Source organism: Acinetobacter sp. AOR01_HL (assembly GCF_027855455.1).
GTDB lineage: Bacteria > Pseudomonadota > Gammaproteobacteria > Pseudomonadales > Moraxellaceae > Acinetobacter > Acinetobacter baumannii.
Window position 1 is genome coordinate 1 of the sequence record NZ_JAKTIM010000047.1, and the last position, 56,890, is coordinate 56,890.

General features: G+C 40.4%; 62 protein-coding genes, 1 tRNA gene, 3 pseudogenes and 1 other annotated feature (1 of these 67 cut by a window edge). Of the genes and pseudogenes, 55 read left to right on the top strand and 11 right to left on the bottom strand.

Annotated elements, in window-relative coordinates; all coding sequences use genetic code 11:
* The 4 genes and pseudogenes from MKL62_RS14445 to MKL62_RS14460 all read left to right on the top strand — a co-directional run.
* Positions 1-515: pseudogene (locus MKL62_RS14445) on the top strand (IS5-like element ISAba13 family transposase); the annotation flags it as partial.
* A gap of 52 nt (positions 516-567) precedes the next feature.
* A pseudogene (locus MKL62_RS14450) lies at positions 568-1,329 on the top strand (ATP-binding protein); the annotation flags it as partial.
* Between the two features lie 647 nt (positions 1,330-1,976).
* Positions 1,977-2,753 carry a hypothetical protein gene (locus MKL62_RS14455; protein WP_000698343.1) on the top strand — a complete coding sequence of 259 codons (777 nt, stop codon included), beginning with the start codon at positions 1,977-1,979 and terminating at the stop codon, positions 2,751-2,753.
* A 256-nt stretch (positions 2,754-3,009) separates the two neighbouring features.
* Positions 3,010-4,617: a hypothetical protein gene (locus MKL62_RS14460; protein WP_068556643.1), complete on the top strand. Its 1,608-nt coding sequence runs from the start codon at positions 3,010-3,012 to the stop codon at positions 4,615-4,617.
* 102 nt (positions 4,618-4,719) lie between these two features.
* Here MKL62_RS14460 and MKL62_RS14465 read toward each other — a convergent pair whose 3' ends face one another.
* Entirely contained in the window at positions 4,720-5,202 is a 483-nt protein-coding gene (locus MKL62_RS14465; protein WP_004740156.1) for a hypothetical protein, read from the bottom strand.
* Between the two features lie 231 nt (positions 5,203-5,433).
* On the opposite strand from MKL62_RS14465, the gene tatA reads away from it, so the two are divergent.
* Genes tatA through tatC form a run of 3 tightly spaced genes read left to right on the top strand, consistent with a single transcriptional unit; the run spans position 5,434 to position 6,807 of the window.
* Positions 5,434-5,661, top strand: a complete 228-nt coding sequence (gene tatA, locus MKL62_RS14470) for a Sec-independent protein translocase subunit TatA (protein WP_002123495.1) — start codon at positions 5,434-5,436, stop codon at positions 5,659-5,661.
* Positions 5,662-5,694: 33 nt separating this feature from the next.
* Positions 5,695-6,039, top strand: coding sequence for a Sec-independent protein translocase protein TatB (tatB, locus tag MKL62_RS14475; protein ID WP_002123497.1), 345 nt, complete (start codon positions 5,695-5,697; stop codon positions 6,037-6,039).
* Positions 6,040-6,807 (top strand): twin-arginine translocase subunit TatC, encoded by a 768-nt coding sequence (gene tatC / locus MKL62_RS14480; RefSeq protein WP_002123494.1) that lies wholly within the window; start codon positions 6,040-6,042, stop codon positions 6,805-6,807. It abuts the gene before it with no gap.
* 201 nt (positions 6,808-7,008) lie between these two features.
* Here tatC and MKL62_RS14485 read toward each other — a convergent pair whose 3' ends face one another.
* Positions 7,009-7,218, bottom strand: coding sequence for a helix-turn-helix domain-containing protein (locus tag MKL62_RS14485; RefSeq protein WP_002123499.1), 210 nt, complete (start codon positions 7,216-7,218; stop codon positions 7,009-7,011).
* A 356-nt stretch (positions 7,219-7,574) separates the two neighbouring features.
* Between MKL62_RS14485 and MKL62_RS14490 the strand changes: the two genes are divergently transcribed.
* The 5 genes from MKL62_RS14490 to MKL62_RS14510 all read left to right on the top strand — a co-directional run bounded on the left by MKL62_RS14490 (position 7,575) and on the right by MKL62_RS14510 (position 10,449).
* A protein-coding gene (locus tag MKL62_RS14490) for an IS3 family transposase (RefSeq protein WP_109850681.1) occupies positions 7,575-8,794 on the top strand; the annotation gives its coding sequence in 2 pieces (ribosomal slippage) (positions 7,575-7,851 and positions 7,851-8,794; 1,221 coding nt in all).
* Positions 7,850-7,966: a sequence feature (AL1L pseudoknot), on the top strand. It overlaps the preceding gene by 117 nt.
* 113 nt (positions 8,795-8,907) lie before the next feature.
* Positions 8,908-8,983 (top strand) — tRNA-Asn (locus MKL62_RS14495).
* A 194-nt stretch (positions 8,984-9,177) separates the two neighbouring features.
* Positions 9,178-9,429, top strand: a complete 252-nt coding sequence (locus MKL62_RS14500) for a hypothetical protein (protein ID WP_004832969.1) — start codon at positions 9,178-9,180, stop codon at positions 9,427-9,429.
* A 353-nt stretch (positions 9,430-9,782) separates the two neighbouring features.
* A complete protein-coding gene (locus tag MKL62_RS14505) occupies positions 9,783-9,947 on the top strand; it encodes a hypothetical protein (protein ID WP_162467028.1) in 165 nt (54 codons plus the stop codon).
* On the top strand, positions 9,934-10,449 hold the full coding sequence (locus MKL62_RS14510; protein WP_002123634.1) for a hypothetical protein: 516 nt from the start codon (positions 9,934-9,936) through the stop codon (positions 10,447-10,449). Before MKL62_RS14505 ends, MKL62_RS14510 begins: the two co-directional genes overlap by 14 nt.
* A 14-nt stretch (positions 10,450-10,463) precedes the next feature.
* On the opposite strand, the gene MKL62_RS14515 is transcribed toward MKL62_RS14510, so the two are convergent.
* On the bottom strand, positions 10,464-10,685 hold the full coding sequence (locus MKL62_RS14515) for a hypothetical protein (protein WP_004832966.1): 222 nt from the start codon (positions 10,683-10,685) through the stop codon (positions 10,464-10,466).
* A gap of 69 nt (positions 10,686-10,754) precedes the next feature.
* Positions 10,755-11,084 carry a hypothetical protein gene (locus MKL62_RS14520; protein WP_002123631.1) on the bottom strand — a complete coding sequence of 110 codons (330 nt, stop codon included), beginning with the start codon at positions 11,082-11,084 and terminating at the stop codon, positions 10,755-10,757.
* Positions 11,085-12,434: 1,350 nt separating this feature from the next.
* Here MKL62_RS14520 and MKL62_RS14525 point away from each other — a divergent pair.
* The 5 genes from MKL62_RS14525 (at position 12,435) to MKL62_RS14545 (ending at position 16,289) form a co-directional block, all read left to right on the top strand.
* Positions 12,435-12,617 (top strand): hypothetical protein, encoded by a 183-nt coding sequence (locus MKL62_RS14525; protein WP_223235332.1) that lies wholly within the window; start codon positions 12,435-12,437, stop codon positions 12,615-12,617.
* Between the two features lie 729 nt (positions 12,618-13,346).
* Positions 13,347-13,772, top strand: a complete 426-nt coding sequence (locus MKL62_RS14530; protein WP_000960557.1) for a hypothetical protein — start codon at positions 13,347-13,349, stop codon at positions 13,770-13,772.
* Between the two features lie 440 nt (positions 13,773-14,212).
* Positions 14,213-15,013: a hypothetical protein gene (locus MKL62_RS14535; RefSeq protein ID WP_002125709.1), complete on the top strand. Its 801-nt coding sequence runs from the start codon at positions 14,213-14,215 to the stop codon at positions 15,011-15,013.
* 393 nt (positions 15,014-15,406) lie between these two features.
* The gene (locus MKL62_RS14540; protein ID WP_000819254.1) at positions 15,407-15,976 is read left to right on the top strand and encodes a LysM peptidoglycan-binding domain-containing protein; all 570 of its coding nucleotides are present in this window, start codon (positions 15,407-15,409) and stop codon (positions 15,974-15,976) included.
* Positions 15,977-16,010: 34 nt separating this feature from the next.
* The gene (locus MKL62_RS14545) at positions 16,011-16,289 is read left to right on the top strand and encodes a hypothetical protein (protein WP_000146944.1); all 279 of its coding nucleotides are present in this window, start codon (positions 16,011-16,013) and stop codon (positions 16,287-16,289) included.
* A gap of 63 nt (positions 16,290-16,352) precedes the next feature.
* On the opposite strand, the gene MKL62_RS14550 is transcribed toward MKL62_RS14545, so the two are convergent.
* Together MKL62_RS14550 and MKL62_RS14555 are read right to left on the bottom strand one after the other, a co-directional pair.
* The gene (locus tag MKL62_RS14550) at positions 16,353-16,646 is read right to left on the bottom strand and encodes a hypothetical protein (protein WP_000741665.1); all 294 of its coding nucleotides are present in this window, start codon (positions 16,644-16,646) and stop codon (positions 16,353-16,355) included.
* Positions 16,647-16,771: 125 nt separating this feature from the next.
* Positions 16,772-18,481: a DEAD/DEAH box helicase gene (locus MKL62_RS14555; protein ID WP_000521251.1), complete on the bottom strand. Its 1,710-nt coding sequence runs from the start codon at positions 18,479-18,481 to the stop codon at positions 16,772-16,774.
* Between the two features lie 78 nt (positions 18,482-18,559).
* Between MKL62_RS14555 and MKL62_RS14560 the strand changes: the two genes are divergently transcribed.
* The 17 genes from MKL62_RS14560 (at position 18,560) to MKL62_RS14640 (ending at position 34,898) form a co-directional block, all read left to right on the top strand.
* Positions 18,560-19,198: a ParB/RepB/Spo0J family partition protein gene (locus tag MKL62_RS14560; protein ID WP_000110211.1), complete on the top strand. Its 639-nt coding sequence runs from the start codon at positions 18,560-18,562 to the stop codon at positions 19,196-19,198.
* 197 nt (positions 19,199-19,395) lie between these two features.
* Positions 19,396-21,066 carry a phage portal protein gene (locus MKL62_RS14565; RefSeq protein WP_000206081.1) on the top strand — a complete coding sequence of 557 codons (1,671 nt, stop codon included), beginning with the start codon at positions 19,396-19,398 and terminating at the stop codon, positions 21,064-21,066.
* A gap of 43 nt (positions 21,067-21,109) precedes the next feature.
* Positions 21,110-21,988, top strand: coding sequence for a DUF6651 domain-containing protein (locus MKL62_RS14570; RefSeq protein ID WP_001131896.1), 879 nt, complete (start codon positions 21,110-21,112; stop codon positions 21,986-21,988).
* Positions 21,989-22,123: 135 nt separating this feature from the next.
* The gene (locus tag MKL62_RS14575; RefSeq protein ID WP_001130341.1) at positions 22,124-23,026 is read left to right on the top strand and encodes a major capsid protein; all 903 of its coding nucleotides are present in this window, start codon (positions 22,124-22,126) and stop codon (positions 23,024-23,026) included.
* Positions 23,027-23,164: 138 nt separating this feature from the next.
* A complete protein-coding gene (locus MKL62_RS14580) occupies positions 23,165-23,659 on the top strand; it encodes a hypothetical protein (protein WP_000769019.1) in 495 nt (164 codons plus the stop codon).
* Positions 23,660-23,665: 6 nt separating this feature from the next.
* Entirely contained in the window at positions 23,666-24,436 is a 771-nt protein-coding gene (locus MKL62_RS14585) for a hypothetical protein (protein ID WP_001110365.1), read from the top strand.
* Positions 24,437-24,494: 58 nt separating this feature from the next.
* Positions 24,495-25,133, top strand: coding sequence for a hypothetical protein (locus MKL62_RS14590; protein WP_000371159.1), 639 nt, complete (start codon positions 24,495-24,497; stop codon positions 25,131-25,133).
* Positions 25,120-25,470, top strand: coding sequence for a hypothetical protein (locus MKL62_RS14595; RefSeq protein WP_000494965.1), 351 nt, complete (start codon positions 25,120-25,122; stop codon positions 25,468-25,470). The genes MKL62_RS14590 and MKL62_RS14595 overlap by 14 nt, the downstream gene beginning before the upstream one ends.
* A complete protein-coding gene (locus MKL62_RS14600) occupies positions 25,467-25,853 on the top strand; it encodes a minor capsid protein (protein WP_001068664.1) in 387 nt (128 codons plus the stop codon). The genes MKL62_RS14595 and MKL62_RS14600 overlap by 4 nt, the downstream gene beginning before the upstream one ends.
* Positions 25,853-26,350 (top strand): HK97 gp10 family phage protein, encoded by a 498-nt coding sequence (locus MKL62_RS14605; protein ID WP_000101578.1) that lies wholly within the window; start codon positions 25,853-25,855, stop codon positions 26,348-26,350. The genes MKL62_RS14600 and MKL62_RS14605 overlap by 1 nt, the downstream gene beginning before the upstream one ends.
* An 84-nt stretch (positions 26,351-26,434) precedes the next feature.
* Positions 26,435-26,980 (top strand): hypothetical protein, encoded by a 546-nt coding sequence (locus MKL62_RS14610; RefSeq protein WP_032007467.1) that lies wholly within the window; start codon positions 26,435-26,437, stop codon positions 26,978-26,980.
* A gap of 94 nt (positions 26,981-27,074) precedes the next feature.
* The gene (locus MKL62_RS14615) at positions 27,075-27,428 is read left to right on the top strand and encodes a hypothetical protein (RefSeq protein ID WP_000771531.1); all 354 of its coding nucleotides are present in this window, start codon (positions 27,075-27,077) and stop codon (positions 27,426-27,428) included.
* Between the two features lie 5 nt (positions 27,429-27,433).
* On the top strand, positions 27,434-27,781 hold the full coding sequence (locus tag MKL62_RS14620) for a hypothetical protein (protein WP_001982243.1): 348 nt from the start codon (positions 27,434-27,436) through the stop codon (positions 27,779-27,781).
* 2 nt (positions 27,782-27,783) lie between these two features.
* A complete protein-coding gene (locus tag MKL62_RS14625) occupies positions 27,784-33,372 on the top strand; it encodes a tail length tape measure protein (RefSeq protein ID WP_045124727.1) in 5,589 nt (1,862 codons plus the stop codon).
* Between the two features lie 73 nt (positions 33,373-33,445).
* Positions 33,446-33,772 carry a phage tail protein gene (locus MKL62_RS14630; protein WP_000394499.1) on the top strand — a complete coding sequence of 109 codons (327 nt, stop codon included), beginning with the start codon at positions 33,446-33,448 and terminating at the stop codon, positions 33,770-33,772.
* Positions 33,772-34,467 carry a phage minor tail protein L gene (locus MKL62_RS14635; protein WP_005130223.1) on the top strand — a complete coding sequence of 232 codons (696 nt, stop codon included), beginning with the start codon at positions 33,772-33,774 and terminating at the stop codon, positions 34,465-34,467. The genes MKL62_RS14630 and MKL62_RS14635 overlap by 1 nt, the downstream gene beginning before the upstream one ends.
* Positions 34,464-34,898 (top strand): C40 family peptidase, encoded by a 435-nt coding sequence (locus MKL62_RS14640; protein WP_005130224.1) that lies wholly within the window; start codon positions 34,464-34,466, stop codon positions 34,896-34,898. The genes MKL62_RS14635 and MKL62_RS14640 overlap by 4 nt, the downstream gene beginning before the upstream one ends.
* Positions 34,899-34,942: 44 nt before the next feature.
* Here MKL62_RS14640 and MKL62_RS14645 read toward each other — a convergent pair whose 3' ends face one another.
* On the bottom strand, positions 34,943-35,146 hold the full coding sequence (locus tag MKL62_RS14645; protein WP_005130226.1) for a hypothetical protein: 204 nt from the start codon (positions 35,144-35,146) through the stop codon (positions 34,943-34,945).
* A 123-nt stretch (positions 35,147-35,269) separates the two neighbouring features.
* On the opposite strand from MKL62_RS14645, the gene MKL62_RS14650 reads away from it, so the two are divergent.
* From MKL62_RS14650 to MKL62_RS14720, 15 genes are all read left to right on the top strand, one after another.
* Positions 35,270-35,662 carry a hypothetical protein gene (locus tag MKL62_RS14650; protein ID WP_000138815.1) on the top strand — a complete coding sequence of 131 codons (393 nt, stop codon included), beginning with the start codon at positions 35,270-35,272 and terminating at the stop codon, positions 35,660-35,662.
* Positions 35,662-36,300, top strand: a complete 639-nt coding sequence (locus MKL62_RS14655; RefSeq protein WP_004832954.1) for a lysozyme — start codon at positions 35,662-35,664, stop codon at positions 36,298-36,300. Before MKL62_RS14650 ends, MKL62_RS14655 begins: the two co-directional genes overlap by 1 nt.
* A gap of 1,010 nt (positions 36,301-37,310) precedes the next feature.
* Positions 37,311-38,432: a replication initiation protein RepM gene (gene repM / locus MKL62_RS14660; protein ID WP_000818856.1), complete on the top strand. Its 1,122-nt coding sequence runs from the start codon at positions 37,311-37,313 to the stop codon at positions 38,430-38,432.
* A gap of 116 nt (positions 38,433-38,548) precedes the next feature.
* On the top strand, positions 38,549-39,280 hold the full coding sequence (locus MKL62_RS14665; protein ID WP_000084438.1) for a hypothetical protein: 732 nt from the start codon (positions 38,549-38,551) through the stop codon (positions 39,278-39,280).
* An 87-nt stretch (positions 39,281-39,367) separates the two neighbouring features.
* The gene (locus MKL62_RS14670; protein ID WP_000005905.1) at positions 39,368-39,799 is read left to right on the top strand and encodes a hypothetical protein; all 432 of its coding nucleotides are present in this window, start codon (positions 39,368-39,370) and stop codon (positions 39,797-39,799) included.
* Positions 39,800-39,835: 36 nt separating this feature from the next.
* Positions 39,836-41,239 (top strand): DnaB-like helicase C-terminal domain-containing protein, encoded by a 1,404-nt coding sequence (locus tag MKL62_RS14675; RefSeq protein ID WP_000102026.1) that lies wholly within the window; start codon positions 39,836-39,838, stop codon positions 41,237-41,239.
* 87 nt (positions 41,240-41,326) lie between these two features.
* A complete protein-coding gene (locus tag MKL62_RS14680) occupies positions 41,327-42,421 on the top strand; it encodes a hypothetical protein (RefSeq protein WP_004832942.1) in 1,095 nt (364 codons plus the stop codon).
* A 63-nt stretch (positions 42,422-42,484) separates the two neighbouring features.
* Entirely contained in the window at positions 42,485-43,039 is a 555-nt protein-coding gene (locus MKL62_RS14685; protein WP_004832940.1) for a hypothetical protein, read from the top strand.
* A complete protein-coding gene (locus tag MKL62_RS14690; RefSeq protein WP_004832937.1) occupies positions 43,039-43,530 on the top strand; it encodes a hypothetical protein in 492 nt (163 codons plus the stop codon). The genes MKL62_RS14685 and MKL62_RS14690 overlap by 1 nt, the downstream gene beginning before the upstream one ends.
* On the top strand, positions 43,524-44,132 hold the full coding sequence (locus MKL62_RS14695; protein ID WP_002124005.1) for an Asp23/Gls24 family envelope stress response protein: 609 nt from the start codon (positions 43,524-43,526) through the stop codon (positions 44,130-44,132). The genes MKL62_RS14690 and MKL62_RS14695 overlap by 7 nt, the downstream gene beginning before the upstream one ends.
* A complete protein-coding gene (locus MKL62_RS14700) occupies positions 44,129-44,638 on the top strand; it encodes a hypothetical protein (RefSeq protein WP_004832935.1) in 510 nt (169 codons plus the stop codon). Before MKL62_RS14695 ends, MKL62_RS14700 begins: the two co-directional genes overlap by 4 nt.
* Positions 44,639-44,650: 12 nt before the next feature.
* Positions 44,651-46,066: an ATP-dependent DNA ligase gene (locus MKL62_RS14705; RefSeq protein WP_004832933.1), complete on the top strand. Its 1,416-nt coding sequence runs from the start codon at positions 44,651-44,653 to the stop codon at positions 46,064-46,066.
* A gap of 17 nt (positions 46,067-46,083) precedes the next feature.
* Entirely contained in the window at positions 46,084-46,545 is a 462-nt protein-coding gene (locus MKL62_RS14710) for a hypothetical protein (RefSeq protein WP_000949172.1), read from the top strand.
* Positions 46,546-46,584: 39 nt separating this feature from the next.
* Positions 46,585-47,157, top strand: coding sequence for a guanylate kinase (locus MKL62_RS14715; protein ID WP_002125274.1), 573 nt, complete (start codon positions 46,585-46,587; stop codon positions 47,155-47,157).
* A gap of 72 nt (positions 47,158-47,229) precedes the next feature.
* Positions 47,230-47,850: a hypothetical protein gene (locus tag MKL62_RS14720; RefSeq protein WP_002125265.1), complete on the top strand. Its 621-nt coding sequence runs from the start codon at positions 47,230-47,232 to the stop codon at positions 47,848-47,850.
* Here the strand turns inward: MKL62_RS14720 and MKL62_RS14725 are convergent.
* Both MKL62_RS14725 and MKL62_RS14730 read right to left on the bottom strand, forming a co-directional pair.
* Positions 47,838-48,266 (bottom strand): hypothetical protein, encoded by a 429-nt coding sequence (locus tag MKL62_RS14725; RefSeq protein ID WP_002125269.1) that lies wholly within the window; start codon positions 48,264-48,266, stop codon positions 47,838-47,840. The two genes, MKL62_RS14720 and MKL62_RS14725, sit on opposite strands and share 13 nt — an antisense overlap.
* The gene (locus MKL62_RS14730; RefSeq protein WP_002125263.1) at positions 48,263-48,940 is read right to left on the bottom strand and encodes an AAA family ATPase; all 678 of its coding nucleotides are present in this window, start codon (positions 48,938-48,940) and stop codon (positions 48,263-48,265) included. The genes MKL62_RS14725 and MKL62_RS14730 overlap by 4 nt, the downstream gene beginning before the upstream one ends.
* Positions 48,941-49,142: 202 nt before the next feature.
* On the opposite strand from MKL62_RS14730, the gene MKL62_RS14735 reads away from it, so the two are divergent.
* On the top strand, positions 49,143-49,559 hold the full coding sequence (locus tag MKL62_RS14735) for a hypothetical protein (RefSeq protein ID WP_001180909.1): 417 nt from the start codon (positions 49,143-49,145) through the stop codon (positions 49,557-49,559).
* Here the strand turns inward: MKL62_RS14735 and MKL62_RS14740 are convergent.
* Positions 49,556-50,140, bottom strand: coding sequence for a tyrosine-type recombinase/integrase (locus MKL62_RS14740; RefSeq protein ID WP_000124734.1), 585 nt, complete (start codon positions 50,138-50,140; stop codon positions 49,556-49,558). The genes MKL62_RS14735 and MKL62_RS14740 overlap by 4 nt on opposite strands.
* A gap of 339 nt (positions 50,141-50,479) precedes the next feature.
* Positions 50,480-50,899: a helix-turn-helix domain-containing protein gene (locus tag MKL62_RS14745; protein WP_000833467.1), complete on the bottom strand. Its 420-nt coding sequence runs from the start codon at positions 50,897-50,899 to the stop codon at positions 50,480-50,482.
* Positions 50,900-51,756: 857 nt separating this feature from the next.
* Between MKL62_RS14745 and MKL62_RS14750 the strand changes: the two genes are divergently transcribed.
* From MKL62_RS14750 to dnaE, 5 genes and pseudogenes are all read left to right on the top strand, one after another.
* Positions 51,757-53,679, top strand: a complete 1,923-nt coding sequence (locus MKL62_RS14750; protein WP_001005719.1) for a cobaltochelatase CobT-related protein — start codon at positions 51,757-51,759, stop codon at positions 53,677-53,679.
* A 144-nt stretch (positions 53,680-53,823) separates the two neighbouring features.
* Positions 53,824-55,068 (top strand): AAA family ATPase, encoded by a 1,245-nt coding sequence (locus MKL62_RS14755; RefSeq protein WP_270899789.1) that lies wholly within the window; start codon positions 53,824-53,826, stop codon positions 55,066-55,068.
* Positions 55,069-55,093: 25 nt separating this feature from the next.
* A complete protein-coding gene (locus MKL62_RS14760) occupies positions 55,094-55,759 on the top strand; it encodes an RNA polymerase sigma factor (protein WP_000252085.1) in 666 nt (221 codons plus the stop codon).
* 50 nt (positions 55,760-55,809) lie between these two features.
* Positions 55,810-56,490: a hypothetical protein gene (locus MKL62_RS14765; RefSeq protein WP_000840050.1), complete on the top strand. Its 681-nt coding sequence runs from the start codon at positions 55,810-55,812 to the stop codon at positions 56,488-56,490.
* A gap of 45 nt (positions 56,491-56,535) precedes the next feature.
* Positions 56,536-56,890, top strand: a pseudogene (gene dnaE / locus MKL62_RS14775) (DNA polymerase III subunit alpha); it runs 2,836 nt beyond the window's last position.

Below are 56,890 nucleotides of genomic sequence, written 5' to 3' on the forward strand. Positions count from 1 at the left end.
CTGAATATCGTCGCCAATGGCGTAAATTACATATGGGTATAGATGCTAAAACCTTACAAATACGCGCTGTTCAGCTCACAACCAACAATGTGAGTGATTCACAGGTACTTGGTGATTTACTCGATCAGATTCCACAAGATGAGAGAGTTGACTCCGTCTATACCGATGGAGCTTATGATACCAAACAGTGCCGACAGGTCATTGCGGATCGGCAAGCACATGCAGTGATTCCACCAAGAAAAAATGCGAAGCCATGGAAAGATAAAAAGATGAGCTCGCTAGAACGCAATGAGTTGCTTCGAACAGTTAAACGTTTAGGAAGAACTATTTGGAAGAAATGGTCAGGCTATCATCGGCGAAGTTTGGTTGAAACCAAGATGCATTGCATCAAATTATTGGGGGATAAACTCAGTGCGAGAAATTTTCAAAGCCAAGTCAATGAGATTCATGCACGTATGGCAGTATTAAATAAATTTACGGACTTAGGCAGACCACATACCCGAGTTGTCACTTAAATTTGAGTAGATATGAGAAGTCTTAACTTTTAAATCTTTGTGCAACAAAGCCCCTTCAACACCATTTAATCCTTTAAAGCTTAGTAAACAAATTCGTGAGGAATGTGTCTGGCCACCAAAATCGGATGGTATATGGGGAGAAGATCAGCAAAGTTTTAGTTATTGTCTTGCCTTAGTATCAAGAATTCATGGAATAACAACCTCTAATACCTTTAAATTTGTTTTTCAATCCAAAGGCCTACCAACACTTGTAGAAAAAATCGATGATTTCTATGATTCAAATAAAAAAATCTTGAGAATAGACTTAAGTGATGTTGGATTTGAATTTAAAGCTAGGGAAATCGTTGCAAATGTGATTGGAAGACATCTTTTAGGTCTCGCAAGGGATCGGAAATTCTCAGATAAACCGATAGTTGTTTTTTTAGATGAAGCTCATAATTTTATCGGGAAAAGCATTGGTAACGAAGATTCGATTGCCAAATTAGATTCTTTTGAGTTAATTGCAAAGGAAGGACGAAAATTTGGTTTGAATATTTGCTTAGCAACTCAGAGACCAAGGGATATAACTGAAGGCGTATTAAGCCAATTAGGCACATTAATTGTTCATAGGCTTACTAATGATCGAGATAGAGAAATTATTGAACGTGCTTGTGGTGAAATTGATAAAGCAGCTTCAGATTTTTTACCTAGTTTACAACCAGGGGAAGCTGTACTTATTGGAAACGATTTTCCGATTCCATTAACGATTAATATTCATCAACCGTCAATAATACCAAATTCAGCAGGTGCAGACTTTCAAAATAAATGGATATGATTAATCTTTTTAGAGTGTTCAATTAAAGTGAGAATCATTGTCCAAGTTGGTATGCAGCTGTGTATATTCATCTAAGTAGGAATATGCACCTAAAATTAAGATTTAAGCGAGAATCTTAGGATCTCGCTTTTTATAAACTCAGTGGACCACATTTAATCGAAATTAGTGGACTACTCTTAATTGGAATTAGTGGACTACTATTAATGATATATACAGTGTAGGAACTTTTTCATTATTGCTAATCATATCAGCGACAACATCAGCAACGAGCTCCTCTATTCCTGAGAATGCTTTAGACTGATCCGCATCATGCTAAGACAATGATGGAAACTCAGCACATAACCTGTTTAAGATGGATTAAAAGGCGTTCAATTGAACGCCTTTATTAATGCCCTGATCATACAGGGCTTTTTATGATTATGATTGAAGAAACAAAACGAGCTTTGTATTACCAACCAATGTACTTAAGAAAGCTTAAATCAAAAAGAGGATATTTCTTATGCTTAAATCTAAAGTAATAAGTTGGCAGCCTTAATTTATCAGTTCTTCGGGTAAGTCATGCCGCCTTTGCTTTTTCCAATCAACTTAACAATTAGCTGACTAAAATAACTTAACGTTTTGCTAATTAAGAAATGAATTGATTGGATATGAAAATTTTATTGATGAATGACTCAAGTGTGACAACCGTTAGAAAAACACATGAGGCTTTAAAAGGTAGAAAACTCATTGCAAGCGGCATGTTTTCAGGTGTCTTTGAAAGCGGAAATCCCAATACCGTTCTTAAATTGACTGCCTGTCCAGCCACTTATTACATGCTTAACGACGAAGCAATTAAGATTGATGACATTCACTCACCTAAATTAATCAAAAACTATGGCCAAGTTGGTGAATACCTGGTTGGCAAGAATGTGAAAGAAACAAACCTCACAAAACCAAATAAAAAATTAGTTCCATTATTTCTGTTTGAAGTAGAGCGCCTTGAGAAGATTTCAAAAGGTCCTAATCGCAGCCTTGCCTTAAACCTTACATATGAATTGCGCCGCCGTCTTGCAGGGTTAGAGCATGGTATAAGTGTACGAGGCGCCACAGCTAAAATTCTCATCGAAATGGCAAATCAGCTTCCTCAACTGAAGGACGTTCCTACCCTCTTACCTTACTTCGAAAAACTAAATAATTTCGTAGGCAGTTACGGTGATGCGTTTTATGACATCCATGCGGCAAATCTAATGCAACGTAGTGATGGAACCATTGTCTTTTCAGATCCAGTTGGCTCAATTGATATTTACACTTCCGGGCATGGCGAATTTAAACCGATCGTTAGCCTTTCGGACGTGAAGTGGACCGACGTCAAAGACCGACACCGTAAAGAGTTCCAAGCGCTTATTAATAAAATCAAACCCAATCAGCAAGCATTGAATGCCTAATTTTGATTGCAATAATAAGTAAGCACTTATTTAGAACTTAGTTGCATCATATGGGGGCGTTATAAAAACAGAATTAAAATAAATTTTAAGTACATAAAGCATGAGTATTATCAAAATTAGAGAAAAACCAATAAATATCATTTTCGGCGATTATTTGCTCAAAAAATCAAAGTTCTTCATAATTTCTACATATTTTATAAAATTGGTATAGATATTGTATTTATCTAGGCGGTTTTAATCCAACCTAGAGGAAATGATGATGGCACAGCCACAAGTGAACCTACAAAAATCAGTTTTAAATACTCCCTTGACTCGACGCTCTATTTTGATTGGGGGAATGACCTTGCCTGCGGTATCCATGCTTACGGGCTGTGGTGGCGGCAGAGGTGGTGGTGAGGTTGAGTCGGATGTGGTGATACCGATTGCACCGTTTGACCCAGATACAACACCGCAAATTCCAGATCAAGGCGAAAAGACTGAGCCCGAACAAGGTACTGAGCCGATCATTAGTCCAGATGCGGTGAAAATGAATGTGGGGATCTATAACTTTGAATATAATTCTTTTGAGCAATTACGTGCACGTCGCAAAGTAAGTAAAGGTACAGCAGGTTCAGTTTTGGTGACCAATAAAGATGGTACTGAAACGGCTTGGGAAAGTATCGTAGATTATGTCAAGCGCTCGGTCGATCATCGTTTTGTATTGTTGTACCGAGGGATGTTGACTGCTTTTGCTGAGCGCCCACCACAAGACTATGATGTCACCTTTTTTACTGCTCCAGAATTTTATTGGAATGTGCCTTGGACTGATTTTTTGAATACGGATGAAGTCTTGGTAGTTGCAGATTTATTTTTAGAACTCGTCACACAGAAAGTCCGTAGTTTGATTGCTAAGTTTCCTGAATGTGATTATGGAAAACTGGTACTTCTCCCAGGAACTATCGCAGTGTTAAAGCCATCAGTAAATATTTTTAACAAAGATGGTAGTGATGCCAGCACCGATAAAAATCCAATATTAGAAGCAACGAACCATTTGGTATGTGTGCATAATCTGTCTTTAAATGATGAGCATCAGCGCCCTGCATATATGGTTTGGCCAAAACGCACTGTGTCTTGGATTGACTTCATTGGTGATACAAGATGTGATCGAGGGGATGAACTTGGTAATAATGCCAGTAATCCTGATCTGGAGAACTATGCACATGTTTGTACTTTAAATGGAGAGGAAAAGCTGGTGGTAAAAATCCAGCGAGTTTCGTCTGATAAAGTTCAAGCCTTTGATGATTATGGTCGTCAATTATTGGACACCACATTTAATAATGAACTAATTGAAGGCTTGCCATTTGGGATAAATATTTGTTTGGACTACGCAGTTGCCAGTACGACTACAGATAAGTATCGCATGGCACAGCTAAAAAATACCGAGTTTAAATTGGATTTTGTAATCGCTGCTGGTATTCGTCTTAATGCAAAAAACTATCAAGATGCTTCAACGGTACAGTACGCCATTCATAATGATGGTATTAAAGGTACTAATCAAAACCCAAATCAAGTCAAATATGAGTATTTTAGTAATGTTTCGCAAATTTTTTATGATAAGCGAATAGGGACACCATACCTTCTGTCATTACCTGCACTTGGAACGACCGCTGATGGCTCAAGACAATCTACAACGATGATTTCAGTTGATAACAGCACAGATTTTACTTATCCAGAACGTTATTCAGGGATGCCATCAATTACTGATGAGATTAATTCAGCCAATGTTCGGGTTTGGAGTTTGCCTGTTGATGTGACTGACACCTTGAAGACGCAAGAAACAGTCACTGCAATGAAGTCTGAAAACTGTGAAGCGGCTGTTGCATAAATTTGCTTGATTCGTTTTGGGAATTTATAAGATGCGTGGTTGAGCTCAGTTTTTGATCTCAACCACAGTGGGGTAACACCGTTTCAGTTATTGTTCTGGTGGTTATTCTAGTCGCTGTGGTGAAAGTATATTTTGTAAATTATCTAAATAGTTTTGACGAAGTGAAAGTTTGCACTGCGATCGTGTGATTGAGCTGGATTTAGTCAATTTTGATGTATTCATTAAATCATTGCACATCATTCTTTCATAATTTTCATATTTAGATTGAATGCTTTTTTTATTTATGTGAGGTTTTTTATTATCTAATATTTTATTTATTTTATTTATTTTATTATTAATATCTTCCAATTCTTTTTGCGTACAATCTACTGCAAGGTTGAATCCTTGTTTGTGGTCTGATATGCACCTTTCATATGCTTTTGAATATCCTTCTGATTGATTGTTTTTCGGAGGGTTTTGGCTGTCTATAATACTGCTTTTAGTAGTCGTGTACTTTGTGTTGTGTGATATGCCACTATCGCTTGCCTTTGCACAACTTAATGATAATAAAGCAAATAATAAGGTGGTAAGTATTGTATTGTTCATGCGTTGATCCTCGATTGTATACAGCTAAAGCTGTAGTTAAGCTCAATAAGCATCAGTTACTATATGTTTTAGATAAAGACTTGTAAAATAAAAGTGTGAATTAATTTTCCTGATAATGGTTGATTAAAATTTGACGACACAATAATTTATTTTTAATTTTTTATTTATTTTTAAGTTCTTTGGTGTAGTATTTATTTTAAGTTATTTTTTTGTTTAGGTGAGGGTTGTGAAATGGCAGGTCTATCAATTTGGCATATTTTATTGTTCTTGATTATTGTTGTTTTGCTTTTTGGTACATCGAAGCTCAAAGGGCTGGGTCGTGACCTAGGTGGTGCGGTTAAGGATTTTAAAGATTCAGTAAAAAATGAAGATCAAGATCAAAAACTACTTGCCGAAGATACTTCGGTGATTGATGTGTCTAGTCATACCGTTCGAGATGCGTCACATACGCAAAAGTAATTTTCATCATTTGGCATAAAGGTGGTTTAACCAATGTTAGATATGGGATTTAGTGAAATCTTACTGTTTGGTATTGTCGCTATTGTGGTGCTTGGTCCTGACAAGTTACCACAAGCAATGCGTACAGTAGGGCGATGGTATGGAAAAGCTCGACGCTTAATGCATAGCGTGCAGCACGATATTGAGAAGGAGCTCAATCTGCTCGAGATGAAAGAACAAGTTCAGCGTGAACTTGATCAAATCCGTGCAGTAGAACGAGATATGCAACAGCAGTTGGTTGAAATGAGAAAGAGTGCTGAAGATATTGCGAGTACAAAAGCGCAACAAGGGCAAAGTAATCCAGCTGCTCAACAACCTGCACAAAGTATAGGAGAGTAGATGATGGCTTCTTCACAAACTCAACAAAGTGATCAGCCGTTGCAGTCTATGCCATTGATGTCGCATGTGATTGAACTGCGTAAATACTTGATGCGGATATTGATTGCGGTTTTTGCCGCATTCTTTAGCATGATTCCATTTGCCAATGACTTGTATGAAGTGCTTTCAAAGCCTTTGCGTTTACAGCTTCCTGCAGATGCGACCATGATTGCCACGGATATTACCACGACATTTATGGCACCATTTAAGCTCAGCTTTTTTATCGCAGTAATCGTGGTGATGCCATACATTCTGTACCAGATTTGGCTTTTCATCACGCCAGCTTTGTATAAGCAAGAAAAACGTATTGCAGTACCATTGCTCGTATCAAGTATTGTATTATTTTATGTTGGTATCTCGTTTGCGTACTTTATAACTTTACCTGCAGTGTTGGCATTTTTCTTACATGCAGCACCCGAGGCAGTTGCACCAATGACTGATATTAATAGCTATCTGAGTTTTTGCTTGAAATTATTTTTGGTCTTTGGGGTAACTTTTGAAGTGCCTGTAGCGACATTATTATTGATTTTGGTGAACTTAGTTTCCGTGGAAACACTGACTCGAAATCGACGTTATGTGATTGTTGGCTGTTTCTTTGTTTCGATGTTTATTACGCCACCAGACGCTCTTAGTATGGTAATGTTGGCGATTCCGATGTGGCTACTTTTTGAGATTGGGTTGATGTTTGGGCGTTTTATCGAAAAGTCCAAAACGCCACAAACTGCTTAATTGTAAGTCAAAGTATGAGTGGTAGAACTAGTAAGCTAGTTGTGCCATTCATGGCTGAATTTCTATTGTTTAGGCTCTGTATAAAGTTTTGCATGATGATTTTAAAGTACAGGAAGTACTTGGCAAAACAAAAATTCTAAAACTAAGCCAATCAGAAAAATAATAGGTTCTGCGACTAAATGTGTCGTTCAAAAAACTATTTTAATCTGGTAATAAGTCTTTGGGGCTAATTTGTAAAACCTGTGCGATTTGATACAGCTTATCTACTGTCAGATTGACTTCTCCACGTTCGATACGCCCTAAATAGCTACGATCTATTTCACATTTTAAAGCTAATGATTCTTGAGTAATGCTTGATTCGGTTCTTTTCTGACGAATAATTTTCCCAATCTTTACTGCTAACGCTGTCATTTTTACTGGAAAGTATAAAAAACAGTAATATCAGTAATTGAGGACTATAAATCCACGGACTATAATCCTCTTTTATTTGCTGGGCAGTCCATTATGAAAAATTCCGTACATCTACCTTTTTACAATGAGTTTATGGACATCTTTACAAATTATGAAATTAAAAATTGGCAGGCTAAACATTTTTGGGAAAAAATGATCATTGGTAAAAAATCTAAAACTAAACAACATCGGCGACTGATGTATGTGGGATTGCGAGTTTTAGTAAGGTGCAAGTACTTAGAAGTAGATGTATCAGAATCTACATCATGAACCGTACCGGGTTTGTCGGAGACTCAGTATTCTGAGAGAATGTTCCGATGACCAAATTAAAATATACCCCTGAAATCAGAGAAAGAGCGGTTCAATTATTGATTGAATCTGAAAAAGACTATCCATCTAATTGGGCTGCGATCACAGCTATTGCGCCTAAGATTGGTTGTACTCCTGAAACACTTCGTGCTTGGCATCAAAAGCATTTAGATGAGCAAAATCCTATCAAAGTACAACAGATCTCTGATCAAGAAAAAATGAAGCAAATGGAACGTGAAATCAAAGAATTAAAGCGTGCCAATGAAATTCTGCGTAAAGCAGCCGCTTTTTTCGCCCAGGCGGAGCTCGACCGCCCACACAAATAATGGTGGATTTCATCCATAACAATAAGGCGTTATATGGTGTTGAGGCGATTTGTAGGATTTTACCGATCTCAGCTTCTACCTATTATCGAACACTAGATATTGCTGAAAACCCAGAACATCGAGCAAAGCGAGATCTACATGATTTGCATCATGCTGAACAAATTAAACGAATTTGGAAAGAAAGTTCAGGTCGATATGGTGTACGTAAAGTTTGGCAACAACTGAAACGTGAAGGTTATGTTATTGCACGCTGTACTGTTGCTCGATTAATGAAAAAGCTAGGTATACAAGGTGTTTGGCGAGGTAAGAACAAACAAACCACCCGTAGCCGAGATGACCAAAAACGAGCAGATGATTTAGTGAAACGTAATTTTACTGCTGATCATCCTGACCAACTGTGGGTCAGTGACTTTACGTATATTCAAACTCATTCAGGCTGGGTCTATACCGCCTTTATTATTGATGTGTTCTCACGAGCAATTGTTGGCTGGAAAGTATCTACACGAATGAATACAGATATAGTGCTCGATGCATTAGAGCAAGCATTGCATGATCGAGGCATGCCAAAGAATGTGATTCATCATTCCGACAGAGGTGTGCAATATCTTTCCATTCGTTATACCCATCGTTTAGAAGCAGCAAATTTACGAGCATCAGTCGGTACGACTGGTGATTCATACGATAATGCTTTGGCTGAAACGGTGAATGGCTTATACAAAACAGAGGTGATTGAATATCTAAAAGCAGATTGGCAAGGTTTAGCAGATGTACAACTTGCGACACTAAACTGGGTAGATTGGTTCAATAAAAAGCGTGTACACAGTGCACTGGGTTATGTATCGCCTTTTGAGTTTGAAGCAATGTACTATGATAAGATTAACCCGTTAGGTCAGGTGGCCTAACTTAAATAAAAAGGTCTCCGGCAAACCCGGTATGGTTCATTTTTTATCTATTTAGATTTCTATATTTCTATATAGATAAGTAGTTATAAATCCATATAATTATATAACTATATTGCGTAGTAGCTCAGTAGGTAGAGCAGCGGACTGTTAATCCGTTGGTCACTGGTTCGAGCCCATTCTAGGCAGCCATTCAACCGTGCCTGATGAGACTTTATTAGTCAAAACATTTATTAATGTCGCGCGGAGTTGCCCATGCAGGGGAATAACTGGCAACCAGTCAATCTAACCTTAAGCAAGCCGATAGTTTGTTTAGGGCGTGGATGATCAACGGATTGATATGCAGATCACATCTTGCCCTGCACCATTATTTAGTAAGACTCAAAATGACACCAAACGAAAGAACACCGATGGCTAAATTCTTTGATTTGCTGGCGTATGAGCGAAAAGGTGCTTCTGTTACTCACAAAATGGATAAAGATGAAACAAACGAATCTATTCACATCCAAGTAAGTTGCGGTTTTGCTAAATATGAAAAGAACGGTCAACATTATGTTTTTAAGTTTAATCATCAAAAACAAGAAATTGATCAAGATTGTTTTGAAGTCTTAAAAGAAAAATTCACATATAAACATTAAAAATTAATGGCTTAAAATATTTGTAGATTTCTATATATCTACATTTCTACATAGAAATTTCATTTCTAATTTAGATAGGGATAGTTTCATTTTGAAATATTCGCTATTGCAAATTATGCGTAAAAGCATAAAATAAACGATGCAAACTTAGAAATTTCTGGGTCGACCGATAGAAATTTATTATCAATATGCGTTTATGCATAAGTGAATCAATAAGGTTGCAGCCTTCTGGATTTACTAAACAACCGACTATTTAAGCGGTTTATTAAAGCTATAAAGCGAAATGGCACAAATTTATATTTGTAAGCCATCTCTTAACAACAGTCTCCTCATGGAGAAAAGTTATGAACAAGATGAGTAACCAAAACGTAAACCCTGCAATTGTTGAACTTGTTCGCATGGGTGAAGGCTTCGGTGGTACAAAAATCACTGGCAGCACACCTGAAGAAACAAGACGCAACCTTCGCAGAGCCTTTCAAGCGGCCAAGGAACGCACGAAAAGGGATGCCACAACCTGATCAACAACTCGAAAGAAAATACATCTCCCACGCAGAATTGCACGACCTATTCTTCGTAATCAGTCAACATATAGGCTTCACTATTGAAGACATTGAGGATTACGAAGAAGACATCTTTAACCTAATCGAGCTTTGGCGAGAGCAAGGTTACATCGATATATACATAGAAGATAGCGATAGACGCTACGGTAGAATCAAAAACATGGCTTCTGTACGAAATTCTGTTCCATACTATCTAAATATGTATCACGCCCGCGTTGTTAAAGGCGAGTACGATCCTTTACTTGTTATAACTTTTGAAGATACTGACCAAGTACATCCCGATGGTCACGAAATGAAAGTGGCAAGTATTCGCTTTATGGCTATTCATGATGATTTATTTGGTGAACAAGATCCAAGAGTAAAATTCAATGATGCTGCCATGAAGCAAATTCGAAAGAAAATTGATGCCTATAGAAAACAAGGCGATCAATACAATGAAGAAAAGAAAGGCTCGCAATAAGCTAGCCTTTTATTTTAAATGAACCAAGTTAACCCCACTCCCATCGCAATCATTGTTGATCCTGTAAAACCTACAACACAATACCAAGCCTGTTTAATTCGCGTGACCACCATCTCCTGCATATACAGACTACTGGTTGAGTGCGATACCGACGGGCTATGTAAATACTTACTCAGGGCAACACCGCGGTAGACAGATAACGCTACCAGCACCATTCCAACAATCATGATCAACATAAGTCACCTCATTTGTTCAATTTGATTAGTAGCGACAATTCCAAAAATACAAAAGGCATATTTATAATTTTAAGCATTTAGTAGTTTGTTGATCTGTTTAACGCCATTGCTTTGTTTCTTAATTCTGTTACCTGCAATATCAACCTTAAAAGTTAATTTCTCAAGTGCAGTTGTGAGGCTGAAATATATTTCACGTTCTTCATCGGTTAGAGTTTCAATAAAAGCCTCTTCTGGAGACATTGAGGCAAGTCTCATCTTATGCATAGATGCATTTACCAAAGCCTCAGATGCTTTCAATGAAAGTCGGCTTAATCTTGCCGCCTTATTTCTCTCGTTATGCGTCTTAACCATTAGTGCTATAACAAACAAGGCAACTAAAACAATAAATACAGTAAGCATGTATTAGAGACTCATTTAAGACATATGCCCATTATAGTAACCCCAAATAGCTTAAAAACAGGCAAAATTTGTTAAAAATCAGGCTAATCAACAACATAAGTCCACAAGCCAACAACAAACACAGAAATTCAATTATAGGCATTTGATTTTTAAGGCATTTTTCCAAATTAATACTTAGGCATTTTCCTTCAGGCAATTAAAGCTGATTTTGGTGTGAATTAATCGTTTTTATAACTCTACTCTATTTCGCTTTTTTAGAGCGTTTTAAGCAACTTTAAGCGCAAGATATAAAAGCAATCATCTTAAGTTCTAAAATGCGAAATACGCGAAACCGTGAAGAAATACGATAGCATTTATGTCGGTTTGAAAGATACATGAGAAGAATCTCTAAAAACCCAAGTGAACCGCGCCTACATTTCCGAGAATAAGTAATATAAGAATGTTCTAAGAAGATATATTTATATATTCGAAAACTCTCGGAATACCCAAGTACACCCAAGTCTCGGTAAGCGTAGAGATATAGATGCGCGGCTTAATAAAATCCTCAAACGTATAAGAAGTGATAGAGATAAAAACAAATATTGGCAAACACTTATACACCAATACTTATAGAAATATAGAAATCCATATAGATATATAGTTCGAGTAAATATACAAGCAATCTATCTATATAGAAATGTAGAAAACTATCAATATAAAAAGCCAATCAGATAGAGATAAAAAGCATGTATAACTATCTATTAATGTAGAAATCTATATAGATAGATAACAATAATACTATACGGATAGGCATAGGTAAGCGTAGATAGAGATAGATCAGTAATAAAGAAAATAGCTAATTATTTATCTATATAGATATGTAGATAGTGACACAGGTATAAGGATAGAGATAGAGGATAATACACATGTAGTAGAAAGATAAGATGGCAAAAGAAAGGCGAACGGAGTGAGCCAAAGAATTGTGTGTTTCAATCAATCGTCTACCTAGCCATTCCTTTGACCAACAGGAAATATAAAAATCAAAACTTCGGGCGACATTCTTATTTTTATAACCAAGCACACCACGGCGCACATAGGTAAGCCGAACAGCTCCACTTCCAGCTTCACCCATACCACTATTATACCTGCACCTCTCTATCTAGGGTTGAGGCAATGCACCAATCGCCACACATCGCCATATTCCAATATGCATGCCTAGGCACTTATGTAGAAATATAGAAATCTATCTACACAGCTATATAAATGGATTTTTAGTTTTCTAGCTTTGTTTCCTACTCTATCTCTATACACTGTTATGCATCTAAGTACACATAGAGTTTTACAGTCATGCCTATAAAACAAAACGAGCTAATGAGCGAGATGGTTAATGCAATCACTACACGCCTTAACGACCTCTATATTCAGTATTACAACGACTTTTTAAGCGTTGATGCATTTGCACGTTATCACGGTCTATCTATAGAGGATATGCAAAAGCTGATTGATTTGGGCAGACATGTGAATCACAACAGTCTTTGGAAAGAGGATAAGTAATCATGTTATTTATTCATCCTGAATTACGCGCTAATGATTGAAATTAGCGGTATTGGTGTTCGAAAATTTAAAGTTATTCCATTGCCAGCGTAAAGTTGGCTTTTTGACGCTGTACCACGGCATACCAAGGCATAAAATGGATAAATCAGGCATGCCTAGGGGGTTTACAATCTAGTGAGCGCTTACTATACTTCTGACAAATGGGTTTCGGGTTGAGATTTTCTCCCCGACGCGATTTGCTTGATGGGGGTCGTGGCTTATACCGTGTCAGTGGTTTGCACTGTAAAGAAAAGTTCCTTTTCTTGTGGTGGAAATTGGCTAGGTTAGGTTACGTCTCCCCAAACTCTCTCCAAGATTTATGAGGCAAAATTCTATGGGGGGGTTTGGGGGGCGTTCCTTAACGTTAGTGGTTTCCGCTGTAAGAAAAGGGCATACCAAAATATAGAATATGGAATTTGAAAAATTAAAAACATTTCCTTAGAATTCCAAATCTATCGAATTAACATAACTTACAACAACTCTGCGTCTGAAAACCTCCTTTGCCCGACTATCCTCTAGGTCGGGCTTTTTTTATGCTGGGTATAAAAATTCGCGGGCGCGCATATTGAAAATTAAATTTCCCCTCCTAAATACATGAATTAGTGAAATGCAAACTTACATTAACTAAATTTTGTTACACCTATTTCTTCTTGCTAATATTTTCTTCAACTAAATAAACAAGGAGTAATTATGCTGGTTAAGCGGAAAATGCTTAAAATTCGTCGCCTTGCAAGTAAAGGTAAATTAGCTCAATGGGGCTTTATATCAGCGAACCAAGCGCAAAAGATTGGGCTAGACAACGGTTTTGTCGTGATTCTTTCATTATTGCAGGGCAAACAGGTAGAACCGAAATTTACCCGCTATAAACTCAGTGATGATATCGGCAGCGAATATGGGATTGAAACGGATGCCGACCTTTCATCCATAGATCAAAGCATCATTGATGCCATTGGTGTAGCGGTCGGTGATATTTATGATGCTGCGGTAAATTATGATGAGAAAACCGCCTATGAAGATGAGCGGGAAGATTTCGAGCGTACCAATCTCATGTTTATAGATATTGAGACTGGTCATGCCTATGACTCAAATCTTAATGAAGCGGTAGGATGGGCATAGGCTCATCCTAATATTCCAAAACAGCCCACCAAAAAAAATCAAAACTTTGGCCGACATCCTATTTTTATAACCAAGCGCCACGCATCTATATAACCAAAGAGCGCCTAGCAGCTCCTTGGAATGCCACCTTCTTATCTTTAACAACCAAGGCAGACCTAGGACTCTAATCACTACCGGGTGCGCGCCTGAACCTCAAGAAAAACCGCCAGCAAACAACCCAATGCATGCCTAGAGAATGTCTGTATAAAGCATATAGATGAAACGCGCACGCACGCGAATAGCGGAGTTTATTTATTAGTGCAAGTTTTTTATTAATGAAAATTTCGATTGAATTTTTATTCCACTAAAAAACAAACAATCAAATAAAAACTTGCATCAAATTTTTATTTGCACTAATATTTAATCAAGCAATAAAGCTTACTAACAAAAGGTCAAAAATCATGAATGCACAAGTTAAAAACACAGAAACTCTAAACATCTTTGCAGACGTTAATTTTTCAGCTCATGAAGCACGTAATGCAATAGTTATAGATCAAGAGACGATAAAAGCGTATGCAAGACAGCAGAAAGTAACGAGCAAAGCAGTAGCAGTACAGCTTGATATAGCAAACGCGATCATAAACCGTATGAATAACAAGCTTGAGACAGAACAAAAAATATCAAGCACGTTATTCAGTGACTTAAGAGAAGCATGCTCACGCTCTATGCTTACAAAAATAGACACGCTTCAAAAAGCTAAGTTTGATTTATCAGATCTAGCAACAATCATCGCTCACACTGATAAATCACACATTGACTTTGTACAAGTGAAAGTCATTAGAAAAATCTTTCAAGCGATTACAGCTATCGCTGAAAACGACAGACGCAAGCTAGACGGTTACACAATGTCAATCTTGCTAAACTTATTACAGTACGGTTCACTTACGGTTAATGAATGTCGTTTATGCTGCACTACTGAAATACGCGCACAGTCGCATGAAAAGAAAGTAAGACAGTATTATTTATCTGCGCACAGTACAGCATCATCACAAGCGTCTAGCTCACGTATGACACTGAGAGCGCTTAATATCTGTAACGTTGTGAAGTCTGTAAAAGACAGTGAAATAACGTTCAATGAAAATTCTCAGTTTATTGAAGCAGTATTGTCATTCTTGCAAATGAAAGAGAATACACAACAAGAATTAGAGCGCGTACAGCATGACATTAAGAAAGAGTTAAGCGAAAAACAAGCAAGCGCATAATTTAGTAATCAGTGATATTAGTAAGCACTTACTAATATCACTCTAATAGAGAGTAAGAACATGATTAGCAACGAACATAAACTATTAATCGCTGTGTTAATTATGAGACAAGATAACAAGCGTAATAAGTGAACATGCAAAGATAAAGAAATATAGTAAGTGATTACTATATTTCTTTATATATTAATATCGAAGTCCTAGAAAAAATGCGAATGTGTCGGGTGCATAGCCTGTGTCAATCGCGACCATTTTCCAAACACCCTTTCACCACCAGGCCTATATAACAAATACTTTACCCTTGCGCCGCTTAAATCCATACACTTATCCTTGTCCCAGTACGCCATGTCCATTATTCTTTTCAGGACGACTTTCTAATAATATTTAAGGATCAATATGAAAAGATTTTTTTTGGCTACTTTGATTTTAGTTTGTTCAAATGCAATGGCAGAAGGGGAGGGCCTGTTCGCCGAGTACACCGTGAAACCGAGCGAATCATTAAATGATATAGCCAAGCGTAACGGGACCACGTGGGCAAAGCTGGCAGAAGACAATGATCTCCCTGATCCACCAACTGTTTATGTTGGGCAAAAGCTGGCAATCATGAAAAAGATGAATAAGGACGAATATCTGGCTGCGATTGCAAAGACCCGACCAACGTGCTCAAGCAAAGAAGAATGTGACAAGAAAATGGAAGCTGCTCATTTGTGGGTGAGTAAATACGCTGATTACAAGATCAGAAGTTCAAATAACGTATTAATCGAAACATACGCTCCGCGCGAGTTCACTGGCGAGATCATCGTAAAGGTTTCTAAGGAGCCTTATGGGAAGGGAACCTATGCGATCGTGGCCAACATGTCATGCAATAATCCGAATATGACCAAGCCTTATGACCCGATGGCCAGTTGCAAGAGAAACGTTTATAAGGAAATTATTAAGTTCAACGATTTCGTTAGTTCTTATTAGCTTTAAGCTATTTGACCAAGTAAAGAGGGAAAAGATGGCTTCAAAGGATGATTTAAATTATGTTGCTTACCACATTATCGAAATTCTGGAAGAACAGGGTTTAGATAATTCTTATATTAACGAAAAAATAGATCGTCTTTACGAATTCGGCGAAAATAAAGCCGCTACATTGCTTTGGGCTTCAAACCAGCTCGATAGTAGAAATTTTAGATTACTTTTGGGCAAACTTAATTTAACTCCCGATCAAGTAAAGATATTTTGTCGCGTATTGAACAAGCTGAAAAAATATTTGGGCTACAATTTATTGAGCTAAGCTTTTTAATTACCTATGATATTCCGAATAAATTAATGCCCCATATATCACTTGAGGCATTTCTTACTGCACTTGGCCAGATTTAATTAACTCTAGCGCTTTTTTCTTCAATTCCTTCCTACGCTCTTTTTCAGCAATCTTTTCTTCGCGAATGGCTTCAATATGCACACCGAAAAGCTGATCAGACAGATTGCCACTTTCAAGCAAACGTGCAAAAGCGTCAACAATCTCGCCTTGAGTGAGTTTATGCTGTTTTGCCATATTTTCTAAGGTCTGGATTGTCTCTGGACGCAAAGTGATGGATGTTCGAACTAAACCTTTTTCTTTATAAAATTTGGAAGAGTTAGTAGCTGCCATTATTTGCTCCAATTAAAATTTGATGAAAATTAAAACTTGCATATTATAGTTATTATTGCATTGATCACGCTGAAATACCACAAAATAAAACGGGCTTGCCCAAAACATTGAACAAGCCCAGAACACTATGCAGCTTTTTTGAAACCGAGCTTTTCAAACTCGAAATTCGCAACGATATTCTCGCCAAAGCCGGGTGTTTCTCTGATGATCTGTAAACGCTGTCTAGCGTGAGATTTGAGCGTTGAATTGTGCTGGTCTGTGAAATCAACAATAAACGCAACGTTTGGACCGAATTTCTTAGCACGTAACCCGCGCCCAATACGCTGGCGTAAGGCAACTTCCGCTTTCCCACCACCGGCAAGAATAATCAACCCGACAGCAGGGACATCCACACCCACATCAAGAATTGTTGTTCCAATCAGTACATCAATATCCTTATTGGCAAGTTCGGTGAGCGCAGATTTACGTTCTCCCTGATCATCTTCACCGCGAATATATCTCGCTCTGATACCTATATCGTCAAACAGCTTCAATAGGGTGTCGCCATGCGAGGTATGCTGGACGAGAACCATCGCCGTCATGCCATATTCACGGGCTTTGAGAATTTCCATACAGATGGCATTGTTCCGCTCTTCGTTTTGCACGATTCCCAAGCGATAGGCAGCTTGCCAAGGGGTAATAGAGTGTAATTTGGCTGGCTTTTTCTTCAATTCGACGATTTTGAAGTAAGGCTTAGCAAGGATTCCGCGATCAATCAGCATTTTTTCCGTAACCTTGATGGCAATCGGTCCGGAACAAGCCATCAAACGCATATTTGACTCTTGGCTTTCACGCATGAACGGCGTTCCGGTCAATGCCAAGCGGTAATAGGCGTTTTTACAGTGGCGCATGATCTCGTAATACGAATTTCCACCTGCCTCATGTGCTTCTTCGAGAATTACGAACTCAAAAAGCTCCAAAAGCTTGATGGTTTGCTGTCTAACGAGTGATTTTTCCTTGAATTTTGCTTCTGCCTTGGCTTGCATCGCAGGTGCCTTGTCCTGAAGCTCCTTTTCATGTTGCAGTGCAAGGTTATGAAGCACTTTTTTGATTTCGGACTCGACTTTACCGACCTTAATTAGCTGTTTTTTAGTGTCCGAAATCTCTTTTTCGTGTTTTTTGACTACGTTGTCATAAAGGATCTGAAATTCCTTCTCTAAAGTCGTCTCTTCCAGCTTGGCGGCGAGGGTTTGAACCATTCCGACCGTCATTTTCTTGATGGAGAGCTGACCTTTTTCATTCACCTGTCCAAAACTGCCATCACCAATGACCGAACATGCAACGCCATTTGCTTCGAATGCATCTTTCATCTGATACATCAGAATCGAACGGGTTGTTAAAAACAAGGTAGGGCGGTTAATTCGGGCCTGACACAACATGGCAATGCGTGATTTACCGCCACCAGTAGCGACTTGAGCGATAATCTGGCCATGACGTACAAGACGATCCATAACTTCCGGCTGGTAATCGTAACGAGGGTCATATCCGTAACTATCTACCACTGGTCGGGCAGGTCCAAGTGGAGCGGGGAGGGGTTTTCGTGCGAGTTTTACTTCAAAACCTGCCTTCTTGAGTCGATCCGTAACATGGACTACAAATCCTGCTGGAAAAGAGCACTTGGCAAAGTCAAAAAATGACGATCTGCCATCCCAACGGTGCTGTCTAAACGCTAGAGTTTCTTCGGCGCCATCCACCAAATAACTAAGCGCCGACTGTACTTCAAGTTTCGCCTCAACAGGAGGCTTGTGTAGGATGGCATTTACGGCGTCATAAGCGATTGTTACAACTTTTCCCATTTCAATACCTTTTGCATTTGCTTAATATTTGGCTTAAATTATAAGTAAGCACTTACTAATATTTCAAAGTAGTTTCCTATGTCAGTTGAATATTTAGAAATCGACCCAGGAGAGCTTTGGCCTAATCCTTGGAATTCAAACGTCGTATCACCTGAAAACGAGCGAAAAATCGAAGAAGGTATTAAACGTCACGGTATGTTTAAGCCAATTATCGTTCGTACCCTTCTTGATGGCCGCTTACAGATCATTGGCGGTCAGCACCGAGCAATGATTGCTAAACGTCTTGGTCTACTCACTGTGCCGGTAATGAACCTTGGGCGCATTGACGAAGCCAGAGCAAAAGAGATCGGTCTAATCGACAACGGTCGTTATGGCGAAGATGACATCGTTAAGCTCAACGAAATTCTTCATGATCTTGGCGGTATCGATGAATTGATCGATGTAATGCCTTGGTCAAGTGAAGAAATCGACATCTTCTCTAGCACTAATATAGCGCTGGACGCTCTAAGCGATCTCGATTCGCCATCAGAGGAAGTTGAATTACCCAAGACAACCAAAGTTCAAACTCACCAAATCATGCGTTTCAAGGTTCCGATCGAGGACGTAGACGCAATTACCAAACTCATCGAGAAGACCATTAAGGCACAGGGCTTTACCGAATCCGACAGCTTGACGAATGCAGGGGATGCCTTGGTTTATCTCTTGGGAAGCAAGTAATGAAACCATATGAAGGATGGGATGGCTAATGACCGATTTATCTCAAAAAGGGCAGGTTCGAATGTACCGACGGGGTGGCCAATACCCTTGGATATGCAATCGAGCACCAATTCCCACTTCGTAAGATTGAAATTAAAGGCGTTTCAATTTAACCTATATTATTAGTAAGCGCTTACTAATATTTTGAAGGCGATAAGATGACAACCGAACTATCCTCATACGACCGACATGCAATAAGTTCGACCGCTTCCTCAGAAGAAGCGAATGACCCTCTTGTACGTTTAGTATCACGTCGTCATCCACTATATGAAGCCATGTCCAAACACTGGATGTTTATGGATGACACCTATAGCGGTGGCAGAGAATGGTTTAATCATCATATCTTCAAATACATCAAAGAGGGTGATGCCGAATTCAAGGATCGTATCTCACGCGCTTATCGTTTCAACCATACCCGCGAAGTTGTAGATTTAATTAATAAATATTTATTCAAGCAGGAAATCACCCGCAATAAGGTAGATGCTCCTGCCGACGTGGTGAAGTTTTGGAAAAACTGCACCAAGAGCGGCTTAACGATTAATGATTTCGTTCGCCAGATCAGTAAGAAAACCTCAATTTACGGTCGTATTGGGGTAGTTATTGATATGGATGCGGTACCAGAAGATCAAAGACCCTTAAACAAACGGGAAGAAAAGGAAGCTGGGCTATCTGCTTACGCCTACATCATCACTCCGCTTCAAATGCTGGATTATTCGTTTGATGATCACGGCAAATTAAACTGGATGCTGATTCATGAAGTGGTTCGCGACGATGAGGACCCACTAAATTCAACAGGCAAGGCGATTCACCGCTTCCGCTTATGGACGAAAACGGAATGGAAACTGTTCGAAAAGCAGAATGATGATCAGAACGGCAAGATTACGATTAAAGAGATTGATCGAGGTAGCAATACCATTGGTGAAGTCCCAATCATTCTGGCTGACAACATCATTTCAGACGAAGAATATTCTGCACCATCCCTGATCGATGACATCGCCTATCTGGACAGGGCGGTTGCCAATTATCTATCAAACCTTGACGCCATCATTCAGGACCAAACCTTCAGCCAGTTAGCCATGCCAGTACAAGGCATGCTGCCGGGCGATGAAAGCGAGAAAAAGCTCATTGAAATGGGCACCAAACGTCTCTTTACCTATGATGGGTCTGATGGCGCAAAACCTTACTACCTATCGCCTGATGTAAAGCAGGCTGACCTGATCATTCAAGTGGTCACCAAAATCATTAACGAAATCTATCACACCGTTGGATTGGCCGGCGAAAGAACCAAACAGGATAACGCCGTAGGTATCGACAATAGTTCTGGTGTAGCTAAAGCCTATGACTTTGAACGGGTAAACGCATTGTTAGCAGCGAAGGCAGATAGCCTTGAAGCGATTGAAAACAAAATCGTTGATCTGGTTTGCAAACGTCATGGGGTCAAATTGAAGGAAGACAGCACTCCTTTGGTTTCATATCCAGATAACTTCGATACACGCGGCTTATACGACGAATTTGATATTGCTGCACGCCTGATGCTGATTGATGCACCAGAAACCATTCGCAGACATCAAATGGAGTCCATTGTTGAAAAGCTCTTTCCTCAATTAAGCAAGGCGTTGAAAGACGAAATGCTACGCGACCTAAAGAACTGGCCGACAGACCCTTTGGAAGAGTTGACCAACAGAACTACCGATACGACGGGAGAGGGGAATCTAAAGCGTAACATTACACGCTCCTCTTCCGGCACACCAACCAAACCATCGTCCAATAGCTCAACAAAGGCGAACAAAAAAACTCGCCAAGGGCAAGTGACAGAATCAACAAGCTAAGAGAACAGCGAGATTTTAGCTAAGAGAACAGCGGAGACACATTATGCCTTTATGGATGCAATTACTTATTAACGGCGGCGTTTTACGAAACCCAGCAGACGGCGAGGGAAATGACCTCGGCGGTGGCGGTGAGGGCGGCGGTAACAATGACGATGTTACTGACGATGACGATCAGGGCAAAGAGGCTGATTCGGAAAAAGATAAAGATGATGCCGATGAGCAAAAAGACAAACAGCCTAATGGTGGTAAAAACAAGCTTACCGACAAAGAAGCTGAATTAATCAAGGAAGTAATGAAACGCAAGGATCGTGAAAAGAAGCTTCTTCAAGAATTTGACGAATTCAAACGCCAGTTTGCAGACATCGATCCAGAATTGGCACGTAAGGCAATTGCCGCTCAAAAAGAAAAGGAAACTCGTGAGCTGGAAGAAAAAGGGGAATACGAACGCGTTAAGCAAAGTATGGCTCAACAGCATCAGGCAGAAGTTAATCGTCTGCAACAACAAATTAAAGACTTGCAACAACAGTTGGGAAGCAAGGATAGCCAGATCAATGAATTAACTATCGGCTCTAACTTCTCACGTTCCGCATACATTGCAGAGGAATTGACCTTAACCCCAAATAAGGCGCGTGCTTTATATGGCGCACACTTTGAAATCGAAAATGGAGAAGTGATTGGCTATGACAAACCTCGCGGCGCTGCAAATCGTACTGCATTGGTTGATAGTTATGGCAATCCGTTATCTTTCGACAAAGCGATGCAAAAAATCATCGAAGCAGATCCAGAGCGAGACACCTTGATCCGCTCTAAAGTTAATCCTGGAGCTGGCTCAAAAACCAAGCAAGAAAATAAAGGTTTGCAGAAAGAGCAACCTAAGACTTCCTTGGAAAAAATCATGGCTGGCTTAAGGGGTGAAAGTTAATATTTTCACTAAAAATTATTAGTAATCGCTTATTGATAATCAAATAGGCGTTTGCTAATATTTGACCAGTAACCATCGGCGCTAGAGAGAGTTAGTTCGTCCGAAGAAAGCTAATCAGTAAATGGAGCATTATTAATGCCTTTATTGCGCGAAGAAGCGGAAAAACTCTCGAACAACCAACTTGTTCAAGGCGTTGTTGAAGAAATCATTGACCGCGATGACCTTTTTGCCATTTTGCCTTTTACACAAGTAAATGGTAAGGCATATGTTTACAACCGTGAAAAAACCCTTGGTGGTGCCAACTGGCTTGATCCTAATGAAGTGATCGAAGAAGAAGGCTCAACATTCGACGAAGTGACAGCGCATTTACGCATCTTAGCTGGTGACGTTGATGTTGATAAATTCTTAGACTCTACAATGGGTGATACGAACGCTCAAAAGGCGATTCAAATCAAGCAAAAGGCCAAAGGTGTTGCTCGCGAATTCCACCGTACTTTGGCTCGTGGTGATTCGAAAACTAACGCGAAAGAGTTTGACGGCTTTGACAAGCTTGTAACCTCTACTCAAATCGTTGACGCTGGTGCTGACGGCAATCCATTAACTCTTACCATGTTGGACGAATTGTGTGACGCTGTGCCGAATGGCGCAGACGTGATCGTAATGCGTCGTGGTACGATCCGTGCCTACCGTGCATTGCTTCGTGCAACCTATGGTACTGATGCCGTAATGCAACAGTTATCTAACTTTGGTCGCCCAATGCTTACTCACAACGGTATTCCTATCATCATGAATGATTGGATTGCCGGCGATGAAGTGAAAGGCACGAACTCAAAAACCACTTCGATTTATGCTGTACGCTTAAATGAAGTTGACGGTTTACACGGCCTTTATGGTGGTGGAAATGCAGGTATCGTTGTTGAAGACATCGGTACAGTGCAAAACAAAGATGCTACTCGTACACGTATCAAGTGGTACTGTGGTTTAGCTCTTAAATCCACTCGCTCAATTGCGGCAATTCGTGGCGTGACTAATATTTAACTATAAATATTAGTTAGCACTTATTGATAAAAAAGAGACTAGAAATAGTCTCTTTTTTATTGAAAGCATTATTTATATTGATTGTTTAAATATTAGTTATAACTTATTATTTAACTAAAATGGCAGGTTGGATTAAGCATGAAATTAAAATTAACCGGAGCTGGATTCGAAAATTATACAGGTCAAATGGGCGTGGTATTTTTTGAAAATGGCTTATCGAAATATGACGTGATGCCTAATGATGCAATTCGCATTGCAAGTACCATTGGCGCAGTATGGGAAAACGGCGATCCCGCGAATTTAGGTGCAATTCATACACAGAACCTTATGACTCCCGCACCTGATATTCGCCAACAGTCGGGACTTGAATTGCTGCACTCGATTACTGGTCATGCTCACTTAAATGCAGATCAGGTTCAGCAGCATTCCGATCAGGTTGCCAGTTTAACGACTGGGGTAGAAAAGCAGGAAAGTACAGCCAAGAAAGCGGAACCTAAATACACTCAGGAAGCTTTGGAAAAGATTGCTGATGAAAGTGGCATTGCGGGATTACGCGAGATTGCAGCCGAATTTAATGTCAAAGGCAATTCAATTGCCACATTAATCAAAGCCATCATGAATGCACAGGAATAATACCTGATGAATTACTACCTTGCCGGAACGTCAGTATCTCTTCCTATCAACTTTGTCGATGACGACGGAAATCCCCTTGAAGTGACCCAAGGAAGCTACCGTATTGTCGATCAAAACGGTGTAGAGATTAAGCCAAAGGCCGAATTCGATGTCACCCAAACCAAGGTAACTGTAGAGGCTGAATATAACCAGATTCCCGCTCTCAACCCTATGGAAATCAAGGTTGAGGACATGGACTCAATTGAGATCGATCATTTGCGTATTCTCCAATTTGATCTAATCAATCGGGATGGGAATACCTATGCGTTTGACGTCAGCTACCTCATTTCACCAAGAGAACGGTTGATTGTAGGTTTAAACAGTTTTCAGACATTAAATCAGGCAAAGCTGACAGCATTGACGATGCCGGAAACGGAAGTTTTCCTCACAGAAGGCGAAGTTCGTAAGGTAGCGGCTTTGATTGAGGCGAGACAGCGGATTTGCACGCTCAATATTCCAAGTGTCAATTTACGAGCCACGACACCATCCGCCTACCAGAAGCTATCAGAGCAATTTAAGGCTGCCTTGAGAAAGGCGCAAGTTGCGGAAGCGAATGCAATTCTTGGCGGTGGTGATCCCATCGAATTAGCTCTTGCACAGGGCCTTAAATCCAAAACCATTGGCGAAACCCATGAGAGCTATATCGGTGGGCGACAACTCAGGTTAGCGGTTAGCAAGGCAACTCTAAGATATTTGAGTGGCTTTGTATCGACAAGCAAGGTTATTGCGAGGGTTTAAAATGGACGAACAAAAGCGCTATTTGTTGGATTATTTCTCAATGAGATTCACGAGTCTCATGGATAATTATGTTATGGCAATAAATGGCGCTTTTTTCACTACAAGGCGCGCAGGCTATACGCCTTCGCAGTATCAGATTGAAAACGCCAAGAATTTTGTGGCTAACGCACATTATTTATTCCTTGAAGCTGCTGGCAACACTCTTGAGCAGATTGCATCAAATTTGGACGCTCAAGAGGTGGCTTACAACATGTTCGAACTTGAACATGTCAAAAATCAACTTGTATCTATTTCCATTGATATGTTGCGCCAAGCGAACCGCGCAATTTCTACAGGAATCCAAAACAAGGCGATTGAACTGCTTGGAAAGAATAATGCTCACGGCGCAATGGGCTTGTTAGTACAAAAGAAAATGGCTGAACTGGAAATTACCGCAACAGATAGTGCAGGGCGTAAATGGAGAGAGCCATCTAGTCTTGTAAAAACCATCGTTCGGGATTTCATTTATCAATCACTTGTAGATCACCAGATTAAGGCATTGCATGAATCTGGCATTGACCTGATTGCTGTACCTGACATTGATAAGCCTGTGTCCATTCAAGGGCAGGCAGGTTATGTGGCTTTAAAAGACGTAAGACATCACTTCCATCCGAATGGATATGACTTACCTGTAGGCTACACAGATGTTCACACCTAATCAGTTCTGCTTCGTTCGGGCAAGGAATGGCTATGATCACTTCGGTTTAGCCAAATTTGGGCTAAGACGAAAGGAACGTTGCGCCATCGTCAAGATGATTCAGCAAAGCAACAAGACCTCAGTTCGTGCGGACTCGTCTGCTTCGCGCGGCAACGCAAGGGAAGTGGTTGCAGATCTGGTCATTTTGCTTGAACCCAAAACCACGGCAACCATTGACTCAATCATTGAGTTTGGTGGGGACATGTATGTGGTGAAATCAGTCCATAAACGGTTTGATATTCGCGGCAAGCATGATCACACCGAAGCGGCATGTACCTACTGGAGTGATAACGAATGAATCCACTAATTCCTATCGCTCAAATGCTCAATGATGCAGGGGTCGCCACTTTAGGGCAAAACCTGTTTATCAACATGATGCCAATTTCCGTAACAAACGGAATCCTGCTAAGGAATCCAATCAACGGAACCAAAATTGATCATGAGTTAAAGGGTCATTACAACACCGAATTCAAGGTCATTGTAAGGACCACCAATTATGAGACGGGTTATAAATTGATGAAGAAGGTATTCAAGCTTCTTACACTGGATAACCATTTTGTTGAAGGTATGCACATTAAACAATGTTATCCGGACAATGAGCCAATCGAATATCCGATCTCAGAAGGGAACACTCTCGAACTGGCATCAGACTTCAAGATTGCCTTTAGCGAGATTACCTAATGGCCCGAAAGAACCTTCAGACCACAGGACTCAATGAGCTTCGCAAGAAACTCACCAAGTTAAGTGAAATGCCAAATGTTCTGGATTCCGAGCTAGGCAGTATTGCCAAACAGATGCGCGATACTGCCAAGGCTATGGCACCCATTGAATATGGTGGATTACGCGAATCGATCAAATATCGTCGGGTCGGTTATGAACGTAACAAGCTAGGACAGTTCTTTAAGGGAGGCTTGGGTCAGCATACCGTTTACGTTAATTTGAATCAGCCGAGTCGCGGAGCAACGGTTGCAAAGTATTTCTTCTTTGTACACGAGCACATGAGCGTCGGTCGTACTGGAGGAGAGTTCCAGCCTTCCGAATATTCCGTGATGAATAGCGCACTACTTGGCGAAGTTGCGGGCGGTCGATTCATGGAACGGGCCAGAGTCAAATACGAAGTGCAAATTACCAAACTTTTGCAGCACAGAGCGGACGAGTTTATTAAAACTTTGTTCTAGTGAAAGTGTTTAAATTCCAAACATTATGGTATTCTTGGCAATGCAATTATTAGTAAGCGCTTATTAATAGTATTGGAGTAATGTATGGCTAACAACGATACCTCAAACGTTAAGCTTGGTGTATGTAAAGTCTTCTTTGGCGGTGTTGATCTTGGCTTCACCAAAGGTGGCGTTGAAGTGACGGTAGAAACTGAAACCCACGAAGTTCAAGTAGACCAATACGGTAATACCCCAATTTCTGAATATGTAATGGGTCGTACCATTACCGTAGCCGTTCCTTTGGCTGAAACCACGTTAGATAACCTTGTTGCCACTATGCCGGGTGCAAAACTGGTAACAGATTCAACAGCCGGAACTTCAAAAGCCATTGTACCTACAGGCGTTGGCGTGAACTTGCTTGATTTCGCTGACGAGTTGGTATTGGTTCCTAAAAGCGTAAACGGCTCATTGAACTACAACGATGCAGTACGCGTTCCTAAAGCGGCAACTCCGGGTGCCATGACCTTTGCTTATAAGCTTGATGAAGAACGAATCTTCAACTGTAACTTCAAAGGCTACCCAGTCATTGAAGGCAATGATGAAGTGCTTTATCAGGTCGGCACAGTTACACCACCAGCAGCTAAAGCTTAATTTTCTCACAATATATTAGTAAGCACTTACTAATATATTTATGCAGCCTCATACCCGTGAGGCTGCTTTATAAGATTTTTCAGGAAGTTCGCTTATGAAATTACTCAACCTAGATCCATTAGTTAAATCAGTAGAAAAACGTGTAGTCGTCGTAAATGGAAAAAATCACGAAATCCGCACATTGAATGTGGAGCAGTTTCTCCAAATCGTCGATGAGTCCAAGTCGATTGTGGAACGCGCAGAAAAGGGCGAATTCACATTGGCAGATGAAGTTCGCTTAACGAGAAAAGTCGTCGGCTTGGCTATTCCAACCATGACGGAAGAAGAAATCAACAAGCTTGACGTAAGCCAGATTCAAGCCATTGCTGAATTTGCAAAAGGCAACGACGTCGAAGGGGTAGAGGAAGTCTCATCCGAAGAGACTCAGGAAGACCCAGAGGGAAAGTAGAAGTATTGGCAATCGATTTTGGCTTCATCTTTTGCCAAATCATGCACTTCTATTCAATGAGCTATGAATGCGTATTGAAACTACCAATACGCATTTTCTGGCTTCTTAGCAAAAACATTCAACGCATTCAGGCCAGAAACGACTTACGCCATCTAAACGTTTCTACAGCAGCCACGTTTGGTGCGGCAGCGTTCATGAGCGGTAACAGTAAATCTACCTTGACCAAAGACGTTACCGACCAATTACTCGCGGAACGGGGGGATGTCGTAAAAGTTAAATCAAATCCATTAGAAGCCAAATTGGACAGAGACGGTCTTGAAATGCTGCGAAGACTTAGCGCACCGAGGCAGTAAATATGGCTGGCGAAATTAACAATACGCTCAAACTTGATGTCAATCAATTTGACCAAGCTATTCAAAAGGCATCAGATCGCCTAGATAAGCTAGACAGCAATCTGGGGAAAACCAACGCTTCCGTCGAAAGCTTGGAGAAGATTCTTAGTGGTTTGGGTGGAGATATTCGCCAGCTCTCTTCCTCATTCAAAACGCTTGATGACAATCTGGCAGCTTCCTTGAAAATGTTAAGTGGGGTTCAGAAAAATACTGACTCACTTTCACGCTCATTGGATAGCGTAGACAAATCGGCATCAAAAACTGCCAAAACCACAGCGCAAGCAGCCAAAAGTATTGAAAATTTGGCTGACTTTACGCAAGCCTACGAGAAAAAGCTCAAAAATTTAAACCCACTTTTGAATAGAGTTTCAAAGGGTCAGCAGATTCTTGAGGCACACGCAAAAGCGACTGGTGACGAACTAGAGAAGCAATCTAAACGAACACTTGCAAATAATGCTAGAGCTTTACAGGCTGAGATTAAGAATAACGAGAAGCTGCTCGCTGAACGCCGTGAAATGGCTTATAAGGCCGCACAGATTCAGAAACGTGCGGAAGTTAATTTAGCAGTACAGCAAAAACTTTATAACGGCACATTCTTCGGCAAGAACAAGAATTCCACTTCTGAAAAAGCAGTGGAAATGCGCGCAAATATTGAATTGTGGCGTAAAGAGGCAGATGCGGCCAAGCTTGTTAAGGAGCAAATCAAGTCTGTCATTCGTGATATTGAATATCAAAATGGCGAGCTGCAAAAAGGTGTAAACCTGCTCAATCAGCAGATTGAACGCACCCGCGCACTTAAAAACCAGCAATCGGTAGAACAAGCAAAATCCCGTCAGGAACAAAAGAGCCTAGACACAGCACGTAAACGCCAAGAGCTTGAAAAGAGAACAGAAGCTTGGTGGAAAGAAGCGCTTTATAACCGCGAACGCAGAGAGGAAGAGGCTGAGCGCAGACGCATTGAAAAACGCCGTCAATTAGAACAGGAATATTCAAACTGGTTTAATCGCGAACTCGACAAACGGGAACGCCGAGAAGCCGATGCACGCCTGAAACAGCGCCCTTTAATTCGAAACATCGATGAAGAACGCCAAGCTCAGACAAGAACTGCGGATGCCCGTCGCAAGCTGGAGCTGGACTATACAGGTTGGTGGACAAGAACGCTTAACAACCGAGATCAAGCTGCTCAACGTGCCGCTGAACAGGCAGAACGTGACGCACATCGGGTCAGAATGCAACAGCTTAATGAAGAGCGTAAGGCTCAAGAGCTATTGCATCGTGAGCAAATGTCTGTTGCCAAAGACCTTGCTGCAATGTACGCAAGTATCAAGATCAATCAAGGTCTAGGCGGCGCTGTACACAAAAATATGGAATTAGAGCAATCTAAATTCCGTCTATCATTGTGGAATCTTCCAAAAGAAGAACAAGAACGATTCCTTCAAAAATCCAGAGATTTAACCAAGACTGAGAAATATCTCACCAATACAGAAGCCATTGATGCCCGTCTTGACGCTATGGCTGCAATGGGTGGCAACCACGAAAAGACCATTGATGCCACATTAGCAACTGCTACCCGTGTGGCTCACATCTTACGTGCAACGGGTAATGAAACAGGTTCAAACAGCGACCTAGTGAAAAACTTGTACGGATTCGCCGAATCCCGCCAAGTCATGAACAATGTCGATGAAATTAACAAATCATTCGAGACGCTGTTAAAAATCTCCAATATTTCAAACGGCAAAATCAAAATTGCCGACGTTGAAACCATTGCGCGTAACATGGGCGGTATGCGAGCTGACGTCTCAGCCGATGGCTGGTTAAAAATCGCAGCGCTTGGTGAGCAGTTCAAGACCGCTGGTGGTGGTAACGGTGGTGGCGGGGGTATCGCAACCGTAGGTACGATGCTCAAGATGATGGGTTTATACGGTTCGGGTAAGACAATTACCAATCGTGCCGTAACCGATCTGATGGGCGCCGATATCCTCAACGAATTCAAGGACGGCGATGCTGAGAAGGCGTTCAGAGAAAACGCTAAAAATATCAAAGAATTTACCAAAATGATGAAGAACGCGGGCTTCAAGGACTTGAAGTCGATGGGCGAAGATCCGGTTAAGTTCTTCTCATCTTTACGCGGTCAGATTCTTGATTACATGATGCGTGAAGATAACTTCACCCGCTTCTTTGGTGAAGGGACCAAGCGTTGGACCTACAACCAGAAAGGTCAGATGATCAACAGCGAAGGCAAAGTTGTTGATCCGAATGAACAAAACAAAATTGAGCGCACGGGCTTTACTCGTTGGGCTTCTGGCATGGGCTGGTCAAATAAAACCGTAGACGGTTTGACCACCATGTTAGATAAACGCTTCATTGACCGCGCAAATGAAGTGGCAGAAAGCGCTAAACGTTCAGCAGAAAGTCAGCAGGCCCTAAAAGAAGCTCAAGACACATTAAAGGGTAGCACAGACAACCTAATGGCTTCATTGGGACGTTTGGCTGAATCATTTGCTCCGCTTCTACCTTTTTTAACGGGCTTCGTTAATGGTCTAACCAAAGCGGTAGACGGCATTGCAAACTTGATGAATTTGCATCCCGCAATTGCCATTGTGACAGGTCTTGGAGCTGGTTTTGGCGCCCTAACCTTAGCGACAAGTTTATTTTTTGGGAAATTAAGCCTAGTTAGTCGCCTAGTTACAACACTCCTTCCTGCATTGGGTGGCTTGGGTAAGACTGCTCAAACCTCTTCCGGTCAATTGGCTACCGCAACAAGCACTGCAAATAACTTAGGGCAGGCGGTATCAAAAATGGGCGATGGCACAAAAAATGTTGTGCCTAAAGTTTCCAATATGAGTACACGCGTCCTTGGCATTTTGGGCGGCATGTTACGCTGGGCAGGCTGGGTCGGGTTAGGACTTCTTGTAGGTCAAATGTTCATTTCTTGGCTTGATAGCGTCAACAAGAATGAAACCCCGTTAAGATCATCCTTCCAACGGTTAGTGCAAGGCTTACGGGATGACCTGATCGCAGGGTTAAAAGGTCTACATACCATCTGGAACAATGCTTTAATCCAGTTAGGCATTGATACAGAAAACGCACGCCGTAATCTCCGTGATTTGGCAAACTACAAAGGCGAAGTTTTAAAAATCCCAGTTAAAGGTGTAACGGCTGAAGAGGGCGGTGGCTTTACCTCAACACCTGCAACCCGTGAACTTGGCAAGAAAATCACCAAATTGCTTGAGAAGCGGGAGCTTGTACAAAAGGGGAAAGGCTTCTTAACGAATGCGCTTGACGGTGGCAAACAGCAATTAAAAGAAATTGACGATATGCTTGCCGGGTACAGACGCGGCATGAAATTAGGCGGGCTGGTTTATATCGAGAAAGGCCCATACGCTGGACAAGTCGTTCTTAAAAAGGACATTGAAAAGAACGCCAAGCTTCTCAAAAATAAGCAGAAGCAAGCTGCTGCCGCTAAAACTTCGTCTGCAACCTCTACAGGAAGTGTATTACCTACACCGTCAAATCTTGCCGATTATTCTGCACCGGCAATTGGTTCTGGTGGAGGCTCAACGCCTAAAGAGAAAACTGGACGAGGTTACGATCGCCAATGGAACAACCTATATCGTGCTGATGTTGAGAAAGCCTTGTTGGGCGCTCAAGACCGCGAGACTGATATTAGTGAAATTCTCGGTCAGCCTGTTGACTACCTCAAGAGAGCGAAGAACGACTTTATCGAGCGTTGGATGAGCGGAAAATGGGATGACAATAATGACCCACGCTCACGTCCATTCACGAAGGGTACATACAATCCTGATACAGGTTGGACTAAGGATCAAATTGACTGGGACGGCATGTACAAAGGTCAACATGTCAATGAGTTCCTTAACGCCCAAATGAAGAAGTTGATGGCCGATGACTACAAGGCATCAATTCAGTTTGCCGCTGAAAGATCGGCTTCAACAGATGAGGACTTTAAGAACGTCCTTGATCAATTTGTCGAGAATGACACCAAGAAATCTGATGCCTTAATGGCTTTAGAACGTCAGTTCGCCCGTTATGAAGTGCGTAATCCAATGGCACTTCAAGCAGGCGGTTATAACGACTTCAAGGACTTTGCGCTTAACCATCAGGTGGCCAAGGACACTTTATCCAAAGCTTATGAGTCTAAAAACATCAATAAACAACTCTCCATTGACCTAATGGATAGTGAAGTTGATCGACGTCAATCTTCTGCCGACTATGCGTATGATGAAGTTGCCAAGGAGATCAATGAGCAGCGTAAGGCGCTAGAAAAGCGGATTCAGATTACCAAAACCATGATGGAAAACGATGAGGCTGCCAAGAAGGAATATGCAGAACTCATCAAAGCCAAAGAGCTGGCTGAAGAGGAATTCACCAAGCGCTTAATGCTTGAAAATGAAAAGCGTGTTCGCGCCTCTGAATCCGCAACACAGCAGATGCTACGCCAATACCGTGATCTGAAAGTCGGTATTGAAAGCATTAACCAGAAGTGGACAGAAAGTGCTATCGACTCAGTTGCCGACCTCATTACAGGACGGATGAGTTTCAAGGACTTCGACTGGCGTCAAATTGGATCTGATATTTTTGCCGATTATGCAAAAGTCTTTGTAAAAGATTCAGCAAGTAAGCTAATTACCAACGTAATGGGTAACCAATCCATTTTTGATCTTGGTAAATCCTTATTGAGCGGTAAAGCTGCTGGCGGAATGGGCTGGGCATCAGACTTGCTAAATAGATGGCGCGGTTTAGGTCCTTATGCTCCGGCTGTTGACCCAAATACAGGCGAATCTACAAGTGCTGCGGTCAATACTGAAATTACTGACACTATACCGCTATTTGACAAACTACGCGCTACCTTAAATCCACTGACTCAAGGATTAAGTTCATTATGGGAAAATGTCAGCAGCGCATCACAGGGTCTTTGGACTTTTGCGTCAGATGCTATCAGCAAGGCAATTAATGCTTTGTTCCAATGGGCAACAAGCCTGTTAGCATCAAGCACAGCTTCCAGCGGCTCATCGGGCGGTAACTGGTTAGGTACATTGTTCCAAGTCGGAATGGCCGCTTATGGAGCTTACAGCGGTGCAGGAGCAGGTATTGGAGACATTAGTAGCGGTGCTTCATATCAAGTCGGCGGTGGCTTCAACAGCGCTGTAGGTTGGAGTGGTACATCACAGTTCGCCAAGGGTGGAATTTTTACCAACTCTATCGTGAATGAACCTACACCGTTTATGTTTGCCAAGGGTGGAAGTTTTGCAAACGGTCTGATGGGAGAAGCAGGGCCAGAAGCAATCATGCCGCTTACTCGCGATTCATCGGGCAGACTCGGTGTTTCCATGTTGGGAGCGGGTGACGCTTCAAACGTCATGCAAAATCACGTTCAAATCCAAATCACCGTAAACAACGATGGAAGCTCTTCTACAAGCGCATCTGGCGGTGATGCTCAAGAATATAAACAAATGGCGAAGCAGGTCGAAGCCATTGTCATGAGCACCTTGGACAAACAAAGCAGACCGGGAGGAAGATTATATAAGAAATAATATAATTACCCCCTTTAATATTAGTAAGCGCTTACTTATAATTAGGTAGGCGCTTAATTTCATTCTGAGTCTTATGGAATTTATTTGGAAGCCCGATTTGGGCGCTGAAAAGTCGAAAAAACCTTCCGTCTCTACGGTCAAGTTTAATGATGGCTACGAAGCTCGTATTCCAAATTCTATTAACCCAAGTTTGCGGGTATGGAACTGCACCTTTACCAACAACCTGCAAACGGCAAATGAAATTGACGAGTTTCTTAACAAAGCCAATGGCACAACCGCGTTTGATTGGATTGACCCACAAGGCAAAAAAGGCAAGTTCGTCTGCCGCGAATGGAAGATGAATCAAATCAAATTTGGTGTTTTTCAGATTACCGCAGTGCTTGAAGAGGTTTATGAATAATGGGCGAGAAAATCGCTGTAGCTGAAATTCAATCGTTGTCACCAACAGCAGAAGTCGAACTGTTTGTTATTGATACAACTAAATTTGGCGGCGATGTTATTCGTTTTTGTTCTGGCGTAAATGCGTTTCACCAACCGATCTACTGGCAGGGAGAACGCTATGACCCTTTGCCTATTGAAGCAAGTGACTTTGATGTAAGCAGTCAGGGCACTTTGCCTACGCCTAAGCTAATTCTGGCAAACGTAAGTGGCTTATTTTCGTCACTTGCGGCGGAGCTGGACAACCTTATTGGATGCAAGGTTATCCGTAAACGTACATTTGGCCGCTTCCTTGACGAAGTGAACTTTCCTAATGGAAATCCCGAAGCCGACCCAACGCAACATTTGCCAGATCAAATTTGGTTTATTGATCGAAAGGTTAATGAAAGCCGCGTTTCAATTGAATGGGAATTGGCATCAGCCTTTGATTTCCAAGGCGTTCAACTACCTTTCAGTCAGGTGACCAAGAATGCATGTCGCTGGCAGTACCGTTCGCCAGACTGCGGTTGGACAGGCGGTTATTTCACAAAGGATGACAAGCCGACAGATGACCCGAATCTTGATGCCTGCGGGAAACGGGTTAGCTCTTGTACTTGCCGATTTGGTGAAAATGCCGTTCTTCCATACGGCGCATTCCCAGGGGTGCAGCGCGTATGATCGACACACGCCTACTTAATGAAATTAAACAACATGCGATGGATTGTTATCCAAATGAAGCTTGTGGCTTTATTGTTGTCAATAAATATAAGTTAGCGCTTACTATTAAATGTCGTAACGATTCGCCGTTCCCGAAAACTCAGTTTCTTATTAATCCCGATGAGTATCTTCGCGCAGAACAGGAAGGTGAAATTGTTGGTGTATGGCATACGCATACCAATGGCAGAACTAAACCGTCCGAATCTGACTTGGCTGGCTGCGAATCTACTGGATTGCCTTGGTACATACTCGCGGTTGATAAAAATGGCGAGGAATTCCACTTTAAAGACCTCTATATTTGGAATAAAGTAGCAAAGGATAGAGGCTCTAGCACAGCCGCAGTCGGAAATGCCACTTGTATTGCTATGGCAATTGACGTCACTAATATGTAATAAAAAGGCTTCCAGTTGGAAGCCTTTTTAATGAAGTCGAATGGTTACGCAGTACCGCCATTTTCTTCAGTGGTAGTGGTTTCATCTACATAAACCAGTCCGACCGAAGCTAGACCAGGAGTCTTCCGATCGTAAATCAAGGTCAAGTTTTCAACCGGCTTTCCATTTTGACCTTCGAGCAAGTTGACTTGCCCTAAAAGAACGTTCAAAAGGTTAGCTTCATCTTTCGTGATCTGCTTTAATGCCATAGTAAACATCCTAAAAATTGAACAACGATAATTTTTACACACTCATAAATTATTAGTAAGTGCTTATTTATAAAATATAGTAAAAATGTTATATTTTCTCAACTAATCTAAGGCGAGAAAATCATGACCGAACCAGTATCAACTACTATCGGTGGATTCGCTGCTTGGAAGGCATTTGGCATGACTATCGTAGTCGCAATCTGTGTGATGGCAGTTGCGGCTGTAGTGCTCATGATGCGGATGCCGAGATCTCCGAGAGAGTGGGGAGTTGGCTTGATTACCACAGTAATTTCAAGCTTGGCTGGCGGCTCTTTCATCATCATCAAATTTAACCTTCATGCTTGGGCAACAGACGTATGGGGAATGATCGCGCTTGGCGGTTTCTTCTTCACATGTGGTTTGCCGGGGTGGGCTATTGTCCGTTGGATTTTCAACTATATCGAAAAGAAGGAGGATTCCGACATTTTCGAAGTTGCAACTGATATTAAAAACGACCTGAAGGAGTTTAAAGATTAATGAGTAGCATGGTATCCGCACTTGCATCAGTGCAAATGGCTCAGATTGCGCAAACTTATTCTTGGCTTCGGGCGATGTCAGGAGGCAGATTAACTCAGGAACAAGTAACTGCTGGTGACGAGATTATCGAGAAGGCGGGATTAGAAACTTTCGCCAAACTCATTGGTTACAAACTTGAATCTGGCGTTACAGGGCAATGGGATATTTCCGAAAAAGGATATGAACTTATACGTGGATTTGAAGGTTTCAGGAATACGGCATATCTGGATACTGGTAGCGTCCCGACTATTGGCTTCGGCACAATCAAATATCCAAACGGCCAACCTGTAAAAATGGGTGATACTTGTACTCGTGTTCAAGCAGAAGAATGGCTTAAAAACGATTGTAAGTGGGTTGATGCTTGTCTTGATAAGTATGTGAAGGTCAAGGTAACTCAAAATCAATTTGATGCGCTTGCTTCGTTTGTTTACAACGTAGGTGAAACTGCATTTGTCAAAAGTACAATGTTGGCTGTCCTTAACCAAGGGAACTATATTGCTGCTGCAAATCAGTTTGATCGTTGGATTTTTGACAATGGCAAACGTATTAATGGATTAGTTAACCGCCGTGCTGCTGAAAAGAAATTATTCTTATCATGAAGCATTTCGGTACATTAATGCTGTGCATCCTGTTTTCAGGATGTACAGCTTCAACAATTCAAAACAATATCCATGTCACTGTCTGTTTACAGTGTGCACCTATGATGAGCCGATAGAACAATGATTTCATTTCTTTGGCATCTGGTAGGGGGAATAATGTTTTTAACAACATGCATTATCCTTATGTACTCTTATCTTCAAAACAAATCTTAATTTGAATTTAAAACTAAACCCAATTTTACTTCTTCCTGTGAACTCTTTTTTTTAAAAACGCTCTATGCTTTGAATTACAAGAGTTCTAATAATAACAGTACAAAAATTCCGTTGTGGATAACTTAAAACCTATTTGAATTTAAAATCTTTTCTTTTTTTCTTTTAGAAGCTCTGAAACGATTGCTATCAAATACTTTCAAAGCCTATTAAGGTACAAAAACTCCGTTTGAGCGGTACAAATACTCCGTTTTAACGGTACAAAAAGTTTTAATTACGGTACAAATATTCCTTTTTAACGGTACAAAAATTCTGTCCTGTATTTTCAATAGTTTAAAAGGTACAAAAACTCCGTTAAATCGCCTTTAACGGTACATTTTCTCCGTTAGAAGTCCTATAAAGGTACAAAAACTCCGAATAAGTACCTTTTAAAGCCATTTTTCCATTAACTTAAAGAATACATAAAAGGATTTCGGTACATTTTCTCCGTTTACACCCCTATAAAGGTACATTTTCTCCGCTAAACTAATAGCCAAAATCATCATAACGGTACAAAAACTCCGATAGGGGAGTGATAACGGTACATTTTTTCCGTTCAAAACAGGCGATAACGGTACAAAAATTCCGAAGGAATGCCTATAAAGGTACAAAAACTCCGGTAATGTCATTACATTGTCATGTTTTGGTCAAAATCCTTAAATATAAATCCGCTCAATTCTGACTGATTAACTAGATTTACAAACATTATCTAATCATGTACCTTTTACGAAAACCAATAAAACCTTTCTGAAACGGAATATATGGCAGAACTTATTAGGAATTCAGATGTTTATAAAGCGAATGCATTGATTAATGCAAGCTACGCTTTGGACACTGCTGAGCAAAGAATAATTCTACTCGCCATTTTAGTTTCCAGAAACAAGAATGCAGATCTGACTGCCGAAACGATTATCGAGATTCCGGCTTCCTTATATGCCCAAAAATTTAATACAACAGTGAGCGCGGCATATAAAACACTGAAGGAAGCCGAAGATACCTTATTTGAAAGACGTTTTTCTTACACCACAATGCGAAATGGCAAGATTGAGGTGGTTCGGTCACGTTGGGTATCACGAGTTTCATACGTTAAGGATGATGCATTATTAACGATCACCCTAGCTCCTGATGTGATTCCTCTAGTAACCAAGCTAGAAGGAACCTTTACCAAATATGCCATCGACAATTTACGCGATGTGACCAGTAAATATGGCATCCGTCTGTATGAGTTGGTCGCTAGTTGGAAAAATTCGGATATACGAAAAACTCCTGTTTATGACTTTGAGGACTTCCGTGCCAAGATGGGCCTTCTTCCTCATGAGTATAGAGACAAGAAAAATCCCGAAAGTACGGATATGACCAACTTCAATAAACGTGTATTGAAGCCGGCAATTGATCAGATTAATAGTTTTACTGACCTGTTTATTACTGAAAAGAAAATCAAGACAGGACGTAATATCACGGGCATTTATTTTGAAGTAAGTTTAAAAACCGATAACTTCATTGAAGGCGAAGCGAAAGAAATCCATGACAGCAAGCCTTCTTCCGATTCAGCTAAAAAGACAGGCGCTCCTTTAGAAAACATTAGGCTTCCAAAAGTATCGACCCAAGAGTTTTTGGGTAGTGATCTCAGCGAAGAGGACCTTAACAAAGAGAACCCATTAAAAGAATTTATCGTTGAATCTGGCGTTTATAAGTCTGCTATTGAAAAGCCAGTAGAAGAAAAGGATGAATTTGAATTAAATGGCATAAAACGACTGTATGAGGCACTATTAAAGCTGGATGAGGGCGTAACCAAGGAATACGTCCGCGAATATGCCCAGATTAAAGGCGTAACTCTACAACACGCATTAATTGAACTTTATAACTCTAAAAGACCGGCTTAAACATTCCGGTACTTGGGTCTTTTCCGAAAACTTGGGTTTTTGAAGTGCTAACGAATAATTAAATAATACTTTCTATAATATTTAAGTTTTTATATTAATTATTCGGAAACGATCGGATGTCCCAAGTTGAAAAACAAATACCCAAGTATTTAGATTGGGCGGGTCACTTTTATGGCAATGACCTTGATTTAGAACATTACGAAATTCTCACCATTCAGTACATTCCCAAGAAAGAGCGGAAGCTAGAAACGCAGTTAATGACAACCAAGTGGTTTGACTATAGGCTGATGCATCCCATGCAAGCCACTTATTACTTCTTTCGGCTTTTCAAAAATGAATATCGAAACTTTTATAGAAAAGCTATTGATCATAAGGCGGCCGAATTCGTTAAACCCATTAAGGAGCGAGATTTCTTACTCAGTCGTGAGGCCTTGTCATTTTGGCGACTCAGACAGGCGGTTGATGCTTTGGGAATGCGTTATGACTTCTATTTAAAAACCGCATTTGATAAATGCTTTAAGGTGATTGCGAATGGTAGACCTTTGCCACCTAGACCTGCTCAACTAAAAAAAGAAGAACTGTTAATTGAAGTCTTCCATGAGTGGGAGTCTTATTGTGAAGCTTCGCTCCAGATCGCTAAAAGTCCATATTTTACCGCTACACTTTTTCATAACAGTCCAATGCAAGTTGATTATGAAGATTTTATTGTTAAGCAGGTGCGGATGCGTCAAGTGCAGCATTACGCATTAGGGACATGCATTTATCGCTATGATGCGCTTCGAATTGAAAAAGCTTTAGAGTCTTTTGATATTTCAATCATCAACCAAGCTATTAAATCCAGTATTTAATGCTTTTTTCTCTTAAAATATTAATAAGCGCTTACTATAATTTGATAATATCGTTTTTATAGTAATTACTAATGTTTCGAGGTTTTAATGAGCGAATGGCAGAAAGAACTTGCGATACAAAACAAGTTCGGCAATAGCGCTCCAATTTCAAAGGAGTCTATTTACTTAAATACGGAAGAAAAGCAAAAACTTCAATTTCAGCCGCGTAAAACGTATGGGCGTAGGCTGCCAGCGAACGAATGCGAAATTGAAGAAATGGGCTACATGAAGTTTGTTCGTAAGCTGCAAGAGCAAGAACAGGAAATTGTAGTCATTAAAACAGACGGCGAAGTTGTACGTGGATACATCCGTGCTGCGGATGCAGAAACGATCTCGCTTCGTTGTTATTTGAATGGTGATAAAAACGGTCGTTATCGTGCGCGTGTTCTTTTTAAACACCAAATTTCCGAGTTCTCACCAACTAAGGGGATTGAAGACCTAGTTGATGAGCTAGAGAGAAAGTCGAAATCTAAATCTTAAACGTAAGCCATCTATTTTCTATAAGGATTATCTTATATGTCTACTGCTGTGGCCGAAATTCATGAAGAAGAGGTCGTTGATAAAGAACTCGAAGGCTTCACCGAAGAAAAGTTTGATTACGACGATGAGTTTCAATCAAAAATTGCGGCTTTAACTTTACGTGATGATGAGTTTCTTAGAAGAGCCGCCCATATTCTGAAGCCAGAATTTTTCGAAAATCAGGGTGAAGCATGTCTGGTCGATATTGCGCTCCAACACTTCAATAAATATGGATGTTCTCCTGATCCCGCTTCTGTTGTCCAAATTATCAAGGATAAAGCTGCTTCTAAAGTTTATAAGCGAGAAACATTAGCGGCAATTGTGGAAGCAAGGAAGAAATTAATTGGCATCTATGTCACTGACAAGGCTTTCGTTGAAGAAAAGGTTGTTGAGTTCGCGCGAAAACAGGCGGTATCCAATGCGATTGTTAATTCTGTTCCTGATCTTGAGGCAGGTAATTACGCCAAGATTGAAGCGCGTATCAAGGAAGCTATTGCGGTCGGATTGAATGAAGAGGGTGTTGGTTATGACTTCTTCGCTCAGGCGTTGAATCGTAAGCTGGCACGTATCGAGAAGCTGACAGGCAAAGTACCTCCGACAGGCATTACTACTGGCTGTAAAGAACTTGATGATCTGCTCTATCACAGAGGTTGGGGACGCAAGGAGCTGTCTCTATTAATGGGCGGTGCAAAAGCAGGTAAGACGCAAGCGCTTATTCACTTTGGCCGTATCGCAAGCTTTGCTAAATACAACGTTCTATATGTAACGCTAGAAGTTGGTAAAGACATTATTGCAGACCGTTTAGATGCCTCTATTTCAAAAGTGATCATGAAAGAATTGGCGTCGAAGGCTGCAAGTGTTGCAACTGCGGTCGAGACGGTAGCCAAGACGGCGGGCAAATTTATTATTCATGAATTTGGTTCCGGTACATTTTCTCCGTCACAGCTAAGAGCGTTAATTGATAGGTATAAGAATCCTGGGCGGAACCCTGATGGAACGATAAGACCGCCAATCAAGTTCGATATGATCATTGTGGACTATGCAGATTTGATGCGTCCAGATATTCGTACAAATGACCCAAAAGAGAACTCAAGAGCTATCTATGTTGATTTACGCGCGATTGCTTTTGAAGAGAATGTGGCGTTACTGACAGCTACTCAGACCAACCGTGAGGGCTTTAAGTCAACGGTAGCCAAGGCAGAGCACGTAGCTGAGGACTTTAACAAAATCAGGACCGCTGACGTTGCAATCTCCATCAACATTACAGAGGAAGAGAGAGCGAAAGGTCAGGCTCGATTGTACTTTGCAGCTTCTCGTAACCAAGAGATGGGGGTTACTGTGGTGATTAAGCAGAATGTGTCCATGATGAGGTTCTTGGAAGAAGTGATTAGCGTCGAATAAATTTAACCCATTATTATAGTAAGCGCTTATTTATAACTTTGTGCTAGTATAAATAAGCGCTAATTTTATCTAATGCGATTTTGCAATATGAGAGATCAAGAAAGTTTAGCGGAGATATTAGACCGCATTGATATGGAGTATTGGCTTAACCGCGAAGGGTTTGAATACAAAGTAACTCGCGGAAAAAACGGAATCCAGTTGAATGTTAAGGAATGTCCGGTATGTGGTAACTCAAGCTGGAAAGTCTATCTGAATCAGGATACGGGTTTGGGTAACTGCTTTCATGGTGATTGCGAAACCAAATTCTCGAAATGGAAGTTTATTAAGGCTGGTATAGGTGGTAATAGCCTAAGCAATAAAGAGATTGTCGAGCATGTTAAAGCAATTGCTCAGGAGCAGGGCTGGCAGCCAAAGCGCAAAAGTGAACCCACACAAACCAAAATTGGCGATCTAAAGCTTCCAAAAGCCTATGACTTGCCGATCATGGGTCAGAACCTAAAGTACCTGAAAGATCGAAATATAACGCTCGATACGTGTCGTGAATTTGGACTGAAATTCTGTCAAAAGGGTTGGTTTGCATACATAGGTCCAACGGGTGAAAAGCAATACCAAAACTACAGCATGAGAATCATCATTCCTGTCAGGGACCTTGAAGGCAAGCTTGTGTCTTTTCAGGGTCGGGATATTACAGGAAAGGCTGAAAAGAAGTATCTATTTCCTCCTGGTTTCGCGTCTACGGGCACTTACCTATATAACGGCCATAATGCCCTAGGTTACGTTGAAATCGTCATGGGAGAGGGCGCTTTTGACGCTATGGCGATATATCAAGCCTTCAAGGAAGACGAGTTCCTTTGCAATGTTGGAGTTGTCGCGTCATTTGGTAAGCATCTTTCGGTAGGTGGTGATGAATCGCAAATGGCTGAATTACTAAAGCTCAAAGATGAGGGATTGGAGTGCGTGACAATTATGTGGGATGGAGAGCCTGCCGCAATTCTGTCTGCGATCGATGCATGTTTAAAGATAAATAGCTTTGGCATAAAGGCAAGGTTGGCCACGTTGCCTGCTGGATGTGACCCCAATGAAGTCGACCCTGAAATCGTTCGCACAGCGTATCGAAAAGCGATACCAATTACGCCAATTAGCGCAGTAAGTTTACGCATTAAGTATATGGGTAAAGTCTGAATCGTATTTGATTCCAAATCATTGTTTTTAAAATATTGTTGAAGTTTTCAAGGTGCTTTTACTATGAGTTTAAAAATTGTGGTCAGAAGTGCCTACTCATTGCATACGAGTGGGACAAAATATTATTCGATGTTCTTGTTATCTGTACAGGACGGAGCTAAACGCAACACGCAATTATTCAAAATTTATGGCTCAGCGGTAAATCAAACGGCTCAAGTCAAACACCATTCAGAAGGTAAGGGTGAAACACTTGATACCGAATTTAATAAAACACTAAAAGCGAAAGGTAAAGCAGGTGAATATAGCGATTTACGTGAAAGCGAAATCCTGCATGAATTTGATAATTTCCATGATTTTATTACTTACTTGACTCTCGACTCTCCGATTAATGCCATTAGAGCGCCTTTCGCATCAGCGATTACCGAAAAGGGTTTTGAACAATATTTAGAAACCTTGTCCCAAACGTTCGGGATTCCAGTTGATGACATGTACAAATTTACATTCAGATATGAAACAGAGGAAGAACGGCAACGAAAACAAGAAGAGGAAGAGCGTAAAGCGGCTCAGCTCATGGCACAACGACAAGAATTTTATGGTGAAGTTTTGGGGTCATGGTAATGAACAGAGTAATTATTGGGGTTCCACATTGTCGGTTTATGGTGACAAAGACCACAACGAATGAAAAGGTTTTGGAGCTGACAGAATATTTTGCTGTCCACAAGCATACTCAAGATGAAGTATTAGGCTTGGCGATCAAGGCTGTTGATTACCATGATAACAAGGGCGGTTATCACCGAACGGTCGAAATTCTTGAAAAATACGGAGGACTTTCTTACTCAACAGTAGCAGAAAGGGTAAAGAATTTAAGTAAGGCTGCTGTACGTAATCTAGTTGATGAATTGTCTACCAATTCGGATTCGATTAATCCAATTGAATATGCTCAATCAATTTTCGGTCGCGAAGCATCCAATATTTTTGACAAAGGGCGAGAAGCTGAGATCAAGTCAATTTTTCAAAATTATTTTGGACCTATCAGAAGCGAACTGAGCGAATTAATTCTTGATACAGATGAGTATGCTGCCTATAAAGGAGTACAAGGATCATGGTAACTAAAACTCTTCCTGAACTCGATTTGGAATTATCCAGAAGCGGAACAAATGCCTATTACTGCGATTTTTGCCCTCATACTGGCAACCGTCCTAATTATGCCGCATGCCTAAAGCGCATCCATAATGTTCAGGAGGGAAATGAACGCGAGGTGGATGCAGTTTGTGTAGTCGCTATCCATAGACATCACTGTGAAGCTGCCGAAATGCGTGAACGTGAAATTGAGGCAGGTAAGCCTCTCTATTACATTGATCGTTCAGAAATGCGAAAACAAGTTGGGAAGCGGCTGGCTAAACAAGGAATTTCTATTTCTTCTAAATTTGATTATAAGTTAGAACTTACTAATATTAATGGTGAAAAACCAGAAAAAGAAATTCCAGTTAATTCAAAGGGTAATTATTCATTAAGTGATGCAATCAATACTAAACTAAAGAAAAATAGTTTGAATACCAAAGATGTTCATGTAGAATCGCAACAAGAAAATAAAGTAAGCGCTAACTTATATATCGAGAGTGAGAGCTTAACTGTACCAAGTATCGAGAGCGGATTATCGCTTTTAGAAATTGCTAACCGTTTCAAAGCAAACACACAGGAAAAATTATGAGCAACGCAGAAGATTTATTAGAAGCTTTAATCAAGGCATTAAAAGACTCGAATGTAGATGCCGAGGAATTACGCTTCATGACCTTGCTTCCTGATCACATGCGCAAGATTCAGGATTTAACCGAAGAGTTTGTAAAAGCTCACGTTAATGGTCCACAACAGCTTGAAGTTTACATGAGAGCCATTATGGGTGTGGTTGCACAGGTTCAAGCAGCATTAGTCGTGAATACCGGCACAGAATCAATTCAGGAATATGCACAATTATTGGCTCAAAAATCAGAAGATGAATATTTGCTTGATCTAGGTCACATGCTTCGTGATTTTACCAATCATTGGCTAGCGGTCTTTCTGCAAGCTGCAAAAGAGCATTTCGGCGAAGAAGTATTTAAAGCTCATCAAGCCCATGTTAGAGAAGTGATTAAAAACGCTAAAAGCGAAATGCTGAAATCCAAAGAAGGCGATTCCCCATTTAAAGATTCATTTATTCCTTCATTTGCAAAGCAGTAATAAGGTGTAGCAATGAATAGCGATCAGTTACTAGAGGCTTTAAACCAAATTGCATCTGAAAGCTCAAAAAATGAAAAACTAGCTTTACTCATGGATTTTGAAGCAGAAAAGGGGTTGTTCAGAGAAGTTCTGCGTTTGGCATATGACCCGTTTATTGTCTTTGGAATTTTGCCAAAAGCAGAAGATGCAGGAACAGGGGAATTAATGTTTGATGAGGTTGATACCCTTGAGTTCCTATCTAAGCTTAATAACCGTGAACTAACAGGCAATGCAGCGCGCGAAGCGCTGCGTAGCCAACTGGCTCAATTATCAGAGAAGTCAGGCGAGCTTCTAATTCGAATTTTAAGAAAAGATTTACGTGCAGGTTTTAGTGATGCAACGATCAACAAAGTCGTGCCTGATTTGATTCCTGTATTTCCATACCAACGCTGTTCATTGCCTAGTGAAGTAAAGCTGAAGGCATGGCCGTGGAAAGATGGCATTTATTTGCAAGAAAAAGCTGATGGCATGTTTGCCAACGGGACCAATTTAGAAGATAAGTTCTTCTTGTCCTCACGTCAGGGCACGCCGTTACCTATGGAGCATTTTTCCGACCTTACTGCGGAAATGGATATGCTGATCAAAGATGTCCAATATCATGGCGAACTACTTGTCGAGCGTGATGGTGTCGTCCTGCCACGCAAGGTTGGAAATGGCATCTTGAATTCGGTCACTAAGGGTGGCTCATTCGCTGAAAATGAAAAACCGATCTATATGATTTGGGACTTCATTCCACTTAGTTCTGTTAAGTCAAAAGGAAAATTTGAAGCAGCATATAAACGTCGTATTGCACTGATTAAATCGATGCTGGCCAAGTTTAAGCCTAAGTATGTGCGGCTTATTGATACGCATGTTGTTCACTCATTGGGCGAGACTTACGATCACTTTTTTAATGTACTTATGCAGGGCAAAGAGGGACTGGTAATCAAGCATCCAGAAGGTCACTGGAGAGACGGTACAAGTAAACACCAAGTTAAATTAAAACTTGATGCGGATTGTGAGCTGGAGGTTGTGAGCATTAATCCGGGTAAGGTGGGTTCAAAGAACCAAGGGCGAGCAGGAGCTTTGCATTGTAAATCTGCATGTGGTCAAGTCATTGTGGATGTCGCCATTAAGAATGAAAAAATGCGTGGCGAAGTTGATGCAAACCCTAGTGACTGGATTGGTCGAATTATCACTGTACGTTCAAATGCCATTATGCGCCCATCCAACAGTAACCAGAATTACTCGTTGTATTTGCCACGTATGGTTGAGGACTGCTATCGAATCGATAAAACGGAAGCTGATGATTTAAAACGTATTGAAGAGCAATTCAAAAACGCTATCGAAGCTGCCAAGAAGCTGGCAGAAAGTGAAGCGGTGGTGATTGACAATACAGCGACAGCATAAATATGGAGTATATATTGATGTTATCTAAAGCTAAAAAACTACATCGTCAAAAAGCTTTACGTCCTTCTACTGAACAATGGGAAATTATCGCAACTATTGGATTTGCCATTATTCTTACAGTTATCGGGTATTTTTGCATTGGCGGAGCTAAAGCGAATGCAGCGGTGGTAGCGAGAGCAGCGTCTGTATCCTCAGCTCGTCCTTCGACATCTTTTGCGCGGTCTTACAGCAGCTCGTCCACACGCGCTCCGACCACTACAAGTTTTCGTTCTAGTCCAGTTAAGACTGTGACAAAACCTAGTACGATTCGTTCTGTGAAGCCTGTTACAACGCCTGCTAAACCGATGCCTGTTTCTTCTTCATCTACACAGAAGAAATCGCGTAAGATTGGTTTCCAATATGATTACTATGCATTTACAGATTGCATCCCTTATTCAAGCGGAAGTTTCCAAGGTTGGAAGTGTATTGATCGGGATTAATTGGGGCGGTTCTACCGCCTCTTCTTATGAGGTATGACGATGTTTGTATTGTTATCTGGAACAACGTGCAGCGGCAAAACAACCATTGCTGACGCGCTGACCGAGAAATATGGGTTTAATCGTATTGTTACCACAACATCACGGCCGAAACGGGAAGGTGAGGTTGATGGTTTGCACTACCACTTTATTACTCAAACAGAGTTTGATGCACTGAAAAAGGCTGATCAGTTCCTTGAGACAAATAAACATGGTAATTATGAATATGGCGTAACGATTGATAATTTCAAAACCTTGCCAGATGATCGAAATGCCATAATTATTGTCGACCCAAATGGATATAAGAAGATTAAGCGTTATCTGAAAGCAAATGAAATTAAATATCTTGGGGTTTTTGTCGACGCTGATATTAAAAGCCGTCTACAACGTTTAATTGTTCGAGCAGATCAGAAACTTGCGGAACGTTTAGAAGTCATGATTCAGGTCGAATCTCATTGGATAAACGAAATCAACCAGTACGATATGTTGATCCAGAATGATGAAACGATTGAAGATGCCTTAGAGCCGATTTTAGATCATGTGCGCCGTGCAGGACATTTAGATAAAATAGCCTAAGCATTTTGATGAACAATTAAAATTTCCTAAAATAGAATGCTCCGATAATTTCAATAATTTCGGAGTTTTTTTATGCTACTAAAATCTGTTCCTGGTGTTTTGCCTGCACTTAAAAATAGCGATTTGGCAACTACGAAATTATGGACCACTCACATTGAAAGAATTACAAATTATCAATTAAACGCCGTAATTGCTAAATTCAAGTTTAAAAATGAAGAAAGTCAAATTGATAAGGAAATTGAATACGCGGTTAGTCAGATCAACGACGCTATTTATAACCGCCAAATCAACTCGGTAAAAATTGCTCGATTTAAATTAAAAAAAGATCATTCCATTACGGTGAGCAACCTAATTGCTGGTTTATTGAAGCTGAAGGAAGTTGAAAGAAAGGCTGTGTTGTTCTCATTAGAATCAGGATTAAGCCTTGATGAAGTGACAAACTTGGAAGTTAGACAAGCCAATGTGGCAGCTAGAAACTCAAAACTAGCGAGAGAAATTATTAAAAATTGCCCTGTGAGTATCAAAACAAACTATTTATTTTGGGAATCAAATGAGGAAAAGGAGCATGAAAAGCTCAAAAATTTAGAGCAAGCTGTGTTTGAAGCCTTTGGTTTTGACTTCAAACTGCTTGCCCTAAAATACGAGAATATTATTTATGACGAATGGTTTGAATTTCTTGGTCAGACGTCATAATTGTCGCCGAGTTTTTTGATTCGACGAGCCGTATATTCTTCTAAAGCTTCATTGAGCATGGTTGTAAAAGTGGTCTTGTTAGAACCCATGCCAATGGAGCTGATAGATTTAAGCCAGTTCAAACGAAGGTACATTTCTTGGCTAATATTGTTGTTAAAAGGACGTTGAATTAATTTCAAGTCTTCAGGAGCAATATTAATGCCCTGACGCCAAGGCGCTTCACGGTCCTTTTTCTCTTTAGGTTTGCTTAATCCTGATAGTTCATCAAGCTTATCAAGGTCTACAGGTTTTTCATTAGCTTCTGGCGTTGCTGTGGCAGTTTGTACTGGAGCACTCTTTGTAAAATCGGATGCATTTGAATTTTCAGCTTGTACTTTTGCAGCTTTGCCTAATGATAATCCACCACGTCCACTCATTTGAACAACTCCTCAGCCAATGCATTTACTTCTTCTGCTGCCTTAGAGGCACCAATATTTAACTCAATAACACCCAGACCCATGCCATAAGCTCTTGAATATGCAATACGGTCGTAATTTACGGAATCGAGAACTTTTGCAAAATCTTCAACTTCTTTAAACGCATTACGCGCATCGTCTAAAGCTGTGATACGTGCATTTGTCGGGACTTGAGTGATATAGATGTAGACATGAAGTGGATCGAGGTCCCTTTCATTTACACGGATATTATTTGCTTCTTCAATTAATTCCAAAATTTCCCCAGTTGATTCTACGTCAGCTTGGTTAGGGCGAGTTGGAATAAGAATGGCATCGGAACAAAGCAGCGCTTCACGGAAGCCAGAAGAGTCATAACCACCGCAATCGAGAATTACGTTAGGTGTTTCACTTTCAATTTTTGGAATGACTTTGTCAATTTCTGGTTGACCAAACAAATGATAAGTTTTGATTGAGCCGGTCTTTTCTATGAAAGTTTGGGCTTGACGATAAATACCCCATTTAACCGAATTTTTATTGGCGTCAAGGTCGACAAGAGCTACGTCTTGTTTTTCATTATTGGCAATCCATGCAGCCAAATTGGTAGCCGTAGTTGTTTTGCCGACGCCACCTTTTGAATTGGCGATCAATAATTTCATTAAATCCTCAACATAAACGTTGGCGAAAATCGTAGTGTAATAGTAAATGCGCTAGATAACAATGTATAAACTTGTATTCATTGCTATGTAGAAATCTATATAGAAATCTATATAGATTATTAATTTAAAAATTAGATTGTATTTAACTAAAACAAAATGTTTAATAGTTCTAATTGCTTACATATAAATTCATAGGCTTAAAATGCAGAATCAAATCAGACAATTAGAAGATGGAACTTTTGAAATAGGTACTTGGATTCAGAATGCAAATGGTGAAGTTGTGTTCTTTGATGCAACGAGTGCCAAAACATTAGAAGAAGCAAACAAGATTGCTGATGAGTTGGATGATCAGGAATTTAAATTAGCAAAGAGTGAAATTGATATGCTTGGCGGCATTCAAGGTGCCAATAAGGTTCTGGAGCTCATGAATGAAAACGAAGCCGTTGCCGTTGAATTTGATAAAAACCACTTTGATATTAATGAATTAAAATTCTATAACCAAAAAGATTTTGAGCAGCGAATGGATGACTACCTAGATAATGGTGAGACTGCAACCTATCTATATGCAGACTTTGAAATCCAAAGCCTGCTGCACAAAACTAGATTTTTGAAATTTTAATTTAACTTTTCAGCAACTTGGCGGAGCAATTCCGGATCCGATGCAAAATATTTTTGCGTGGTCAGGATTGAGCTATGCCCCATCAATTGTTGAATTGAATAAATATCACCGCCCTTTCTTATTAGCCTTGTGGCAAAGGAACGTCGACCGGAATGGCTGGTTGCTTGAATACCAGCCTTCTTATAACAGTTATTAATCATGGTCACCATGCTATTTGGTGAGAATGGACCGCCCTTCTGCGATAAAAATAAAGGTGCGTCGGGATCCTTTGGTCTTTCTTTTGTTATGTATTCTTCTACCAGTGATCTAGCGATTGGATTGACTAGGAATACCTCACGGTAGCGGTTGCCTTTAGTAATATTACCGAGCAATCGAATAATATCCTTCAGCTTGCCCTTCTTCACGTCGTAAACATCGCCGACCTTTAACATTGATAATTCTTTAGCGCGAAGCCCAAGGAAGTGTGAGAAATACAAAACACATTTGTTCCGTAATGCATTTACGCCCGTTTGAGTGGCTAAAGTAATCTCAAGATCATCTTCTGACACATATGGGGCTTTTCCAGTTGTTGTTCTTGCCATAAATCGACCAAATAATTTTTTATTACATTTTTCCAAAAACGGAAAGGATATAAAAACAGTCTACCACATGTCGAAAAATAAAAAATGTAATAAAAGATACATTTTATTATATTTTTTGGGGGTGCAAAAAGGCAGGGCGTCATATCCTGTCGTATACGTACTTTTCTATTAAGAGTGGTATTTCAAAGTTTGATTTAAATTGGTAATCTATAACAATCTTGATTTTGTAACGTTTTCAAGTTTAGGAGGAGCTATGAAAGAAAAATTTAAAAACAGTAATTTAAAGGGTATGAATAGCAAAAAGCCCGAACTTGATCGGGCAGTAAGAATAAAAACAGATTAGTTGACTTTAAGTGTTTCTAGGAAAGCATCAAAAGCTTCTTTCTGTCTAGGGTTAGTGAAAAACTCAAAATTATGGCCATCATTTGCTTCGCGAATTTGTTTAATTAAATTCGATTCTGCATCAGTAATAAGAGGTTGCTCAATCATGGCTTCCATTTCTTCAAGCAGATGAGGCATGTATTCCTCTAGGCAGCGCATGAAGAGGTCTTTAGCATCGATTTTTAAAGCTTCAGCCATAGCGCGCACACGTTCAAGAGGCAATTTGCTTTTACCACGAACAATGAAGCTAACCATGTTTTGATTGATACCCATAATCTCTGCCAATTGCGACTGATTCAGATCCGATGCATTTAGTTGAGCGTCGAGATATTGGGCGACAGTTAGTTTGCGTTTGGTGTTAGTAGCTGCTGATTTCATAGTAACGTTTTCCTTAGAATATTCTTAATAGATATAAAGTCATAATGTCGGAATGTATCCTCGATACAACATTATAGACTTAAAATATTTGCGGTTTAGGTAAAGTATATCAGTAAGTGCTGATTTACCCAAGTTCAAGAAAAGTACAGATTTGTATAGGATTGGATAACATGACATCGGTCACAATTAACGGAAAAATTTAGTAAGTAAGCATTGATTAATATTTTCTTATTTTTGGGTTAAACTAATGGTCAGACTATAGGTGAGTAGATGCTCATTTTAAGTACAGGCAATTTGTTAGCTGATGCAGACAATCATACTATAATGACAACGTATCGACTGATACCAAGAGGAAGTATAAGCCTCATTCAAGCCAATTATTTGTCAAAAAAGTATGATAGTTAGAGTATAGGAGTAAAAAATGTCGAAAAGTGTTGAAGTTATTACGCCTGAAACCGTAGCAGATTTCTTGGCAGAGCAGGGTTCTGAACTGATCTTTGAGGGAAATCAAATTAATGTAATTAAAGGAAAAAAATGAGGAATGCGGTGATTTCCTTGTGATTAACAATGCACTTGGCGAAAATTTGTTTATTAAACTTAGCTATATAGTCTTATGAGTCTACCTAAATAATTAAAAATCCCTCACTTGACCCTTCTCTGTGGTTAGTGTCCAAGGTTTGATGCTGGCCACGGTCAAAATAAACCCTCTATTAAAACTCAAAATCTCCCCAATTTCACTCTTTATTTTTCAATAAATATTTTTATAATGCTTTTTAATATTAGTAAGCACTTGTTAATATACTGTCAGGTCTGTATATAGACATCCAATAATGACTTTTTCAGATTGAGATTTTTAAATGAATGAGCGCATACATATTTTAAGACAAGCAATTGTTGTCGTTACCCAAGCACTGACTAACTCTGATATTGCAGTAACACAAGAAGGCATTGAGGCAGGTGTGCATAAGGATCCAAAGACAGGCAAACCTGTGCGAATTAACCTTCCATATCTTCCGGACAATTCACCAGATTCGCTGATTGATGCGGTTCAAGGTTTTCTTGATCAAGAGGTAGCGAAGTATCTTTTTACCGATTTTTCTCTCAAGCTAAAAGGATCTGAAGAGGTAAAGACTTTAACTTCATTGTTAGAAGAAGCGCGTGTAGAACGTTGCATGGCTGAAAAATATCGCGGTTCAAATATCAATATGAAAAATGCGAGCCAATTTTTCATTGATGAATTGATTGACGATAAATACCAAAAACTTGTAAAGGAAAAAGCTTCTGATGAAGAAATTACGCAACATTTAATGTTGCCAATGTTACGTGCGTTAAGTGGTCAGGAAGTCTTTGAACATTACTTAAAAGACAAAATGAAGCATATTAAACCTGTGTGGGACATGCTTACTCCTTTTAAGCCAGAGATTGAAAAATTAAAGTCCACAAAAGACACAATGGATTTGGCTCAGCGTATCTATAAGGTACTGAAAGATGAGCCTGAATTGCCAGAACTCCCTGACAGCGAGCATGATGAAGATAGCGACAGCTTACCAGTGCCAAAATCGCCAGGTAAAAGCGCTGGTGTAGGCAATAGCAAAGATGAGAATGAAGAAGATGATGATGAAGGTGGTTCTCTAGGTGGAGCTGTTGGTGCCGATGAGGGCGAAGATGAAGAAGGCGAAGGCGGTAGTGGTGGAAAAGCTAAACAACGGCCTAATGCAGTTAAGCATTCACTAGAAAGTGACGATAAGAAGAGTGCCCCTCCTCGTAGTGAATTTGTGGCTGCAATTCTGGACTCGTTAAAAGACACCAAAAACAACTACAGTGAGCAACTAAGCAAGAAGATTGCACAACGCACAGCAGCGGACGTTAAAAAATCTAAATACGCAGTATTTACCAATGAAGGTGATGTCATTGAACCGCTTGAAGTTCCTAAACTTCATTACGATGACAAGATGTTTAAACGTCTTGAAGACAAGGTAGCTTCAATGGTTGGTCCTATGCAGAAAGATATGGAGCGGGCAATTCAGGCACGAAGTAAATCTGTATGGGAAAATGGATTAAAACAAGGAAAATTAAACAGTTCATCTTTAGCACGACTGGCTTCAACTGGTGATTGTCGAATTTTTCGTAAGCGCGTTGAATCAAAAACCAAAGACGTTGCTGTGAGCTTGGTCGTCGATATGTCAGGTTCAATGTGCGGTTCTAAAATCCATACTGCCGCTGCTGCGAGTTACGCACTATCAAATGTTCTGGATCGTCTCAAGATTCCTCATGAAGTGATCTGCTTTACTACTCATACAGACTCAGCCACTTACCACAAGCGTTTAAAGCAAATTCGTGAAGCAGAAAAAAAATATGGCGTTAGTTATTCACGCTATGAAAACCTTTATATGCCTGTCATTAAAGGCTACAACGAGCGCATTAATACTGAAACAAAACGTCGATTTGGATGGCTTCCTCACTCAGGTTTAATGGCGAGTAACATTGATGGTGAATGTGTAGAAATTGCTGCACGTCGTCTAATGGGGCGTAAGGAAGCAGGTAAAATCATGATGGTGCTTTCTGATGGCTCACCTGCGGGTGGAGGTAACAGTCGAGATCTGGAATATCACTTAAAAGAAGTGGTGAAGAAAATCGAGAAGAGCAAGGTAGACGTCATTGGTATTGGAATTGAAGATGATTCTGTTCGTAGATTCTATGACAAACATGTGGTGATTCATGACGTTGAGCAATTACCTAGCCTAGTAATCTCGCGTTTACGCAGTATGTTGTTAGCGTAGAATTTGGGTGGAGATTGCATCATTTGGGTATTATAAAATATTAGTAAGCACTTAATTTATTTTTATGATGCAATCTTATAAACTTTCAATATCAGTTAGTGATACTTTTTCATAAATGATCGAATCCGTTTTTGGAGCTTATAAATGTCTAACGATCCTATTATCTGTGAAATCTGTGGTGGAAAAACTCACGTAATTGCTAAGCATTTAAAAGAAAAACATCCTGAAACTACGTATGAAGAGTACAAGAAACAGTATCCAGATAGCCCTTTATTGTCGCCTTTAGCGCAGAAAAAGATGCAAGAACAGGCTGAACTGAAAAGAGCTAAAGAAGCAGAGTTGGCAAAGGCGCAACAAGAAAAAGCAACAGATACTTCAACATCTAAGGAAGAAACAACAGTGTCTACTAATAACCACAATGTAAAGTTAGCGCTTACTAATAACGAGGCAAAACCAAACGATATTGTGGTGTCTAAACCATTTCATGAAATCTTTGATCTGAAAGGTAAAAGCGCGCTTAGTGGTTCAGGTAAACCGATTCCAATCTCATGCATTGAGAACTCTGCCTTCCCGGAAATGATTCCAGAAATTAATGATACGTATGTATGGAACGTGAACGAGCTGAAGGATGTCATGATTGCATTGGAGCTAAACATCAACCCTTACGTGTGGGGACACAAAGGTGCTGGTAAATCAGAAATGTTTGACCAGATCGCAGCTCGAACTGGCCGTCCTCTTGTTCGTATTCAGCACACTTCAAATACAGAAGAATCTCACATTGTAGGTATGTGGACGGTTAAAAATGGTGAAACCATCTTTGAGCTTGGGCCATTAGCTTTAGCGATGAAGCATGGCTGGATGTATTTGGCTGACGAATATGATTTCGCGCAACCAAACGTTTTATTTGTATATCAAGCTGTACTAGAAGGTAAACCTTTATATATCAAAGAAGCAGATGCAGCTAACCGTGTCATCAAACCACATCCAAACTTCCGTTTTGCTGCAACAGGTAACACGAACGGTTCAGGTGATGAAACTGGTCTTTATCAGGGTACTAACTTACAGAACTCAGCGAACTACGACCGTTTTGGCTCAGTGATCTATAAGAGCTACATGAAGAAAGAAGATGAGTCCTTGATTATCCAGAAACGTGTAGGTTTATGCGCAGAGGATGCTGACAAGTTAGTGGATTATGCAAACTTGGTACGCGAGCAATATGCAAACTCTAAGATCAGCGACACCATCTCACCACGTTCATTAATCAACGCAGCAATGATTGGCTTGCGTCGTAACGATTACAAGCACGGTCTCAAATTGCCGTTTACTAACAAGCTCACTCAAGTCGATCAGCAAGTTGCGGAAGACTTGGCTCAACGAGTGTTCGGTTAATTCGGACACTTTTTGGGGGTGGGCTATGGTAAGAAATCAAGATCAGCTTTTCAGAGATCATGACAAGCTTCTTCGTCATTTGGCACACCGGAATATTAGCCGACTTACCTCAGTCGGCTATTGCATTGACGTTGAAGAGCTGTATGCCATTTTCTGTGAAGTTTTCGTGGTATCGATTCAGACTTGGGATGAAAGCAAAGGCAAATTAACGACTTATTTAACTACTGCTTGCCTCAACATGGTATCGAGATTACTGAAAAAATACCATTTGGGCGATAACAGAACGGAATACGAGTCCGACATTTTGCATCGTATGGGTGATGGTGAAGATGACTGTGATTATGACGTTTTTGTTGATCACCAGAGCCAAAATATTTTAGGCCCATATGAGTTGATGCAGACTCTTACAGAAGAAATGCAGCAGCTTTCACCGTTCGCAAAAATTTTACTCAAATTCACCTTAAATCCGCCTGATTTCATTGAAAGAGAGTTGTTGGCACAAGAAGCCAAATATCAGCTTTCCCTCAATACGCCTGAGAAAAATGAATCGCGGGGACCAAGACGTCGCAAATTGAATCTAAGTTTTGTGGCTAATTGCATCATGAAAACAGCCGAAACAAACAAAGAAAAACGATTCATTCGTGACGCTGTGAAAGAAGTTGAAGAAGCCGTTACGCGAGTTGCTGTCTAAATCATTTCAACACTTTAAAAGCGTATATAGCGCAAAAGAGAGCGTTTTAAATGAAATCAAACGAAAACGAAAGAATAGATTTTATTGAAGCAAAGGCTTTTGGTTGTTTTGGTTCAATCTCATGTTTTTCGCGTGATAGCGAATATTGCCAACGATGCCCGGCATTTGAGGCTTGTGAGCAGAAATCATATGAAACGCTTAACGCGATCAAGCAGGTTGTTAATGTAAACGATTTACTCAAACAGCATGAAAAAGCTCGGATGGCGCAAGAAGCTAAACGCAGAGCCTTACGTGAAGAAATGAATGCAGCCAAAAGTCTTTCTTCGGGTGGGATCCAACCAAAGAAACCGACTCTCGTTGAACGAGCAACCAAGGTAGAGAAAGTCTTTTTTGAGCCTACACCGGAACAGCAGGAATTAATCGTGAAGCTGCCTGTAAAAGCTCAATCGTTTGCATTGACCTTAGTTAAGAGCGGTTTAGTGACCGAGATTAAGGATGGATTGGCCAAAAACGAAAATGCCATGAAAGGAAAAACTCCAGTTTGGCTCAGTCTTGCCGTCGAAAAGCTTCTTTTGGGTGGATATACGCGCAGTGAACTAAAAAAAGCGTTTATGGAAGAACTCAACTGGAAAGAAAACACTGCACAAAGCCATGTGTCGTTAGCTTTTGTTCTTTTGACCTGTTTTGGGATTGCGAAAGAAGAGTCTTCCAAATTGTTAATTTCCAAATGATTTTTAATTTAATAGCTGTAAGAGATTAGTTGTATAGGATTCTCTATGTTAAACCACGCAATGTCAGTGCAATCTGACTTTTCGATAGGAAAATCATTATTAACGGTAGACAAAATTGTCGAAGCTGCAAAAGGCTTAGGCTATTCATCGGTCGCAATCGTTGATGACATGTCCTTACATGCATTGGTAGATTTTTCGAACAAAGCCACCAAAGCCAATATCAAACCGGTGTTTGGTTGTCGTTTGCGTGTATATGACGATTCTAAATATCGTAAGCCCCCTGCCTCATCTGGTATTGCTGAAAAACGCAACTTGATGTTCTGCCCAAAAGTCTACATAAAAAGCGAAAAAGGCATTAAAGGCTTATTCAAACTTCTTACAGACGCAAACTCTAAAGAGC

Bases quoted from the DNA above. Each gene is read 5' to 3' on its own strand.
- MKL62_RS14455 (WP_000698343.1), top strand. From the start codon at position 1,977: ATGAAAATTTTATTGATGAATGACTCAAGTGTGACAACCGTTAGAAAA.
- MKL62_RS14460 (WP_068556643.1), top strand. From the start codon at position 3,010: ATGATGGCACAGCCACAAGTGAACCTACAAAAATCAGTTTTAAATACT.
- MKL62_RS14465 (WP_004740156.1), bottom strand. From the start codon at position 5,202: ATGAACAATACAATACTTACCACCTTATTATTTGCTTTATTATCATTA.
- tatA (WP_002123495.1), top strand. From the start codon at position 5,434: ATGGCAGGTCTATCAATTTGGCATATTTTATTGTTCTTGATTATTGTT.
- tatB (WP_002123497.1), top strand. From the start codon at position 5,695: ATGTTAGATATGGGATTTAGTGAAATCTTACTGTTTGGTATTGTCGCT.
- tatC (WP_002123494.1), top strand. From the start codon at position 6,040: ATGATGGCTTCTTCACAAACTCAACAAAGTGATCAGCCGTTGCAGTCT.
- MKL62_RS14485 (WP_002123499.1), bottom strand. From the start codon at position 7,218: ATGACAGCGTTAGCAGTAAAGATTGGGAAAATTATTCGTCAGAAAAGA.
- MKL62_RS14500 (WP_004832969.1), top strand. From the start codon at position 9,178: ATGACACCAAACGAAAGAACACCGATGGCTAAATTCTTTGATTTGCTG.
- MKL62_RS14505 (WP_162467028.1), top strand. From the start codon at position 9,783: ATGAGTAACCAAAACGTAAACCCTGCAATTGTTGAACTTGTTCGCATG.
- MKL62_RS14510 (WP_002123634.1), top strand. From the start codon at position 9,934: ATGCCACAACCTGATCAACAACTCGAAAGAAAATACATCTCCCACGCA.
- MKL62_RS14515 (WP_004832966.1), bottom strand. From the start codon at position 10,685: ATGTTGATCATGATTGTTGGAATGGTGCTGGTAGCGTTATCTGTCTAC.
- MKL62_RS14520 (WP_002123631.1), bottom strand. From the start codon at position 11,084: ATGCTTACTGTATTTATTGTTTTAGTTGCCTTGTTTGTTATAGCACTA.
- MKL62_RS14525 (WP_223235332.1), top strand. From the start codon at position 12,435: ATGAGCGAGATGGTTAATGCAATCACTACACGCCTTAACGACCTCTAT.
- MKL62_RS14530 (WP_000960557.1), top strand. From the start codon at position 13,347: ATGCTGGTTAAGCGGAAAATGCTTAAAATTCGTCGCCTTGCAAGTAAA.
- MKL62_RS14535 (WP_002125709.1), top strand. From the start codon at position 14,213: ATGAATGCACAAGTTAAAAACACAGAAACTCTAAACATCTTTGCAGAC.
- MKL62_RS14540 (WP_000819254.1), top strand. From the start codon at position 15,407: ATGAAAAGATTTTTTTTGGCTACTTTGATTTTAGTTTGTTCAAATGCA.
- MKL62_RS14545 (WP_000146944.1), top strand. From the start codon at position 16,011: ATGGCTTCAAAGGATGATTTAAATTATGTTGCTTACCACATTATCGAA.
- MKL62_RS14550 (WP_000741665.1), bottom strand. From the start codon at position 16,646: ATGGCAGCTACTAACTCTTCCAAATTTTATAAAGAAAAAGGTTTAGTT.
- MKL62_RS14555 (WP_000521251.1), bottom strand. From the start codon at position 18,481: ATGGGAAAAGTTGTAACAATCGCTTATGACGCCGTAAATGCCATCCTA.
- MKL62_RS14560 (WP_000110211.1), top strand. From the start codon at position 18,560: ATGTCAGTTGAATATTTAGAAATCGACCCAGGAGAGCTTTGGCCTAAT.
- MKL62_RS14565 (WP_000206081.1), top strand. From the start codon at position 19,396: ATGACAACCGAACTATCCTCATACGACCGACATGCAATAAGTTCGACC.
- MKL62_RS14570 (WP_001131896.1), top strand. From the start codon at position 21,110: ATGCCTTTATGGATGCAATTACTTATTAACGGCGGCGTTTTACGAAAC.
- MKL62_RS14575 (WP_001130341.1), top strand. From the start codon at position 22,124: ATGCCTTTATTGCGCGAAGAAGCGGAAAAACTCTCGAACAACCAACTT.
- MKL62_RS14580 (WP_000769019.1), top strand. From the start codon at position 23,165: ATGAAATTAAAATTAACCGGAGCTGGATTCGAAAATTATACAGGTCAA.
- MKL62_RS14585 (WP_001110365.1), top strand. From the start codon at position 23,666: ATGAATTACTACCTTGCCGGAACGTCAGTATCTCTTCCTATCAACTTT.
- MKL62_RS14590 (WP_000371159.1), top strand. From the start codon at position 24,495: ATGGATAATTATGTTATGGCAATAAATGGCGCTTTTTTCACTACAAGG.
- MKL62_RS14595 (WP_000494965.1), top strand. From the start codon at position 25,120: ATGTTCACACCTAATCAGTTCTGCTTCGTTCGGGCAAGGAATGGCTAT.
- MKL62_RS14600 (WP_001068664.1), top strand. From the start codon at position 25,467: ATGAATCCACTAATTCCTATCGCTCAAATGCTCAATGATGCAGGGGTC.
- MKL62_RS14605 (WP_000101578.1), top strand. From the start codon at position 25,853: ATGGCCCGAAAGAACCTTCAGACCACAGGACTCAATGAGCTTCGCAAG.
- MKL62_RS14610 (WP_032007467.1), top strand. From the start codon at position 26,435: ATGGCTAACAACGATACCTCAAACGTTAAGCTTGGTGTATGTAAAGTC.
- MKL62_RS14615 (WP_000771531.1), top strand. From the start codon at position 27,075: ATGAAATTACTCAACCTAGATCCATTAGTTAAATCAGTAGAAAAACGT.
- MKL62_RS14625 (WP_045124727.1), top strand. From the start codon at position 27,784: ATGGCTGGCGAAATTAACAATACGCTCAAACTTGATGTCAATCAATTT.
- MKL62_RS14630 (WP_000394499.1), top strand. From the start codon at position 33,446: ATGGAATTTATTTGGAAGCCCGATTTGGGCGCTGAAAAGTCGAAAAAA.
- MKL62_RS14635 (WP_005130223.1), top strand. From the start codon at position 33,772: ATGGGCGAGAAAATCGCTGTAGCTGAAATTCAATCGTTGTCACCAACA.
- MKL62_RS14640 (WP_005130224.1), top strand. From the start codon at position 34,464: ATGATCGACACACGCCTACTTAATGAAATTAAACAACATGCGATGGAT.
- MKL62_RS14645 (WP_005130226.1), bottom strand. From the start codon at position 35,146: ATGGCATTAAAGCAGATCACGAAAGATGAAGCTAACCTTTTGAACGTT.
- MKL62_RS14650 (WP_000138815.1), top strand. From the start codon at position 35,270: ATGACCGAACCAGTATCAACTACTATCGGTGGATTCGCTGCTTGGAAG.
- MKL62_RS14655 (WP_004832954.1), top strand. From the start codon at position 35,662: ATGAGTAGCATGGTATCCGCACTTGCATCAGTGCAAATGGCTCAGATT.
- repM (WP_000818856.1), top strand. From the start codon at position 37,311: ATGGCAGAACTTATTAGGAATTCAGATGTTTATAAAGCGAATGCATTG.
- MKL62_RS14665 (WP_000084438.1), top strand. From the start codon at position 38,549: ATGTCCCAAGTTGAAAAACAAATACCCAAGTATTTAGATTGGGCGGGT.
- MKL62_RS14670 (WP_000005905.1), top strand. From the start codon at position 39,368: ATGAGCGAATGGCAGAAAGAACTTGCGATACAAAACAAGTTCGGCAAT.
- MKL62_RS14675 (WP_000102026.1), top strand. From the start codon at position 39,836: ATGTCTACTGCTGTGGCCGAAATTCATGAAGAAGAGGTCGTTGATAAA.
- MKL62_RS14680 (WP_004832942.1), top strand. From the start codon at position 41,327: ATGAGAGATCAAGAAAGTTTAGCGGAGATATTAGACCGCATTGATATG.
- MKL62_RS14685 (WP_004832940.1), top strand. From the start codon at position 42,485: ATGAGTTTAAAAATTGTGGTCAGAAGTGCCTACTCATTGCATACGAGT.
- MKL62_RS14690 (WP_004832937.1), top strand. From the start codon at position 43,039: ATGAACAGAGTAATTATTGGGGTTCCACATTGTCGGTTTATGGTGACA.
- MKL62_RS14695 (WP_002124005.1), top strand. From the start codon at position 43,524: ATGGTAACTAAAACTCTTCCTGAACTCGATTTGGAATTATCCAGAAGC.
- MKL62_RS14700 (WP_004832935.1), top strand. From the start codon at position 44,129: ATGAGCAACGCAGAAGATTTATTAGAAGCTTTAATCAAGGCATTAAAA.
- MKL62_RS14705 (WP_004832933.1), top strand. From the start codon at position 44,651: ATGAATAGCGATCAGTTACTAGAGGCTTTAAACCAAATTGCATCTGAA.
- MKL62_RS14710 (WP_000949172.1), top strand. From the start codon at position 46,084: ATGTTATCTAAAGCTAAAAAACTACATCGTCAAAAAGCTTTACGTCCT.
- MKL62_RS14715 (WP_002125274.1), top strand. From the start codon at position 46,585: ATGTTTGTATTGTTATCTGGAACAACGTGCAGCGGCAAAACAACCATT.
- MKL62_RS14720 (WP_002125265.1), top strand. From the start codon at position 47,230: ATGCTACTAAAATCTGTTCCTGGTGTTTTGCCTGCACTTAAAAATAGC.
- MKL62_RS14725 (WP_002125269.1), bottom strand. From the start codon at position 48,266: ATGAGTGGACGTGGTGGATTATCATTAGGCAAAGCTGCAAAAGTACAA.
- MKL62_RS14730 (WP_002125263.1), bottom strand. From the start codon at position 48,940: ATGAAATTATTGATCGCCAATTCAAAAGGTGGCGTCGGCAAAACAACT.
- MKL62_RS14735 (WP_001180909.1), top strand. From the start codon at position 49,143: ATGCAGAATCAAATCAGACAATTAGAAGATGGAACTTTTGAAATAGGT.
- MKL62_RS14740 (WP_000124734.1), bottom strand. From the start codon at position 50,140: ATGGCAAGAACAACAACTGGAAAAGCCCCATATGTGTCAGAAGATGAT.
- MKL62_RS14745 (WP_000833467.1), bottom strand. From the start codon at position 50,899: ATGAAATCAGCAGCTACTAACACCAAACGCAAACTAACTGTCGCCCAA.
- MKL62_RS14750 (WP_001005719.1), top strand. From the start codon at position 51,757: ATGAATGAGCGCATACATATTTTAAGACAAGCAATTGTTGTCGTTACC.
- MKL62_RS14755 (WP_270899789.1), top strand. From the start codon at position 53,824: ATGTCTAACGATCCTATTATCTGTGAAATCTGTGGTGGAAAAACTCAC.
- MKL62_RS14760 (WP_000252085.1), top strand. From the start codon at position 55,094: ATGGTAAGAAATCAAGATCAGCTTTTCAGAGATCATGACAAGCTTCTT.
- MKL62_RS14765 (WP_000840050.1), top strand. From the start codon at position 55,810: ATGAAATCAAACGAAAACGAAAGAATAGATTTTATTGAAGCAAAGGCT.